Source organism: Fulvimarina thalattae, assembly GCF_040239565.1.
GTDB lineage: Bacteria > Pseudomonadota > Alphaproteobacteria > Rhizobiales > Rhizobiaceae > Fulvimarina.
On record NZ_JBEHWS010000006.1, the window covers coordinates 227,930 to 278,667 of the forward strand.

Annotated in this window: 45 protein-coding genes and 3 pseudogenes (1 of these 48 cut by a window edge); 35 read left to right on the forward strand and 13 right to left on the reverse strand. The window is 63.0% G+C overall.

All coding sequences use genetic code 11. The features are described 5' to 3' along the window. From ABRA89_RS10435 to ABRA89_RS10445, 3 genes are all read left to right on the forward strand, one after another. On the forward strand, positions 1 to 142 hold the 3' end of the coding sequence (locus ABRA89_RS10435) for a DUF2585 domain-containing protein (protein WP_463671277.1). It extends 434 nt beyond the left edge of the window; 142 of the gene's 576 nt are visible here — the last part of the coding sequence; the start codon falls outside the window, past its left edge; its stop codon occupies positions 140 to 142. A gap of 312 nt (positions 143 to 454) precedes the next feature. Further along, positions 455 to 1,984, forward strand: coding sequence for an acyl--CoA ligase (locus ABRA89_RS10440; RefSeq protein WP_349941399.1), 1,530 nt, complete (start codon positions 455 to 457; stop codon positions 1,982 to 1,984). 22 nt (positions 1,985 to 2,006) lie between these two features. Then, on the forward strand, positions 2,007 to 2,987 hold the full coding sequence (locus tag ABRA89_RS10445) for a 2-dehydropantoate 2-reductase (RefSeq protein WP_349941400.1): 981 nt from the start codon (positions 2,007 to 2,009) through the stop codon (positions 2,985 to 2,987). A 97-nt stretch (positions 2,988 to 3,084) separates the two neighbouring features. Here the strand turns inward: ABRA89_RS10445 and ABRA89_RS10450 are convergent. Both ABRA89_RS10450 and ABRA89_RS10455 read right to left on the reverse strand, forming a co-directional pair. Further along, positions 3,085 to 3,396: pseudogene (locus tag ABRA89_RS10450) on the reverse strand (DDE-type integrase/transposase/recombinase); the annotation flags it as partial. Positions 3,397 to 3,571: 175 nt separating this feature from the next. Then, positions 3,572 to 3,877 carry an Rdx family protein gene (locus tag ABRA89_RS10455; protein ID WP_349941401.1) on the reverse strand — a complete coding sequence of 102 codons (306 nt, stop codon included), beginning with the start codon at positions 3,875 to 3,877 and terminating at the stop codon, positions 3,572 to 3,574. Between the two features lie 118 nt (positions 3,878 to 3,995). On the opposite strand from ABRA89_RS10455, the gene ABRA89_RS10460 reads away from it, so the two are divergent. The 22 genes and pseudogenes from ABRA89_RS10460 (at position 3,996) to ABRA89_RS10565 (ending at position 27,791) form a co-directional block, all read left to right on the forward strand. Beyond that, positions 3,996 to 4,934 (forward strand): ion channel, encoded by a 939-nt coding sequence (locus tag ABRA89_RS10460; protein WP_349941402.1) that lies wholly within the window; start codon positions 3,996 to 3,998, stop codon positions 4,932 to 4,934. 76 nt (positions 4,935 to 5,010) lie between these two features. Continuing rightward, positions 5,011 to 5,373: an ArsR/SmtB family transcription factor gene (locus ABRA89_RS10465; protein ID WP_349941403.1), complete on the forward strand. Its 363-nt coding sequence runs from the start codon at positions 5,011 to 5,013 to the stop codon at positions 5,371 to 5,373. Further along, positions 5,370 to 5,891, forward strand: a pseudogene (locus ABRA89_RS10470) (arsenate reductase ArsC). The gene ABRA89_RS10465 and the pseudogene ABRA89_RS10470 overlap by 4 nt, the downstream one beginning before the upstream one ends. 24 nt (positions 5,892 to 5,915) lie before the next feature. Next, complete coding sequence (locus ABRA89_RS10475) at positions 5,916 to 6,632, forward strand: MIP/aquaporin family protein (RefSeq protein WP_349941404.1); 717 nt, start codon at positions 5,916 to 5,918, stop codon at positions 6,630 to 6,632. A 31-nt stretch (positions 6,633 to 6,663) separates the two neighbouring features. Further along, positions 6,664 to 7,080: an arsenate reductase (glutaredoxin) gene (gene arsC, locus ABRA89_RS10480; protein WP_349941405.1), complete on the forward strand. Its 417-nt coding sequence runs from the start codon at positions 6,664 to 6,666 to the stop codon at positions 7,078 to 7,080. After that, the gene (gene arsH, locus ABRA89_RS10485) at positions 7,077 to 7,808 is read left to right on the forward strand and encodes an arsenical resistance protein ArsH (protein WP_349941406.1); all 732 of its coding nucleotides are present in this window, start codon (positions 7,077 to 7,079) and stop codon (positions 7,806 to 7,808) included. Before arsC ends, arsH begins: the two co-directional genes overlap by 4 nt. 277 nt (positions 7,809 to 8,085) lie before the next feature. Continuing rightward, positions 8,086 to 11,082, forward strand: a complete 2,997-nt coding sequence (gene ileS, locus ABRA89_RS10490) for an isoleucine--tRNA ligase (protein WP_349941407.1) — start codon at positions 8,086 to 8,088, stop codon at positions 11,080 to 11,082. A gap of 195 nt (positions 11,083 to 11,277) precedes the next feature. Next, positions 11,278 to 11,955 (forward strand): hypothetical protein, encoded by a 678-nt coding sequence (locus ABRA89_RS10495; protein WP_349941408.1) that lies wholly within the window; start codon positions 11,278 to 11,280, stop codon positions 11,953 to 11,955. A gap of 84 nt (positions 11,956 to 12,039) precedes the next feature. Further along, a complete protein-coding gene (locus ABRA89_RS10500; RefSeq protein WP_349941409.1) occupies positions 12,040 to 13,074 on the forward strand; it encodes a D-alanyl-D-alanine carboxypeptidase family protein in 1,035 nt (344 codons plus the stop codon). Positions 13,075 to 13,219: 145 nt separating this feature from the next. Further along, positions 13,220 to 14,269: a cytochrome c oxidase subunit II gene (locus ABRA89_RS10505; RefSeq protein ID WP_349941410.1), complete on the forward strand. Its 1,050-nt coding sequence runs from the start codon at positions 13,220 to 13,222 to the stop codon at positions 14,267 to 14,269. Continuing rightward, positions 14,266 to 16,893 carry a cytochrome c oxidase subunit I gene (gene ctaD, locus ABRA89_RS10510; protein WP_349941411.1) on the forward strand — a complete coding sequence of 876 codons (2,628 nt, stop codon included), beginning with the start codon at positions 14,266 to 14,268 and terminating at the stop codon, positions 16,891 to 16,893. Before ABRA89_RS10505 ends, ctaD begins: the two co-directional genes overlap by 4 nt. A 16-nt stretch (positions 16,894 to 16,909) precedes the next feature. Next, the gene (locus tag ABRA89_RS10515) at positions 16,910 to 17,290 is read left to right on the forward strand and encodes a hypothetical protein (protein ID WP_349941412.1); all 381 of its coding nucleotides are present in this window, start codon (positions 16,910 to 16,912) and stop codon (positions 17,288 to 17,290) included. After that, a complete protein-coding gene (locus tag ABRA89_RS10520) occupies positions 17,290 to 17,973 on the forward strand; it encodes a cytochrome c oxidase assembly protein (protein WP_349941413.1) in 684 nt (227 codons plus the stop codon). Before ABRA89_RS10515 ends, ABRA89_RS10520 begins: the two co-directional genes overlap by 1 nt. After that, a complete protein-coding gene (locus ABRA89_RS10525; protein ID WP_349941414.1) occupies positions 17,970 to 19,295 on the forward strand; it encodes a c-type cytochrome in 1,326 nt (441 codons plus the stop codon). Before ABRA89_RS10520 ends, ABRA89_RS10525 begins: the two co-directional genes overlap by 4 nt. Before the next feature lie 74 nt (positions 19,296 to 19,369). Beyond that, the gene (locus ABRA89_RS10530; RefSeq protein WP_349941415.1) at positions 19,370 to 19,798 is read left to right on the forward strand and encodes a metallopeptidase family protein; all 429 of its coding nucleotides are present in this window, start codon (positions 19,370 to 19,372) and stop codon (positions 19,796 to 19,798) included. A 607-nt stretch (positions 19,799 to 20,405) separates the two neighbouring features. Next, the gene (locus ABRA89_RS10535; RefSeq protein WP_349941416.1) at positions 20,406 to 21,260 is read left to right on the forward strand and encodes a universal stress protein; all 855 of its coding nucleotides are present in this window, start codon (positions 20,406 to 20,408) and stop codon (positions 21,258 to 21,260) included. Between the two features lie 109 nt (positions 21,261 to 21,369). Beyond that, on the forward strand, positions 21,370 to 22,341 hold the full coding sequence (locus ABRA89_RS10540) for a Bug family tripartite tricarboxylate transporter substrate binding protein (RefSeq protein WP_349941417.1): 972 nt from the start codon (positions 21,370 to 21,372) through the stop codon (positions 22,339 to 22,341). Between the two features lie 134 nt (positions 22,342 to 22,475). Beyond that, a complete protein-coding gene (locus ABRA89_RS10545; protein ID WP_349941418.1) occupies positions 22,476 to 22,979 on the forward strand; it encodes a tripartite tricarboxylate transporter TctB family protein in 504 nt (167 codons plus the stop codon). A gap of 26 nt (positions 22,980 to 23,005) precedes the next feature. Next, entirely contained in the window at positions 23,006 to 24,517 is a 1,512-nt protein-coding gene (locus ABRA89_RS10550; protein ID WP_349941419.1) for a tripartite tricarboxylate transporter permease, read from the forward strand. Positions 24,518 to 24,687: 170 nt separating this feature from the next. After that, positions 24,688 to 24,894, forward strand: a complete 207-nt coding sequence (locus ABRA89_RS10555; protein WP_349941420.1) for a hypothetical protein — start codon at positions 24,688 to 24,690, stop codon at positions 24,892 to 24,894. A gap of 258 nt (positions 24,895 to 25,152) precedes the next feature. Further along, on the forward strand, positions 25,153 to 27,210 hold the full coding sequence (gene glgX, locus ABRA89_RS10560; RefSeq protein ID WP_349941421.1) for a glycogen debranching protein GlgX: 2,058 nt from the start codon (positions 25,153 to 25,155) through the stop codon (positions 27,208 to 27,210). Positions 27,211 to 27,398: 188 nt separating this feature from the next. Further along, positions 27,399 to 27,791, forward strand: coding sequence for an MgtC/SapB family protein (locus tag ABRA89_RS10565; RefSeq protein ID WP_349941422.1), 393 nt, complete (start codon positions 27,399 to 27,401; stop codon positions 27,789 to 27,791). On the opposite strand, the gene ABRA89_RS10570 is transcribed toward ABRA89_RS10565, so the two are convergent. From ABRA89_RS10570 to ABRA89_RS10580, 3 genes are all read right to left on the reverse strand, one after another. Beyond that, positions 27,760 to 28,758 (reverse strand): COG3904 family protein, encoded by a 999-nt coding sequence (locus ABRA89_RS10570; RefSeq protein ID WP_349941423.1) that lies wholly within the window; start codon positions 28,756 to 28,758, stop codon positions 27,760 to 27,762. The genes ABRA89_RS10565 and ABRA89_RS10570 overlap by 32 nt on opposite strands. A gap of 27 nt (positions 28,759 to 28,785) precedes the next feature. Further along, positions 28,786 to 30,144 (reverse strand): hypothetical protein, encoded by a 1,359-nt coding sequence (locus ABRA89_RS10575; RefSeq protein WP_349941425.1) that lies wholly within the window; start codon positions 30,142 to 30,144, stop codon positions 28,786 to 28,788. A gap of 668 nt (positions 30,145 to 30,812) precedes the next feature. Next, positions 30,813 to 31,889: a ribonuclease T2 family protein gene (locus ABRA89_RS10580; protein ID WP_349941426.1), complete on the reverse strand. Its 1,077-nt coding sequence runs from the start codon at positions 31,887 to 31,889 to the stop codon at positions 30,813 to 30,815. Positions 31,890 to 32,137: 248 nt separating this feature from the next. Between ABRA89_RS10580 and ABRA89_RS10585 the strand changes: the two genes are divergently transcribed. Beyond that, positions 32,138 to 32,341, forward strand: coding sequence for a hypothetical protein (locus ABRA89_RS10585; protein ID WP_349941427.1), 204 nt, complete (start codon positions 32,138 to 32,140; stop codon positions 32,339 to 32,341). Between the two features lie 84 nt (positions 32,342 to 32,425). Here ABRA89_RS10585 and ABRA89_RS10590 read toward each other — a convergent pair whose 3' ends face one another. Beyond that, positions 32,426 to 33,223 (reverse strand): SDR family NAD(P)-dependent oxidoreductase, encoded by a 798-nt coding sequence (locus ABRA89_RS10590; RefSeq protein ID WP_349941428.1) that lies wholly within the window; start codon positions 33,221 to 33,223, stop codon positions 32,426 to 32,428. A gap of 111 nt (positions 33,224 to 33,334) precedes the next feature. Here ABRA89_RS10590 and ABRA89_RS10595 point away from each other — a divergent pair, with 111 nt between their 5' ends. The 4 genes from ABRA89_RS10595 (at position 33,335) to ABRA89_RS10610 (ending at position 38,265) form a co-directional block, all read left to right on the forward strand. Then, positions 33,335 to 34,084: a 16S rRNA (uracil(1498)-N(3))-methyltransferase gene (locus ABRA89_RS10595; protein ID WP_463671278.1), complete on the forward strand. Its 750-nt coding sequence runs from the start codon at positions 33,335 to 33,337 to the stop codon at positions 34,082 to 34,084. A gap of 127 nt (positions 34,085 to 34,211) precedes the next feature. Further along, positions 34,212 to 35,585: a glutamate--cysteine ligase gene (locus ABRA89_RS10600; RefSeq protein WP_349941430.1), complete on the forward strand. Its 1,374-nt coding sequence runs from the start codon at positions 34,212 to 34,214 to the stop codon at positions 35,583 to 35,585. Positions 35,586 to 35,803: 218 nt separating this feature from the next. Beyond that, entirely contained in the window at positions 35,804 to 36,787 is a 984-nt protein-coding gene (locus ABRA89_RS10605) for a hypothetical protein (protein WP_349941431.1), read from the forward strand. Positions 36,788 to 36,906: 119 nt separating this feature from the next. Beyond that, positions 36,907 to 38,265, forward strand: coding sequence for a hemolysin family protein (locus ABRA89_RS10610; protein WP_349941432.1), 1,359 nt, complete (start codon positions 36,907 to 36,909; stop codon positions 38,263 to 38,265). A gap of 91 nt (positions 38,266 to 38,356) precedes the next feature. Here ABRA89_RS10610 and ABRA89_RS10615 read toward each other — a convergent pair whose 3' ends face one another. Continuing rightward, positions 38,357 to 38,632: a DUF1127 domain-containing protein gene (locus tag ABRA89_RS10615; protein WP_349941433.1), complete on the reverse strand. Its 276-nt coding sequence runs from the start codon at positions 38,630 to 38,632 to the stop codon at positions 38,357 to 38,359. A gap of 180 nt (positions 38,633 to 38,812) precedes the next feature. Between ABRA89_RS10615 and ABRA89_RS10620 the strand changes: the two genes are divergently transcribed. Both ABRA89_RS10620 and xseA read left to right on the forward strand, forming a co-directional pair. Further along, on the forward strand, positions 38,813 to 39,784 hold the full coding sequence (locus ABRA89_RS10620) for a LysR family transcriptional regulator (protein ID WP_349941434.1): 972 nt from the start codon (positions 38,813 to 38,815) through the stop codon (positions 39,782 to 39,784). A 100-nt stretch (positions 39,785 to 39,884) separates the two neighbouring features. Then, positions 39,885 to 41,483 carry an exodeoxyribonuclease VII large subunit gene (gene xseA, locus ABRA89_RS10625; protein WP_349941435.1) on the forward strand — a complete coding sequence of 533 codons (1,599 nt, stop codon included), beginning with the start codon at positions 39,885 to 39,887 and terminating at the stop codon, positions 41,481 to 41,483. Here the strand turns inward: xseA and miaA are convergent. Continuing rightward, on the reverse strand, positions 41,480 to 42,544 hold the full coding sequence (miaA, locus tag ABRA89_RS10630; protein WP_349941436.1) for a tRNA (adenosine(37)-N6)-dimethylallyltransferase MiaA: 1,065 nt from the start codon (positions 42,542 to 42,544) through the stop codon (positions 41,480 to 41,482). The two genes, xseA and miaA, sit on opposite strands and share 4 nt — an antisense overlap. On the opposite strand from miaA, the gene serB reads away from it, so the two are divergent. Both serB and ABRA89_RS10640 read left to right on the forward strand, forming a co-directional pair. After that, a complete protein-coding gene (gene serB / locus ABRA89_RS10635; RefSeq protein ID WP_349941437.1) occupies positions 42,434 to 43,321 on the forward strand; it encodes a phosphoserine phosphatase SerB in 888 nt (295 codons plus the stop codon). The two genes, miaA and serB, sit on opposite strands and share 111 nt — an antisense overlap. A 293-nt stretch (positions 43,322 to 43,614) precedes the next feature. Then, complete coding sequence (locus ABRA89_RS10640; RefSeq protein WP_349941438.1) at positions 43,615 to 45,555, forward strand: alpha/beta hydrolase domain-containing protein; 1,941 nt, start codon at positions 43,615 to 43,617, stop codon at positions 45,553 to 45,555. A gap of 125 nt (positions 45,556 to 45,680) precedes the next feature. Here the strand turns inward: ABRA89_RS10640 and ABRA89_RS10645 are convergent, their stop codons facing one another. From ABRA89_RS10645 to ABRA89_RS10660, 4 genes are all read right to left on the reverse strand, one after another. Beyond that, positions 45,681 to 46,166: a molybdenum cofactor biosynthesis protein MoaE gene (locus ABRA89_RS10645; protein WP_349941458.1), complete on the reverse strand. Its 486-nt coding sequence runs from the start codon at positions 46,164 to 46,166 to the stop codon at positions 45,681 to 45,683. Positions 46,167 to 46,286: 120 nt separating this feature from the next. Further along, the gene (gene moaD / locus ABRA89_RS10650; RefSeq protein WP_349941439.1) at positions 46,287 to 46,538 is read right to left on the reverse strand and encodes a molybdopterin converting factor subunit 1; all 252 of its coding nucleotides are present in this window, start codon (positions 46,536 to 46,538) and stop codon (positions 46,287 to 46,289) included. Positions 46,539 to 46,640: 102 nt separating this feature from the next. Then, a complete protein-coding gene (locus ABRA89_RS10655; protein WP_349941440.1) occupies positions 46,641 to 47,042 on the reverse strand; it encodes a (R)-mandelonitrile lyase in 402 nt (133 codons plus the stop codon). Positions 47,043 to 47,113: 71 nt separating this feature from the next. Then, positions 47,114 to 48,940 (reverse strand): aminopeptidase P family protein, encoded by a 1,827-nt coding sequence (locus tag ABRA89_RS10660; RefSeq protein WP_349941441.1) that lies wholly within the window; start codon positions 48,938 to 48,940, stop codon positions 47,114 to 47,116. A gap of 264 nt (positions 48,941 to 49,204) precedes the next feature. Between ABRA89_RS10660 and ABRA89_RS10665 the strand changes: the two genes are divergently transcribed. Next, on the forward strand, positions 49,205 to 49,408 hold the full coding sequence (locus tag ABRA89_RS10665) for a hypothetical protein (RefSeq protein WP_349941442.1): 204 nt from the start codon (positions 49,205 to 49,207) through the stop codon (positions 49,406 to 49,408). A gap of 279 nt (positions 49,409 to 49,687) precedes the next feature. On the opposite strand, the pseudogene ABRA89_RS10670 reads toward ABRA89_RS10665, so the two are convergent. Then, positions 49,688 to 50,614: pseudogene (locus ABRA89_RS10670) on the reverse strand (transposase); the annotation flags it as partial. Between the last annotated feature and the right edge of the window lie 124 nt (positions 50,615 to 50,738).

A 50,738-nucleotide genomic window follows, 5' to 3' on the forward strand; every position in this document is an offset into this window, starting at 1 on the left:
GCGGCTGCCGGTCGCGGTGACGGTTTGCCTTGCCATCGGTTTCGAGATCCTCACCGCCGTCGTCATCCGCGACAATCTCACGCTCAACGTCCTTATGTTGCTCTATCCGCTCGAAGTGGTCCGCGAGTGGCAGGCGGGATAACATCATTCTTCCGTGCTCTGACGTGGAGCGATGTGGTCGTGGATGACCCGTCTTTGACGAATGACGATCAAGAGGTTGTCGTTCGCTTTCTTGAAGGGCAATCAAGGACTTCGGCCCTGACTGGTTCTCATGAAATCAATCGATAGCAACGGCCGATCTGGGCCAAGCTTTTGCGCATGCTGTACCATAGTCTAAACGCGGCATACCGGGATAATTCCATGGTACGGTGTCTCGTCTCTTTTCATATGAGAGCATCTTGTCTACGTCTCTCCCACCGTCGGCGGTGACGTAGTTCCCTAGAGTGAGAGAAACATGGCGCAGACCATTGCAGACTTGATCCAACCCCATCCCGACACGGCTCCTGCGATCGGCGCTCCGGGGCGCGAATGGATGTCGTATGGAGCGCTTCGGGAGCAGACCGAAACGGTCCGCCAGGCTCTGCGGAATTCGGGTGTCGGCGCTCAGGATCGCGTTGCGATCGTTTTGCCGAACGGTCCGGACATGGCAGTCTCGTTCATTACCGTCGCTCAGTCCGCGACGACGGCGCCGCTTAACCCAGCCTACAAGGAAGAAGAATTCTCCTTCTATCTCGAGGACCTGAAGGCCAAGGCGATCATCGTCGAAGCGGGATATGAAGGCCCCGCCAAAAGCGCTGCGAATAAGTTCGGACTGACCGTCATCGAGCTCCAATCGGACGCCGCGGGCCCGGCAGGGAGCTTCTCTCTCACGACGGCCGACACGAATATCGAAGCGGCGCCCGATGGCCGCCCAGGCCCGGACGATGTCGCCCTGATCCTCCATACGTCGGGAACGACATCGCGCCCGAAGATCGTGCCGCTCCTTCAGTCCAATGTCGCGGCATCGGCAGAGAATATCCAGAAGACCCTTCAACTGACGCCGGACGATCGCTGTCTTGGCCTGATGCCGTTGTTCCATATCCACGGCCTCATCGCTGCGGTCACGACGTCTCTCGCCGCGGGCGCTTCGATCTCCTGCACACCGGGCTTCGATGCCTTGAAGTTCTTCGGCTGGCTCGAGGCGGTCGATCCGACCTGGTACACGGCGGTGCCGACCATGCACCAGACGATCCTCGCCCGTGCGAGCCGGAACACCGAGGTGATCGGCAAGGCGCGGCTGCGCTTCCTGCGCTCCTCCTCGTCTTCCCTGCCTGGCGCCGTGATGAAGCAGCTCTTCGAGACATTCGGCGCACCCGTGGTCGAAGCTTACGGCATGACCGAGGCAACGCACCAGATGTGCTGCAACCCGATCGAGCCCGGCAAGCAGAAACCCGGCGCCGTCGGTCTGGCGGCAGGTCCCGAAGTCGCGATCGCGCACGAGGTGGACGATCATCTCATCGACGGGACAGGCGAGGTCGTGATCTCCGGACCCAACGTAACGCCCGGCTATGAGGGCAATCCCGACGCGAACGCCAAGAGCTTCTTCGAAGCGGACGGCAAGCGCTGGTTCCGGACCGGCGATCAGGGCGTCTTCGACGAAGATCGATATCTCACCCTCACGGGCCGGTTGAAGGAGATCATCAATCGCGGCGGCGAGAAGATCAGCCCGCTCGAAGTCGACGGCATCATCTCCGATCACCCGGCAGTAGCACAGGTGGTGACCTTCGCGCTGCCACACGACAAGCTGGGCGAGGAGGTTGCGGCTGCGGTCGTCCTGAAGGAAGGCAAGGAAGCCGGCGAGCGCGAGATCCGCGATTTCGCCGCCGAACGGCTCGCTCCTTTCAAGGTGCCGCGCAAGGTCGTGATTCTCGACGAAATTCCGAAGGGCGCGACCGGCAAACTGCAACGCATCGGCCTTGCCGACAAGCTGGGTCTCGGCGCGTAAGGCAGGACTGCGAGGACACATCATGAAGATCTGCGTGTTCGGTGCCGGCGCGATCGGCGGCTATATGGGCGTCAAGCTCGCCAAGGCGGGCGCCGATGTCAGTCTCGTCGCGCGTGGGCCGCATCTGAAGGCGATGCGGGAGAACGGCCTCAAGCTGATCGAGGCGGGCGAGGAGACCGTCGTCGACGTGACGGCCTCCGAGAACCCGGCCGATCTCGGTCCACAGGACTACGTCATCGTTACGCTCAAGGCCCATTCGGTACCGCCAGTCGTCGACACAATGCAGCCCCTGATCGGAGAGAACACGACGATCGTCTCGGGCGTGAATGGCGTTCCGTGGTGGTACTTCCACAAGAGCGGCGGTGAACACGAGGGCACGCGCCTTCAGACCGTCGATCCGGGCGACAGGCAGTGGAATGGCTTCGGTCCGGACCGGGTACTCGGCTGCGTCGTCTATCCGGCCGCCGAGGTGATTGAGCCCGGCGTCGTCAAACATATCGAGGGCAACCGCTTTTCGCTGGGCGAACCGGATGGGTCGAAGTCAGAGCGGGCGACGGCCTTGTCGAAAGCCCTGACGGCCGCCGGCCTGAAGGCGCCGGTTCGGCCGAAGATCCGCGACGAGATCTGGGTCAAACTCTGGGGCAATCTCTCCTTCAACCCGATCTCGGCCCTCACCCATGCGACGCTCGACGTCCTCTGCACCGACGCGGGCACGCGCGCGGTGGCGCGGAACATGATGCTCGAGGCCCAGGAGATCGCCGAAAAACTCGGCGTGAAATTCCCCATCGACGTCGACCGCCGCATCGACGGCGGCGCGGAGGTCGGCGCCCACCGCACCTCGATGCTCCAGGATCTCGACACCGGCCGGCCGATGGAGATCGACGCCCTCGTCACATCGGTCCAGGAACTAGGCCGCATCACGGACACGCCGACTCCGACAATCGACACGGTGCTGGCGCTGGTTCAGTTGAGGGCAAAGGTGGCTGGGCTCTACAAAGGGTAGCACCAGAACGGCCTCGCGCAGTTGATGTGCGCTGTCTCTGTCGCGAATGTCCGGTATTTGCCTTTGAAGGTGAGAAGGGAAACGCAATCGATCCAGTGAATTGATTGCCCCAACGCAAGATGAACGCGTTGTCGCTCGGCTTTCCCGGTCGTGAGAAGTTAGAATGACGTCCTTCTGGTAGGCCCAGAGGTCGAGGTCGCCGGAGATAAACTCCGAACCCGGATCGCGTCAGGATAGCAAACTTCGGAAGAGATCCGTTCCAGCATCTGGACGACGCCTTCGCCCCGATAGCTGAAGCGCGGATCGATCACCCGCGAGAAGCGCGAGAAGGTGTCGACGACCGTCAGGATGCGGAGTTTGCGGCCTGTCGCCATCTGGTCGTGTAAAAATCCATGGCCCAGGTCTGATTCGCTCGGGGCACCGCTGTCCGCCACCGACCGGGCCTTCGCCGCCCCCCCGGGTCAAAGTTTGCGATGTTCCCCTTCGTCGAGCCGCTCTGCCCGCTCACAAATCGTCCAAAGCGCCAAGAACCACGCCAGAGCTTGTCATGTAGCGTTATAGACAGGTTATGGCGCAGTTGGAATTCAAGCTCGGCCCGGCCGGTCGCTGTGGCCGAGGTCGCGGTCCGGGTCGAGCCGGTCGCGGACCCGCTGTTTCAGGACCTTGGCTTCCGGAAAGCCACCATCGGCCTTGCGCTCCCAGAGCGTCTCGCCCTCATAGGTGATCTCGAAGTGCCCGCCGGTCGAGGGGCGCAGGGTGACGCCACCAAGATCGGTGCCGAAGGTGGAAAGAAGCTCCTGGGCCATCCACGCAGCGCGCAGCAGCCACTGGCATTGGGTGCAATAGAAAATCTCGATCCTTGGCTGGCACGGGTGGTCATCGGACACCATCGACGTATCTCCTCGCTGACGTGGTGGGCGTGTTTTCTTCCACCTCACTCACTATCAGCGATGCGGTGCCGTTGCTTACCATGCAAGGGCGTTGTCCAGAGCGGAAGAAAGCGACCGGATGGCGAATTCCGAGACCGGCAATAACGACAAGAACGAAGAGCCTCCGGTCGAAAATGATTCGTTCGAGGCCGGCGATGAGGAAAAAACTGCGGACGCCGCATGCCCTGAAAGGGATAGCGAGGAGGAAGCGGAGGAGGATTCCGGCGAACCGGTGCGCGAGACCCGCCGCACCGCGTTCGGGCGGATGCGGCTCAAGCTTCGCAAGCTCTATCACGGACGAAGCCGGCCGGCGGTTCGGTTTCAGGCGGTCATTCTAACCGTCGATCTGGCGATTATCGCTCTGTTCGTCGTATCGCCGATCATTCGAGGTACGGAATATTTTCTGCCGATCGACTATGCGGTCGCGGTGATTCTCGCGGCAGACATGGGCGCACGCGCGGTCGCGACCCGAAATCTGAAGCGTTGGGTTCGCCAACCGTTTGTGCTGCTCGATGTCCTGATCCTCATCACGCTGATATTCCCCGCAACGTTCATCAATTTCGGTTTTCTGCGGATCGTCCGGCTGTGGTCGCTCTCGCGCAGCGGCATGCTCTGGCGGCCGCTGAGACGCTCCCGCTTTGCCGAGTACGAACTGGCGCTCAAGGCGGTCGTCAATCTCGTCACCTTCCTGTTCCTGGCAACCGGCTTCATCTACACCTTCTTCTTCCGCCAGACCTCGGGACTCGCGGGTTATCTCGACGCGCTCTATTTCACGGTCGCCTCGGTGACGACGACCGGCTATGGCGACATCACGCTCGACGGGCCCGGCGGCAAGTTCGTCTCGATCATCATCATGATCATCGGGATTTCACTGTTCTTCAATCTGGCGCAGGCGGTCTTCAAGCCGCCGAAGGTCCAATACCAGTGTCCGAATTGCGGCCTGCAGCGGCACGACCCCGATGCCGTCTACTGCAAGGCCTGCGGCGAGCAGCTGAACATTCCAAACCCTGACGATTGAGCAATCTGAGGAATTCTGCGGCCAAGCCGTTTGGAACGTCGTTGCAACTCTACAAGCATTCTTGTAGTAATGCGCCATGGAAACCGCGCGCACCGTCGAACAGCTTGCAGCCCTTGCCCATGCAGATCGCCTCTCGGCCTTTCGCCTGCTCGTGCGACAGGGGCCGGAGGGCATGGCATCGGGGGCGATCGCGGAGGCGCTCGACATCGCGCCGACGCGCATGAGCTTTCATCTGGCGACGCTCGATCGGGCGGGCTTGCTTCAGTCATGGCGGGACGGCCGGAAGATCCGCTATGCGGCGAATTTCGAGGTGATGCGCGGGCTTCTGAATTTCCTGACGGAGGATTGCTGCGGCGGCCGGCCGGAGATTTGCGGCTATGGTGCCGAACCCCTAGAAGCTGCCTCATCCTGCGACAACCGAAAGGCCTCCGCGCGATGAGGAACGTCCTCTTTCTCTGCACGCACAATTCCGCACGCTCGGTTCTCGCCGAGGCCGTCATGAACGCCGAATGCGAGGATCGCTTCGACGCGTTCTCGGCCGGCAGCAGCCCGAGCGGCAAGATCCATCGGCTGGCGCTCGAAACGCTCGAAGAGGCCGGCTATTCGACCGCCGGGCTGAAATCGAAATCCTGAGATACCTTCGCCGAGCGGGATGCGCCTGACATGCATTTCGTCATCACCGTATGCGACAACGCGGCCGGCGAGAGCTGCCCCGTCTGGCCGGGCGCGCCGGCGCGGGGCCATTGGGGGATCGCCGATCCCTCGCGCGTCGAGGGCAGCGAGGAGGAGCAGCGGGCGGCCTTTCGCGCCGCGCTCACCCACATCGAGGCGCGCATTCTCGCCTTCCGCTCCCTGCCCGTTGAGAACATGACGAAGAGCGCGCTCAGATACGCGATGGAAACGATCGGCACGATGGACGGCGCAAGCCCCATCGCCGCCAATCCCGCTTGGGATTGAGGATAAGAGGATGACCGGGCCGGCATGAGCGATACGTTGACATTCGATCTGCCGCGCCGGCTGACCGCCGAGGCGCTTGGGACCGGCATTCTTGTCGCCGCCGTCGTCGGCTCCGGTATCATGGCCGAGCGCCTGACGGAGGATGTCGCACTCGCGCTACTCGCCAATACGATCGCGACCGGCGCGATCCTCGTCGTCCTCATTACCGTCTTCGGACCGATCTCCGGTGCGCACTTCAACCCTGCCGTGACATTAGCGATGCGGCTCCGCGGCGCGATCGGCGTGCGTGCAGCGCTTGCCTATGTCGCCGTGCAGATCGCAGGTGGTATCGCAGGCACCATCGCCGCCCACCTGATGTTCGAGCTTCCGCCGCTGATGCTGTCGGGCCATACGCGCACCGGGCTTTCCCAATGGTGGGCGGAGATCGTGGCGAGCTTCGGTCTCGTCGGCTTCATTCTCGGCGGGCTGCGCTTCGCTCCGCATACCATCCCCTGGCTGGTCGGGCTTTTCATCACCGCCGCCTACTGGTTCACCGCCTCGACGAGCTTCGCCAATCCGGCCGTCGCGATCGCGCGCGGTTTCACCGACACATTCTCCGGCATCCGCCCGCTCGATGTTCCGGGCTTCATCCTGGCGCAATGCATCGGCGCGGTCCTCGCCGTCATCCTCTTCGAATGGCTCCTCAATCCCGGCCAGAAGCTGACCATCCGGTTTTCGATGGCAGCGGATAAGCGTGACTGACGGGCCGGCAATCCCCCGAAAGCGAAGTCCCATGACCATCACGATCTACCACAACCCGAAATGCGGCACCTCCCGCAACGTGCTCGCGATGATCCGCGAGGCCGGCGAAGAACCCGACGTGATCGAATATCTGAAGACCCCACCGAGCCGGGAGCGTCTCGTCGAGCTGCTCTGCGACATGAACATGACCCCGCGAGCGCTCCTTCGCCGGAAGGGCACGCCCTATGATGAGCTCGGCCTCGCCGACGATAGCCTGAGCGACGACCAGCTGATCGACGCGATGATGGAGCATCCCATCCTTATAAATCGGCCGATCGTGGTTTCGGAGCGTGGTACAAAACTCTGCCGGCCGTCCGAAGAGGTGCTGGAACTGCTGCCGGATGGCGTGGTGAAGAGCTTCACGAAGGAGGACGGCGAGGTCGTCGTCACAGGCGGAGCCAAGGCGTGACGTTTGAGAATATCGCGTTTTCCGACCTGCCGCATATCGATCCTGACCAGCTGAGGCCGATCGACCCGGCGCTCTTCGCCCCGGCGAACGATCCCGGCCACCCTCCGCGCATCCTCCTGCTGCACGGCTCGACGCGCGAGCGATCCTATTCGCGGCTTTTGAAAGAGGAGGCCGGACGCCTGCTCGCTTGGTACGGCTGTGAAGTGCGAAACTTCGATCCCGCCGGCCTGCCGCTTCCCGACGACGCGCCGACCGATCATCCGAAGGTCGCGGAATTGCGCGAACTTGCCCAATGGGCCGAGGGCATGGGCTGGTTCAGCCCCGAGCGCCATGGCGCGATGAGCGGCATCATGAAGGCGCAGATCGACTGGATCCCCCTCTCGCTCGGTGCCGTTCGCCCGACCCAGGGCAAGACGCTCGCCGTCTTCCAGGTCTGCGGCGGCTCGCAAAGCTTCAACGCGGTGAACCAGATGCGCATTCTCGGGCGCTGGATGCGGATGGTGACGATCCCCAACCAATCCTCGGTCGCAAAAGCCTTCAACGAATTCGACGAGGCAGGCCGCATGCTGCCCTCGGCCTATTACCAGCGGGTGGTCGATGTCTGCGAGGAACTGGTGAAGTTCACCTATATGACCCGCGCCCGCTCGGCGGCGCTCACCGACCGCTACTCGGAGCGGGTCGAGAGCGCGGAAGAGCTGTCGAAGCGCGTAAACCAGAAGGGCATCTGAGCCGCCCTGCTTCTGGCATGCGGCGCGCGGCATCCATGTTCTTCCCAAGCGCGCCCGGCCTTGCTACATGCACTGCCATGTTGAAGACGCGCGCGATCATTCACACGATACGAATTAGCCGCCCGGCCCTCTGAACGCCGCCCGAAAAGAGCGACGAGGGACCGGGACGAAGACGCGCGCGATCTGCGTCCGTACTCCGGCGCAGCCAAATTTCCCATGCGCCACAAGCCGCCTCCGATGAGGAAACGTGGCCGCTAGTCTGGATCGAAGACAAGATATGAGCGAGACGAAGACCCCGGGCGGAGAGACGCCGGACACCGTCGACTACTCCACCACGCTGTTTCTGCCGCAGACCGATTTTCCGATGCGCGCCGGGCTTCCCAAGGTGGAGCCCGAATGGATCGCCAAATGGGACGAGATGGATCTCTACGGCGAGATGAGAAAGGCGGGCGAAGGCCGGCCGAAATACGTGCTGCATGACGGCCCGCCCTATGCCAACGGCAATCTCCATATCGGCCACGCCCTCAACAAGGTGCTGAAGGACGTCATCACGCGCTCGTTCCAGATGCGCGGCTACGACGCCAACTACGTGCCGGGCTGGGACTGCCACGGCCTGCCGATCGAGTGGAAGATCGAGGAGCAGTACCGCGCCAAGGGCCTCAACAAGGACGAGGTGCCGATCAACGAATTCCGGCAGGAATGCCGCGATTTCGCGACCCACTGGATCGGCGTCCAGACGGAAGAGTTTCGCCGGCTCGGCGTCGAGGGCGATTTCGACACGCCGTATCTGACGATGAATTTCGACTCGGAGTCCGTCATCGCGGGCGAACTTCTGAAGTTCGCCATGAGCGGCCAGCTCTATCGCGGTTCCAAGCCCGTGATGTGGTCCGTGGTCGAAAAGACCGCGCTCGCCGAGGCCGAGGTCGAATATCACGACCATGAGTCCGACACGATCTGGGCGGCGTTTCCGGTGCGTTCTGTGGTCCGTAACGGTGCTCAGATGTCGCCGCTCATCTATGCGTCCGTCGTCATCTGGACGACGACGCCCTGGACGATCCCCGGCAACCGGGCGATCGCCTATTCGGATCGCATCGCCTATGGCCTATATGAGGTGACGGCTGCCGAGAATGATTTCGGGCCGCAGCCGGGCGCGAAATATGTGCTTGCCGATGCGCTCGCCGCCAGCGTCTTCGAAAAGGCCAAGCTTCAGGCTGAACGCCGCACCGACGTTTCGGCAGCCGACCTTGAGGGCCTTATCTGCGATCATCCGCTCAAGGGCCTTGCCGGCGGCTATGAATTCCCCGTCCCGCTCATCGCCGGCGACCATGTGACCGACGATGCCGGCACGGGATTCGTCCACACCGCGCCCGGCCACGGCCGCGAGGATTTCGACGCCTGGATGGACATGCGCCGCGATCTCGAAAAGCGCGGCATCGACACGGCGATCCCCTTCACCGTTGATGACGACGGCTTCTACACCAAGGACGCGCCGGGCTTCGACGCGGCTTCGGAAGGCGGCGCGGCCCGCGTCATCGACGACAAGGGCAAGAAGGGCGATGCCAACAAGCGCGTCATCGAAGCGCTGATTGCGGCTGACAATCTCGTCGCGCGCGGCCGGCTGAAGCATTCCTATCCCCATTCCTGGCGTTCCAAGAAGCCGGTCATCTTCCGCAACACGCCGCAATGGTTCGTGGAGATGGACAAGGATCTCGGGGGCTATGGTCTGGATACGGCCAGTCAGGTTGCCGGCGAGGATACCCTCCGCAACCGCGCCCTCAATGCAATCGACCAGACCCGCTTCGTGCCGGCCTCCGGCCAGAACCGCCTGCGCGGCATGATCGCCGACCGTCCCGACTGGGTTCTTTCCCGGCAAAGAGCCTGGGGCGTGCCGATCTGTGTCTTCGTCGATGAGGACGGCAACATCCTAAAGGACGAGGCGGTCAATGCCCGCATCCTCGAGGCCTTCGAGGCGGAAGGGGCCGATGCCTGGTTTGCCGAAGGCGCGCGCGAGCGCTTTCTCGGATCGAAGGCGAACGAGGGCTGGACCATGGTCCGCGACATCCTCGATGTCTGGTTCGATTCCGGTTCGACCCACGCCTTCTGCCTCGAAAAGCGGTCCGACCTGAAATGGCCGGCCGACCTTTATCTCGAAGGCTCCGACCAGCATCGCGGCTGGTTCCATTCCTCGCTGCTCGAAAGCTGCGGCACGCGCGGCCGCGCCCCTTATGACACCGTCCTCACCCATGGCTTCGTCATGGACGAGGAGGGGCGCAAGATGTCGAAGTCCCTCGGCAACGTCGTCACGCCCCAAGAGGTGATCAAGCAGTCCGGCGCCGACATCCTGCGGCTCTGGGTGGTATCGTCCGACTATTCGGAGGACCTGCGCCTCGGCAAGACGATCCTTCAGACGAATGTCGACAGCTATCGCAAGCTCAGGAACACGGTTCGCTGGATGCTCGGCACGCTCGCCCACGATCGCGGCGAGACCGTGCCCTATGACGAGATGCCGGAACTTGAACGGCTGATGCTCCACCGCCTCGCCGAACTCGACGAGCTGGTGCGCAAGGGATATGACGGTTTCGACTTCAAGCGCATCTCGCGCGCGCTTCTCGATTTCGTCGTCACCGAACTGTCGGCCTTCTACTTCGATATCCGCAAGGATTCGCTCTATTGCGATCCGCCGTCCGCGACCCGCCGCAAGGCTTCGTTGCAGGTGGTGCGGACGATCTTCGACCGGCTGGTGACCTGGCTCGCGCCCATGCTGCCCTTCACCATGGAAGAGGCATGGCTGTCGCGCTATCCGGAGGCGAAATCGGTTCATCTGGAGCAGTTCTTCACTGTCGATCCGGCCTGGCGCGACGAGGCACTGGCCGCCCGCTGGCGGGAAATCCGGAAAGTTCGGCGCGTCGTGATGGGCGCGCTCGAACAGAAGCGTAGGGATAAGGTGATCGGCTCCTCGCTGGAGGCCTGGCCCACGGTGCATATTGCCGACGATCAGCTCCGCGCGCTCGCCGAAACGGTGGATTTCGCGGAAATCGCCATCACTTCTGGTCTCAGGATCGAGGCCGGCGAAGGGCCGGCGGATGCCTTCCGTCTGCCGGAGAGCGCCGGTGTCGCCGTCGTCTTCGACAAGGCGAAGGGCGAAAAATGCGCCCGCTCATGGAAGATCACTGGCGATGTGGGCTCCGATCCGGAATACCCGGACGTTTCGGCACGCGACGCCGAGGCTTTGCGCGAGCTGAAGGCCGAGGGTCGGCTGACGTCGGCAGCCTGAGAATTTACGATGGTACGAGGCGGCGAGCGTCGCCGCCTTGCCACAACCGTTGACGAAGTTTTAAGACTTCGCGCGGCGGATTGACGGAACGGCGTATTGTCGCCCGATTCCGCTGACAAGAGCCGGTAAGCGGTGCGCGAACGTGAGGGGTCCGATTGCGCACCAATGGGGATGAAGGCCGAGGGGGCCATCTTGATGATTTCGACCGACACACGCCGTATCGTGATGAAACGTGCCGCACAGGCTGCGCTTTTGGCAGGCGTCGCTGCGTTGTCCGGCTGTCTCGGACCGACTTACGGCACCGGCAAAAGCCAGGGCGAAATGTTCTTCGACGATCTGAACAACATCGTCGCGCTCGGTGGGTCAAGCGATGCCGAACCGATCGCCTATACCGAGCGTGAAGCCCTTCGCACGCCCGAGAATACCTCCGTCCTGCCGGCGCCTCAGCAGCGTTCGGGGCCGGAGACCGATCGCCAGCGTGCCGCCCGTCTGCAGGCGGCAGCATATCAGGGCGAAGGTCCGGTTCCGGCTTCCGAGATGAACCGGCAGAAGGAAGGCGTCACCCAGGACTATCTCGACCGGACACGCGGCGACGGCTACAATTTCGAGAGAATGCGGAACTCGGGAGAATCGGGCGTGCTGCCGCCCCAGGAACTCGCCCGTCGCTCCGAACTGTTCAGGCAGAAGATGGCCGAGCGCAACGGCGCGGACCGCCAGACGCGCAAAATGCTTTCCGAGCCACCGCTCGACTACCGCCAGCCGTCTGCCGCTGCGCCTGTCGGCGAACTGGGTGAAGACGAAGCAACCAAACAGCGCCGTCTGCGGGGCTCGAAGTCGCTTCTCTCCAAGGTGGGCGACTACCTGCCCTTCTAGGCCGCCGTCCTAATGCCGCGTCTCCTGTCGAGAAATCCTGCGGATCGCAGGTCCACCCGTTCCGTCACGCGGGGCGTCAACCGGTTGCGTGCACTTGCCGGCCTGTGTCTTCCGCTGATTTTCTCCGCACCGCTTGCCCATGCGACCCCGGCGCTGGTGGTGGACGCCGAGACGCGCGCCGTGCTGTTCGCCGAAGAGGCGGGCCATCCCTGGTATCCGGCTTCGACGACGAAGCTGATGTCGGCCTATGTCACTTTCGAAGCCCTGAAGGCCGGCGAGGTAACCCTCGACACGCCGGTGACCATCTCCAAGCTTGCCATGACGCAGGCTTCGCTCCACGCGGGCCTCAGTGCCGGTCGCGCCATGCGGCTGGAGGATGCGCTCTTCGCCATGGTCGTCGGCTCGGCCAACGAGGTCGCGATCTCGCTTGCGGAAACCGTTGCCGGCAGCACGGAAGCCTTTGCCGAGCGGATGAATGCCGCAGCAAGCCGTCTCGGCATGACGGCGACCCATTTCGACAATCCGAATGGGCTTTTCGCCGCAAGCCAGCATACGACGGCGCGCGATCTGGCGCTTCTCGGTCTCGCCGCCACGCGCGAATATCCGCAATATGGCAAGCTCTTCGAGACCTCGATCGTCGTCATCGACGGTAAGAAGCTCGAAACAGAGAACGTTCTCCTGACGGACTTTCCGGGCACGCTTGGGCTTAAGACCGGCTTCCTCTGCGCATCCGGCCGCAACATCGTCGCGATGGCCGAACGGGATGGACGGCGGATTTTGGTCGTACTCCTCGGTGCGACTACCGGCCGCGAGCGGGCAGAGCGTGCGGCCAAGCTGATGAGCGAAGCGTTCGCGGGCGTACTTCGGCCCACGGGCACCGATCTCCAAAGTCTGCCTAACCAGCCAGAAATTCAGCCCGAAGACATGCGCATGCGCGTCTGCAGTGCCGAAACGGCAGCCTATGAGGCCAAGCGCAACGATCTCTATCCAATGGGGCTTCCCGGCGAGACGAGCTATCTTCAGGCGTCGACCCAGCCAGAAAGCTATGCGTTCGAGACCCTGCCCAGTGCGGCGCTCTTCGACGTTCCGCTTCCGATTTGGCGTCCTGCGCAGCCATAAGCTGCAAGAATTTTGCCGGCGTCGATTTTCGTTGGTACCATGAAGCGCCAAAGCGGGCCTAAAGCCCTTCCCCTTCAAAGATTTCGCTACATTTTACGCGAATTCCTTGTGGCGGCGTGCCCGCTTCTCTCGACGATAGTGGGCAATGGGACGGGTCACCTTTCTCCGATTCTTCGTATCCGTAAGGTGTCTTGCCATCGCCCTGTCGAAGGGCCTGATTGCTCCCCTCATATCTCTGATTTTTCTGACCGCCTGCAGCGGCCCGCAATCGACGCTCACAGGCGCGGGGCTCGAAGCCTCGCAGGTCGAGCATCTGTTCTGGATCATGCTCGTCGGCGCGGTGGTCATCTGGTGCATAACCATCGGCCTCTCGATCTATGCGACGCGGGTGAGGCCCGGCACCCACAGTGAAAAGACCGGCACGCGGCTCATCGTTTGGGGTGGCGCCGTCTTCCCGACCGTCGTCCTCACGGCGCTTCTGGTCTATGGTCTTGCACTGATGCCGGAATTCCGGGCCGAGGCGAACGGCCCGACCATCGCGGTCTCTGGCGAGCGCTTCTGGTTCCGCGTCGCCTACGATGTCGAGGGCGAGCCGGGCGTCGTCAAAAGCCTGCCGCCCGGCGGCGTCGAGAGCGCGAACGAGATCTGGCTTCCCGTCGGCCGGCGGACGGAGCTGCTGCTCGGAAGCCCGGATGTCGTCCACTCCTTCTGGGTGCCGGCGATCGCCGGCAAGATGGATATGATTCCCGGCCGGGTGAACCGGCTGGTGGTCGAGCCCACGAAGGAAGGGGTCTACAACGGCGTCTGCACCGAGTTCTGCGGCGATGCCCATGGCCAGATGGGCTTTCGTGTCGTCGTCGTCTCCGAGGAAGAATACGCAGCTTACGTCGCCGCCCAGAACGAGCCTGCTCAGGCCACCTCCGGGCCTGGCCACGACGCCTTCATGCAGAACGGCTGCGACGCCTGCCACGCGGTGCGCGGAACGGAGGCGAACGGCGCGGTCGGTCCGGACCTCACCCATGTGGGCTCGCGCCGCACGATCGCGGCCGGCCTTCTGGAAAACACCCCTGAAAACCTCGCCGAATTCATTCGCGCGACCGAGCATGTGAAGCAGGGCGTCGAGATGCCGTCCTACGGTATCCTGCCGGACGAAGAGATCACCGCCATCGCGGCCTGGCTGGAGCAGCTGAAATGAGCGATTTGCCAGCGAGCAGCGCGGCCGGGATCGACGCCATCGACTATTCCGATCCGGCGACCCCGAAATATCCCGATCCGCCCAAGCCGCAGACCATCGGCGCGAGCCATGTGGATCAGGAGGACCCGGAAGTTCGCGACGCCCAGGCGAAGCGGCTGATCTGGGTCTGGGAAGCGCCGAAGGGCTGGAAGTATTGGTCTGCGGTCAACAACACCGAGGTCGGCGTCTGGTACACCTCGACCGCCTTCATCTTCATGCTCTTCGCCGGCGTTCTCGGCCTGATGGTGCGCGTCCAGCTCGCCGTGCCGGAGAACGACTTTCTCACCGCCAACTTCTACAATCAGGTCTATACCCTCCACGGCACGGTGATGATGTTCCTCTTCGCCGTCCCGATCTTCGAGGCGATGGCGATCATCCTCCTGCCGGAGATGCTCGGTGCACGGGACCTGCCGTTCCCGCGCCTTTCCGCCTTCGGCTACTGGTGCTTCCTGATCGGCGGCGTCTTCGTCTGCGGCTCGATCTTCTTCTCGTCCGCCCCGGCAAGCGGCTGGTTCATGTATCCGCCGCTGACGACGCAGGAACGCTTCACCCCGGGCTATGGCGCGGATATCTGGCTGCTCGGCCTCTCCTTTATCGAGGTCGCCTCGATCGCCGCCGCCGTCGAGCTCATCGTCGGCTCGCTGAAGTGCCGCCCGCCCGGCATGCGGCTCAACCTGATGCCGCTCTATGCGTGGTACGTGCTCGTCGTTGCCGGCATGATCCTCTTCGCCTTCCCGCCGCTGATCGCGGGCGACATCCTGTTCGAGATGGAGCGTCTCTTCAACTGGCCGTTCTTCGATCCCGAGCGCGGTGGCGACCCGATGCTGTGGCAGCATCTGTTCTGGATCTTCGGTCATCCGGAGGTCTACATCGTTTTCCTGCCGGCAATCGCGCTGATCGCGATGATCGTGCCGACCTTCGCCCGGCGGCCCATCGTCGGCTATTCCTGGATCGTGCTCGCCGCAGTCGGAACCGGCTTCCTCTCTTTCGGCCTGTGGGTCCACCACATGTTCACGACAGGCCTGCCCTCGATCTCGCTCGGCTTCTTCTCGGCGGCATCGGAGGCCGTCGCAATCCCGACCGGGGTGCAGATCTTTGTCTTCCTTGCGACGCTGCTCGTCGGGCGCGTGGTGTTTTCGGTCCCTATGCTTTTCGTGTCGGGCTCGCTCGCGATCTTCGTCATCGGCGGCCTCACCGGAGTCATGGTCGCGCTCGCTCCCTTCGACTGGCAGGCGCACGATACGTATTTCGTCGTCGCCCATCTCCATTACGTTCTCATGGGCGGGATGCTCTTCCCGATCGTCGCCGGCATTTACTATTGGTGGCCGATCCTCGGGGGGCGGGCCCTATCGGACCGGCTTGGCAAGATCGCCTTCTGGCTGATGTTCGTCGGCTTCAATGTCGGCTTCTTCCCAATGCACTTCTCGGGCCTGATGGGCATGCCGCGCCGGGTCTGGACCTATCCGACAGGCCTCGGTCTCGACCTCCCGAACCTCGTCTCAACCGTCGGAGCCTTCGTCTTCGCGGCCGGCTTCCTCGTCTTCGTCGCCGATGTCCTGCGCCCGCGCGGGCATCTGCCCTATGCCAAGCGCAACTACTGGAATGCCGGCACGCTGGAATGGCTATCCGAGCCCGAGGACAAGGGTTGGGGGGTGCGCTCGATCCCGATCATCAAGTCGCGCTATCCGATCTGGGACCAGCCAAACTTCCTCGACGATGTCGACAATGGCCGGTTCTACATGCCGGATGCCGAGGAGTTGAAGCGCGAGACCATGGTGACGAGCGTGCTCGACGCCGAGCCCATTCAAGTGCTGCGCGTCCCGGGCCCCACCTTCATGACCATGTGGGCCGCGGCCTTCCTCGGCGCGGTCTTCATCTTCGCGACCTTCCACTGGTGGTATCTGACGATTGCCGCCATGGTGCTGGCGACGGGCTCGATCCTCGTCTGGGTCTGGCGCGGCACGGCAATCATCCCCGAAAAGCACGAGAAGGACGTGGGCCTCGGCCTCTCGCTGCCGCTCTATGTTTCGGGCCCGAAGGCGGTCGGCTGGTGGGCGATGTTCATCACCATGATCGGCGATGGCACCGCCTTCATGTCCCTCATCTTCGGTTACTTCTTCTACGTGACCATCCACGCCGAATTCCCGCCTGCGGGCACGACCGGACCCGGCATCTTCTGGCCCGTCGCGGCCTTCGTCGTCTTCGCCTTCACTTGGGGGCTCGCCTACGCCGCGCGTCAACTGAACGCGGCCGGTCAGGTGTTGATGGCACGGCTGGCGATGGGGGCGGGCGGCGCCGTCGCGCTTCTCGCCGGAGCGGTGATGCTCCTTGGCCCCTATCTCACGGGGCTCGATCCGGTCAGCCACGTCTATCCGGCGACGGTCTGGGTTATAGCGATCTGGACGGCGGTCCACGCGGCGGCTGGCTCGGTGATGCTGTTCTACTGCCTCGCGCGTTCGCTCTTCGGGCATCTGACGCCGATCTATGACGCCGATATCCGCAACGTCGCGCTCTACTGGCATTTCGTGCTGGCGACTTCCTTCGTGACCGTCGCGACGCTGGCCTTCGCGCCGCTGGCAAGCTGAGGGGGAAGGTTCGACGATGTTCGCAAGAAGCCGTGAAACCCGCGACAATCTCATCACCCTCATCGCCCCGCCAACGATCTGGGCGCTGCATTTCCTCGCATCCTATCTGATCGCCTCGGTCGACTGCGCGCCGAACGAGGCGATCTTCGAGGAGATCGCCTTCGCGCGCTGGCTTATCCTCGGACTTACGGTCCTCGCCCTCCTGCTGATCGCGTTGATCTTCCGGCGCTCGTACAGCGAATGGCGCGGCCATGGATCGGGCACGGTAAACGACGAGGACACGCCGATCGCGCGCGAGCGCTTCCTCGAATTCTCGACGATTCTCCTCGCAGGTTTGTCCTTCATCGCGGTCATCTTCGTGGCCCTGCCCGCCTTCTTCAACGTGGACTGCCGCTGATGGCCGAGATCGCGATGAGAGCGGATCGAGGAAACGAGCGAGACTCCGGCGCTTTCCGTTTCTGGCCGCTCGGCCTTGCGGCAGCTCTCCTTGCCCTCGTCTGGTTCGGGCCGCTGCCAGCACAAGCGGGTGGATCGTTCGCGAGCCACATGGTCATGCATATGACCGTCGTCTCGCTGGCAGCGCCTCTGATCGCGATCGGCGTTGCGCGGGCAGCGCCACAACTGGCGAACCGCATCACGCCGGGTTTCGCGATTCTCGCTTCCTTCGTGGAGTTCGTCATCGTCTGGGGCTGGCATGCGCCCGGCCCGCATGATCTGGCACGGACGAATGGGCTCGTTTTTGCCGTCGAACAGGGTTCGTTCCTTCTTGCAGGCGCCCTCGTCTGGCAGAGCGCGCTCGGGCCGACAGGAGAGGGACGGCTGAAGGCGCGTGCCGCCGGCGTCATCGGCCTGCTCGTCACATCCATGCATATGACGTTGCTGGGAGCCCTGCTGCTCCTCAGCCCGCGCACGCTTTATGCCTGCGCCGAACTCTGCGCGCCGGCTGCGACGATGACGCCCCTTGGCGACCAGCAGGCCGGCGGTGTCATCATGCTCATCGTCGGAGGCGCCGCCTATCTCGTCGGCGGGCTCACCTGCCTTGCCTCCATCCTGAACGCGCCATCGAGGACGGCCCCATGAAGAAGCGGATCGCCATCGATTTCGTCCTCACCTGGAAGAAGCTCGCGGCGGCGGGCATCGGCGCGGTCGTACTCGCGCTTGCCGTCTCCTTCTCGGGCATGATCTCGATTGCGGCTTCGTCAGGCCATTTCGCGCCGGTCGGCTGGTTTCTGCACTGGACCATGCAGAACGCGGTCGACCGCCAGTCGATCGGCATAGCTGTGCCGGAGGATGTCGACCTTGCCGATGCGTCTCTGGTCCAGCGGGCCGCCGGCCATTTCGCCACCGGCTGCGCGCCCTGCCATGGCGCGCCCGGCGTGCCGCAGTCGCCGGTGGTCGAGTCGATGATGCCGCCGCCGCCGCGCCTTGAGGGCAAGGTGGCGGAATGGAAAGATCGCGAGCTTTACTGGATCGGTCTTCACGGCATTAAATATTCCGGCATGCCGTCCTGGCCGGGTGAAGACCGAGACGACGAGGTCTGGTCGATCGTCGCCTTCCTGCGCGCGCTGCCGGAGATGGACGCCGCAACCTATGCCGATCTGGCGCTCGGCGGCGAGCGTGAGAATCTCACCCTTCAGGCCGGCGGCGAGCAGACGTCCGGCCTCGACGGAGTGGCCGGCGAAGCGCTCGCCGACTGCGCGCGCTGCCACGGCCGCGACGGTCTCGGACGCGGCGATGGGGAGAGCGCCGGCGCGTTTCCGGTAATCGCCGGGCAGCCGGAGACCTATCTCGCCGCAACCCTGGAGGCCTACAGCGAGGGCTACCGGCATTCCGGCTACATGCAACCGCCCGCCTCGCGCTATCCGGAGAGCGTCCTCAAGGAACTCGCGGCCTGGTATGCCGAGCAGCCGGTCGATGGTGGTTCTCAGGAGGGCTCTAACGCAGAAGCGGTTGCCGGCACCGATGCGCAGGAGGAAGCGCCGGCCTTTATCCCGGCATCGACCGCCGCCGACGGTATTCCACCGCAAATTTTCCCGGCCGGTAACCGGTCTCAGGCGGCTTTCGGGAGCGAGGCGGCGCCGGATGGCCGGACGGATCACCCCAGCGACGCGATGCTGAAGCTCGGTCGGCTGCTCGCGGAGGACGGCATCGCCGCGCGCAAGCTTCCGGCCTGCGACAGCTGCCACGACGCTGAAGGCCGCCAGAAGAACGCCCACTATCCCTATCTCGCTGGCCAGCCGGCCTGGTACACCAAGGCGCAACTGGAACTCTGGAAAGACCACGACATCACGCGGGGCGGAACGCGCTATTCCCACCTCATGACGCCGATCGCGGTCAACCTCACCGACGAGCAGATCGAGGCGGTCGCCGCCTGGTATGCGAGTCGGCCGGTGGGAGAATAGCGATAACCGCCTCCGGTCTCGAAACGCGATTTTCCGTCTTATATTCGGGCTCGACCTGAACGAGGCAGAGACCTATGCCCGAAGACGACGCGCTGCTCGAAAAGGACTGGACCGGCCGGAGATCGCCCTCGCTCGCCGAGTTCGAAACGATGGCGGAGGCGGCCTATCGCGATCTGCCAGATGAGTTCCGGACGCTCTGCGGCGATATCCGCTTTCTTGTCGCCGAATTTCCTGACGACGACGTTCTGGACGAGATGGGACTGGAGAGCCCGTTCGATATTCTCGGCCTGTTCGAGGGCCGAGGCATCGGACAGTTCGCCGAACCCGCGACGGGCGAAATGCCTAACCGTATCCTGATCTATCGCCGTCCGATCCTCGATTACTGGGCCCATCACGACGAACGGCTCGGCGATATCGTGCGCCATGTCGTCATCCACGAAATCGGCCACCATTTCGGCCTCTCCGACGACGACATGGAAGCGATCGAGGCAAGGGCCGACTGAGCGAATATCGCCTGTTCGAAGCGCCGCGGCGAAGATGCCAAATGCCTCCCGCACAATGACGCAAGAGCAGCACATCCCAGAACCGCCGCGCTTTGCCGGCAGCGCGAAATCGTCCGGGATCAAACATCATGTCTGTCTTGGATTTGCTAAGGCGTCGCGTCCCTCAGCGCCTGCCCCTGTGAAATGCATCACCTCGAATTCGGGATGCGTCTCGGCAGCCTCAACACCTCGATCGCGTCCCGCACGTCGATTTTCCAGCAAAACTGCACAAGGCCTACACGATGGAGGCCGAGCGCAAGATCCACGACGGGATGCGTGCAAAAGAGACCGCAGCACAAGAAGACGAGCCCCAGGCACCGGCCGAGGACGGTCTCGATGCCTTTTATTCTGAGAGCACCGCCTCATCACGAGCGTCTCGTAAGCTATTGCTCTAATTGCGAAAAAATCTCGCGGATCGGCACTTTTCGAAGCGACGGCATCGAAAAAGCAAAGGGCTTTGTCGTTACTGGTTAAACAGGTCGATCCACCTGCGGAAATGAGCGAACTCGACTAATGGCCAATTTCCCCCTGGCGGTTGCCGAAGTATGGCAACCTAGGGAGAGACGGTATGCTGAGTAAGATTCTCGTTCCGGTTCGAGGCGATGGCATGGTGGCGACCGTGATGGGTCATGCCGCGGAACTGGCGAAGCGCCACAAGGCGCACGTGCTTGTCGTCCATTGCCGGATGCAACCATCCGATCTCATCCCTCAAGAAGTGCTGCTGCCGCGTTTTGCCCGGCAGGCGATGGTTCGGCAGGCCAGCGAACATGCCGACAGCCAGGAAAAACATCTGCGCGGTGTCATGCATCGCCTCGCCCGTGACTTCGGGCTCGAAGAAGGACCGCCCCGGATCGGCGAGGCGGCAACCTGCGAGTTCGTCGAGGGCAGCAACAAGATGGCGGACGTCATCAAATACAACGGGCGGCTGGCGGATCTGATCGTCGTCGCCAAGCCGCAGCGCGAGCGCAATCTCGGACAGAGCGAGCTGAAGGCCGCGCTCTACGGCGCTGGCCGGCCGGTGCTGATCTGTCCGGGGCAATTGACCCCCGACGAGACCTTCGCCCGGCACGTGGCGATCGGATGGAATGGCTCGCTGCCGGCCTCGCGCGCGGTCTCGATGACGCTCGAAATCGTCTCGCAGGCCGAGAAGGTGACGATCCTGTGCGGCAACAAGGGCGAGCCGAATGGCGCCACCACCGAAGAGCTCGTCGCATATTATGCGTTGCGCGGAATTGAAGCGCAGCCTGTGCGCTTCGAGGCAAAACGCGCGGCCAAAGCATTGCTGGAGAAGACCGCGGAAACCGGCGCAAGTCTTCTCATAGCAGGCGCGTACAGCCACAGTCATGAATCGGAAATGCTGTTCGGTGGCAATACACAGGTCATTGTAGACGCAACAAGAATGCCGATTCTCATGGCACATTAGACAAAATTCTTACGTAGGGGCAATATCTTCAGGCGACGTCGAACGATCAGGGAGCGACAGATGCCATTGGAAAACCCCTAAAAGACCGGGGTTCAAGGGAGGAACAAGGATGTTCAGCAAGAGAAAGTTCATGGGGCTCGCGGCTGCGGCGACGATGCTTGCAGCCGTACCATTGCAAGCCTTCGCTGCGGACTGGTCGCCGAGGCGCCCGATCGACTTCGTGATCATGGCCGGTCCCGGCGGCGGCGCCGATCAGATCGCGCGCTTCATTCAGTCGGTCGTCGAGAAAAACGACATGACGTCCCGTCCGCTCGTTCCGAACAACAAGGGCGGCGGCTCCGGCGCTGAGGCCCTGCTTCAGCTGAACAGTGCGCGTGACAAGGACCACACGCTCCTCGTCACCCTGAACTCCTTCTTCACGACGCCGCTACGCCAGGATGGTCTTGGGATCGATATCCAGACCTTTACGCCGATCGCGATGATGGGCGTCGATCCCTTCGTGCTGTGGGTCCACAAGGATTCAGGCATCACGACGTTCGAACAGTTCGTCGAGAAGGTGAAGGCCGATGACGGCCAGTTCGTGATGGGCGGTACCGGCAAGGGCCAGGAGGACTCGATCGTCATCGCCTACCTGGCCGGCGCGTACGATCTCAACGTGAAATACATTCCCTATGATGGCGGCGGTGCGGTGGCCAAGGATCTCGCCGGCCAGCAGATCATGGCGACCGTCAACAACCCGGCCGAAGCCAAGGGCTTTTACGAGAACGGCGACTTTGTGCCTCTCCTCGCCTTCTCCGACGAGCGGATGGATGCCTATCCTGACGTTCCGACGATGAAGGAGAAGGGCCACGACTTCTCCTACTACAACCAGCGGGCGATCGTCGGTCCCCCGGGCATGTCGGAGGAAGCCGCCGAATATTATCGCGACCTCTTCCAGAACGTCTACGACAGCGAGGAATGGCAGAGCTATCTCGAATCCGAGAGCCTCTCGCCACTGCCGATGAACGCGGAAGAAACGCGTGAGTACTGGACCAGACAGGTCGAAAATCATCGCGAACTGCTCGCCGAGATCGACGGCTAGAGCGCCGGACGAAAAAATGGGCGCCGGTTTTCCAGCAATTCGGCGCGGATCAGATGAACGGAATGCGTCAGGCGCTTTCAAGGCCGCCTGACGCCTGGGCCCGCAGAGTTCGAGCAGGGCACAAGGGGACAGGAATGCGTACAGGCGAGATTTCCGTTGCGGGCATTCTTGCTCTTTTCTCGATCTATCTGATGGTAAAAAGCGCGGAACTTCCGATCGGATACATCCGCGGGGAAGGACCGGGCGGCGGAGCCTGGCCCTTCTGGCTGTCTGCGGTGATGCTCGTCTGCTGCGGCGCGATCGCGCTGAACTGGTGGCGCAAGACAAGCCCGCCGTCACAATCCGACGAGCCGATGCTCGACGCATTCGGCTGGCGCACGCTGGCCCTTGTCGGCGGCGGTCTCGTCGTATTCGTCGGCCTGATCGACATCGTGTCGATGTATGGCGCGATCGGGATCTTCCTTTTCTACTACATGTATTTTCTCGGCCGTCATTCGCTTCTGCTGACACTGCCGATGGCGTTGATCACGCCTGTCGCGCTGTTCTTCTTCTTTGAAGGCGCGATGCAGATATCCATGCCCCAGGGCATGTCCTTCACCCAGCCGGTCTTCGACCTGCTTTACGACGTCATCTACTGACGCCCTAGCGTTCGAGGAACCGTGCCATGGAAATTCTGTCCTTTCTCGCCGATGGCGTCCTTCTCTCACTGCAGCCGGTCAATCTGGCTCTGATCATTATCGGCGTATCGGTCGGACTGTTCATCGGCGCAATGCCCGGCCTCGGCTCGGTCAACGGCGTCGCGATCCTCCTGCCGATCACCTTCCTGGTGCCGCCCGGCTCGGCAATCATCTTCCTTGCGGCAATCTATTACGGCGCGATGTATGGGGGCGCGATTTCCTCGGTCACCCTCGGCATTCCGGGTGCGTCGACGGCCGTCGCGACGACGTTCGACGGTCGCCCACTTGCTCTTAGCGGCCGGGCCAGTCTGGCGCTGGTGACCGCCGCACTGGCCTCTTTCGTGGGCGGGAGCGTAGCCAATGTGCTCTTCACGCTGTTCGCGCCACCTCTCGCGACGCTGGCGCTGTCCTTCGGTCCGCCGGAAATCTTCGCCCTCATGCTGCTTGCCTTCGCGACCTTCGTCGGCCTCGGCGGCGACGACATCGCAAAGACGGTCCTCTCGATCTGTCTCGGCCTCGTGCTTGCTTCGGTCGGCTTCGATCAGATCTCGGGCCAGCCGCGTCTGGTGCTCTTCGATATTTCCGGCTTTCTGCACGGCATCGGCTTCATAGTGCTGGCGATCGGTGTCTACGGCATAGGCGAGATGCTCTGGACGATCGAGCAGACGCGCGGCGAGGTCACAACGACAACGCCGAAGCTCAGTGTCGCGGGTATGATCTCCGACACGCGCGAGGCCGTTAGCCGAGGCTGGAAGGGAACGGCGATCGGTTCATTCCTGGGGTTTTTCGTCGGCGTGCTGCCGGCTGCCGGCGCGACGCCCGGTTCTCTGATGGCCTACGGCGTCGCCAAGATGGTGTCCAAGACACCGGGTGAATTTGGGAAAGGCAATCCGGACGGCGTCGCGGCGCCGGAAGCGGCCAACAATTCCGCCTCGACCGGCGCGATGCTGCCAATGCTGACCCTCGGCATTCCCGGCTCGCCCACGACCGCGATCCTGCTCGGTGGCATGGTGATCTGGGGGCTGGTGCCGGGCCCGCAGCTGTTCGTGAACGAGACCGAATTTGTCTGGGGGCTGATCGGGTCCTTCTACATCTCGAACGTAGCGGCACTGCTCATCAATCTGGCTTTCATCCCGCTCTTCATCTGGATGCTGCGGATGCCCTTTACCATCCTCGCGCCGATGATCTTCATCCTTTCGATCATCGGCGGCTTCGCGGCGACGCGCGACATGCACGACATCTGGCTGATCGTAATCTTCGGCCTTTCGGCCTTCTTCCTGCGCAAGTTCGACTATCCGCTGGCCCCCGCCGTGCTCGCAATCGTTCTAGGCCCGATCGCCGAGCCGACCCTGCGCCAGTCGCTGCTTCTATCGTCCGGCGATCCCTCGATCTTCTTCACGCGGCCGATCGCCGGCCCGATCACGATCATCGCCCTGATCCTGATCTTCCTGCCAGCCCTGAAGTTCTTTCGTCGGAGGAAGCCGGAGGCCGGGGTATAGGTACTTGATCCCGAATTTTGACGGTGCACTCTTCCGTTGCATCCCGAACTGACGTGTTCGATCCTGCATACTCTCGAACAGCGTCACGGAATCTTCCTGCTCTCGGCTATAAAGTCCGTTGCTGAGCCATCACCGGAGCCGTCATGAATGCCATCGAAGAGGACTGAACAATGGATGCGCTCGACACCATGACGCTGCTGCGACAGAACGGCTTTGTCGGCGGAGAATGGATCGGGTCGGACGCCGGCGAGACGATCGATGTCGCCAATCCGGCGACCGGTGAAACGCTCGGGACGGTTCTTGCGAGAAACGCCGACGGACCCGCAAGCCTTATTGGCGAGCCTCGTCACGTTCCGGTCTGTGGTTTGAACGCCTGATGGCGGGCTGAGCAATTACGTTCGAGAATTGCCTGCGACGCATGACGTCGTGTCCATCGACGTTCAGTTCAAAATCAGACATCGGCACGGACTCAGGGATGTTCCCAAACCTCCAATGCTATGGCCAACCGTCCGATCGAAACGCGGGCTGTTTCACATCGTCTCCAATCGCTCCTGAACTGTCCGCCCGATTGTCGTCCCGTCCACCCATAAGCGCCGCGATAGCCACTGAGTGTGTGCTGCGGTAGGAGTCGGGACATGAGTTTTAATATCACCGCAGAACACGGCTGCCCCCAGCGCCTTGGCGCAACGCCGACCAGAGAGGGCACGCATTTTGCCGTCGTTTCGGAAAACGCCGATGCGATCGAGCTTTGCCTGTTCGATGAGGCCGGCACGCGGGAAGTCTCGCGCCTCACGCTACCGGGCGCAGAGGGCGTCATCCGCTATGGCTACGTGCCCGGTCTGAGGCCCGGCGCGCGCTATGGACTTCGGGCCCTTGGGCTTTATGCGCCGGCGGAAGGCCACCGCTTCGATCCATCCAAGCTTCTGGTCGACCCTTATGCAGTCCAGCTCGACCGGCCGTTCCTCTTTCATCCGGCTTTAAAGGCACCGCCGGACCACCGCTACGACACGGCATCGCTTATGCCGAAGGCGATCGTCACCGATCTGTCGCGGGACGCGAGCCCCCTCCCCTTCCAAGCGCCGGGTTTCACCTACGAAGTTCTGGTTCGCGCCTTTTCGCAGCTTCATCCCGAGGTCCCGGATGAATTTCGCGGCACGGTTTCGGCGCTCGCGGAGAAGCCGCTTCTCGACCACTTGGAGCGGATCGGCGTCGAGACGGTCGAACTCATGCCGATTGCCGCCGCGATCGACGAGGAGCATCTCGTCCGGCTCGGTCTCACCAATGCGTGGGGCTACAACCCGATCACCCATATGGCTCTCGACCCCCGCTTGGTGCCGGGCGGCTTTCCGGAGCTTCGCCGCGTGGTCGATGCACTGCATCAGCGTGGCATCCGCGTCCTCCTCGACGTCGTCCTCAACCATTCCGGCGAGGGCGACGAGAACGGGCCGACGCTTTCCTATCGCGGGCTCGACAACGCGCTCTACTACGCCCACGAGGAGGACGATCCCGGAAAGCTCGTCAACCACACTGGCTGCGGCAACATGTTCGCCGTTTGGCGCGATCCGGTGACGAAGCTCAGCATCGACACGCTCAAGACCTTCGTGGAAGCGGCAGGCATCGACGGCTTCCGCTACGATCTCGCGCCCGTCCTCGGGCGGACACCACAGGGGTTCGACGTGAATGCGCCGTTTCTTCAGGCGGTCGCTGTCGATCCGGTACTGAAGGACCGCATCCATGTGGCGGAAAGCTGGGATATCGGGCCCGGCGGCTATCAGGTGGGCTCGTTCCCGCCGCACTGGCTCGAATGGCAGGACAAGTTCCGCGACGATGTCCGCCGCTTCTGGCGCGGCGATGCCGGCAGCGTCGCCGACCTTGCCACACGCCTTGCCGGTTCGGCGGATATCTTCAACCAGTTCGGCCGAAATCCGTCAGCAAGCGTCAACTTTATCGCGGCCCATGACGGCTACGCGCTCGCCGATCTGACGGCCTATGAGAAAAAGCATAACCACGCGAATGGCGAGCAGAACCGCGACGGCCATGGCGAAAACTTCTCCTGGAACAACGGCGTCGAAGGCGCGACCGACAAAGAAGAGATCCTTGCGGCGCGCAAGCGCGATCTGCGCGCGATGCTTACGACCCTCTTCGTCTCGCGGGGTACGCCCATGATCGTCGCCGGCGACGAGTTCGGCCGCACCCAAAAGGGCAACAACAACGCCTATTGCCAGGACAACGAGACAACCTGGCTCGACTGGCAGAATGCAGACGAAGAGCTGACCGCACTGACGGCGCGTCTCGCGAAGCTGAAGCGCGAGCATCCCGCGCTTTGCGTCGACTCCTTCCTCACCGGCGAGAATGCCGGCGGGCAGATGGAGGACGTCATCTGGCTGCGAGAGGACGGCCAGCGCATGTATGACGGCGACTGGAGCGACCCGTCCCGCCTCTTCCTCGGAATGAGCGTCTACGAACCGCGTGCGGCCGACGGGCATGAGAGCGAGCGCGCGATCGTCTATCTCAATGCCTCGACACGCGACATAGAGACGACGCTCCCCTCGCCTCGTCCGGGCCATGTCCTCAAGCTCGCCCTGCAATCAGATTGGCCCAATCTCGAGCCCCGCGTCCTGAAAGCCGGCGAGAGCCTCGTCGTGAAGGCACGATCGGTCTTCGTGCTGTTCGAGGACATCAGCCGCACCTGATCAAATGCGCGCTTCCTTGAAACGAGGCCGTTAGACGGCTTCGTTCGCATGGCAAGCGCCCGCGGAACCCGATACGGGGTCTCGTCGCGTGCCCCAGCACGCATTGCATGGACAGGATCGGGACAGAGGACATGGAATTCATCGAAGGCCTACTCCCCGACTGGCTCTTCATCGAGCGGGCGGCATAGATGCTACTTGCGGCTCTCTTCGCCGGAGCCGTCGGCTTCGAACGCGAACGCCGCGATCGGGAGGCGGGCCTTCACACGCACATGATGGTGGGACTCGGCGCCTGCCTCTTCACCATTCTCATGATCTCGCTCGTCGACCGGTTCGATGACCTCGGCGAGGGCGTGAGGTCTGATCCGATCCGCATCGTGGAGGCGGTCACCTCCGCGATCGCCTTCCTCGCCGCCGGTGCGATCATTCAGGCAAGAGGTGAAGTGAAGGGGCTGACCACTGGCGCCTCGCTCTGGATCGTCGGCGCGCACGGCCTTGCGTGCGGGCTCGGCGAATATGGGCTTGCGCTCCTGGCGGTCATCCTGACGCTCATCATCCTTCGCCTGTTGAAGAAGGCGGAGTGACGGCGGTTTCGGGAGACGGCTCTTCGTCCGAGGCTGTCCTCTCCTCGTCTTCGACCGAAGCGATCCGATCGCCCTCCAGCCGAAAATCGTTCGGGCGGCGCGGACCGATGAATTCAGGCCCATCCGGGAACGGGCGGACATAACGCGAGGCGATCAGTTCCTCTTCCGTCAGCACGTAGAGATCGGCTGGCGGCGTCTCCATCGCCTTGATCCAGATGGCAGGATCGACGCCCATATCCGCAAGAAGCTGCTGGGCGCGCGCGATCGTCTGCTGGATGTCCGAGATCGAGCGATCGAGATCTCTCGCATTCGGCATGCCGGGAATTTCGGCTGCATAAACCTGATGAAGGCCGACCCAGGACGAGTCGCCTGCAAGCCGCGTCTGGCCGCCGGCAAAAACCAGCGGACAGGCCGACGCGCAGTAGCCGTCGGCGGGCACTTCGGTCGCGATGCCCTCGGCGCGAATATCGCGCGCCATTTCAAGCGCATCCTCGACCGAACCGCCGGGAGAATGGAGGAACAGGCGTCGCACCGTACCGCCGACCCGCGCTCGTTCGGCAAGAAATTTCCGAAGATCGCCGGCCGTGCCGATCTCGATCCGCCCGACGGCGGATACGATGCCGCTACCTGCATCGAAGAATGTCATCGGACGCGTCATGGCTTCGGAATCGACGGGGCCGTCATATCCGGGCAGTTCGGGCTTCCCGCGATCGGGACCGACCGGAATGGTCTTCGGCAGATAGGGGCGAACTTGGTCTCCCGGCTCCGGCCGCTTTACCGGCATGGGCTCGGTGCGCTCGACACGCGCGGTGTCGAACTCGGCCTCGGAGAATTCCTGCCAGTCGAGATAGACTATACCGCCGCTGACGACGAGCAGCGTCACGAAGATCGCCCGGAGGACGGCGCCTTCGGGAATCTTCTGGATAAGCCGTTCAATGCGTCCCGGGCTGGATTCCTCGCCGATCATCGCGTCGTGTCTTCTCTCCTTCAGCCGCTAGCGAGACGCGGTCTTCGGAAAGGGCGTCGGCCCGGCCGGATCGTTGCGCTGGACGATGTCGCGATCCTCGCTACCGGCCTTGGCATCCGGCATATCGGCGCGCGGCTCAGTGGGTCGTTCCGGTTCTCGTGGACGCTCGGCGGCCTGCTCCTCGGGCAACAAGTTGTCCTCGGCGGACCGGATGCGCTTCTGGATACGGATGGCGCGCATCAGATCGGCGGCCGACATGTCGCCGGTCTCCATCTCCTCGCCGTCTTCGCGCCGGATCACATCCTGAACGATGCAGAGGATGAAGATCAGAACCGCCGGCAGAAGGTCGATCGAGATCGCGCCCGCCCAGGAGGGCAGGAAGTCGAAGGCATAGCGGATGACGGCTTCAGGGGCAGACAGCGGGGTAAAGCGGAAGGGCTCGACATTGGGCCGCGCCAGAATTTCCTCGGCTGCGGCGACGAGCTGGGTGCTCTGGGCGCGCACGGCGTCCTCGACCCGGCTGACCACCTGACTCTGGCGCTGGCGAAGGCCCTCGTCTCCGCCATCTGCGACCGGCGCGATGAAGGAGCGGCCAAGATCCTCGGCGGCGCGCTTCACCGCCGGCGCGACGGAATTCTGCTGCAGACCGGTGATGATGCCGGAAAGCTGGACAGCCTCCTCTGCGAAGGCGTTCGCCCGGTCGGCGACCGGACCCTGACTCGAAACGAGCTGACGCATGGCGGAGAGCCGCGCGCCACCCTCGCTGAAGATCGTCGCCACCTGAGTGCGGCTCGCCTCGATCTCGCTCTGGAGCCCGGAGAGCTGGTTCGACATCTGCCTGAGAAGCTGGACAACGGTGCCGGAGCCGGAAGTTCCCGTCAGCGAGCCGGAGCGGGCCTCCTGGCCGGCGAGCGTATCGAAACGTTGGGCGGCGAGCTGGATGTCGGGCAGCAGGGACTGGGCGGCGAGCGCGTTCTCGTGCGCCTCGTTCAGCTTCTGCTGGTATTCCTCCGTGGTGACGGACAGATGCTGTTCGAGCGCCGCCGAGCCCGCCAGTGCAGAGGCATTCAGCCAGGACGACATGGCGATGATCATCAGCGAGCCGATCGCCATGGCGAGATAGAGCATGCGCCGGCTGCCGGGCTGGCGCACATGCGGCATGAACCGCATGAGATAGGACCAGAAGGCGTAGATCGCGACGGAGACCGCCGAGGAATAGACGATCGCGCCGAGGAAGACCGCCGTCGCGCTGCCATCGAGCAGTTCTCGCACGCCGAGATAGGTGTAGACGCCCGAGGCGAGGGCCAGAACGGCCAGCGTGATCTTGGTGGTGGTGTCGAGGCGCGTCTGCTGCCCGCGAAGTGTATAGGACTGCGATACGCTCATACGCTTACAACATCCTCGTACCGACCACCGCGGCGGCGATCGCTGGAGCTTTGCCGGTGCCTGTGTTATGCGCAGCGGCAACCTTCGGAACCGATGGCCTGTCGATCTTCGATAACCACGGGAACCATCGACGGGCTTAAGCGAAGATTAAGACTTTCGCATGGACCGATACAATGCGCAGCAGCCATAGCGGAGAAAGTTTCATCCGATAAGGTTATCGTCGCCGGGCATCACGCATGCAGCTGTTGGATGCGCGCTTCTCGGCCTGAAGCGTGGCCATTGGCCGGCTCCGGTCGATCGAAATAATCAATTTAATAGATATTTTCTATGGGCATATTGAGTTATGCAAAAATTGCATAGCTGCTTTCCGTGAATATGACTGGCGCTGCAGTGCAGCAAAGCCTATTTTTCCAACCAGTCGGGACGAAACGATTACCTCCTCCCAATCCGATCGAACCGACTGTTTCCTCCCAAGGGTTCTTTTCGAACCCTACTTTATTAGGCCGGGTTTTCGAACCCGGCTTTTTTTCTGCCGTTTGCGGCCGGCATTGCCGTGAAACAGTCTGTCACCAGCGAGCGAGGCCACTACGGCTTTCCGATCCGGTTGTCACGTAAAATATACGTGTTGAAACGTTCTTCACAAAATTTACGCGAAAGAACTGCACGCCCTACTGATCGCCGCTTCGGTCGACGATCCCCGACGGACACCCGCGCGGTACTGTCGAAGCGTTCATGATCAGCTCGCCGAGATCTCTCTCAGGCGTGATCTCGCCCCTTAGATTGATCTGAAGCTCATTGATGATGTCTCGACCGTCGTCGTCATTGCAATCGACCAGCACGCGCTTTCCGGAGCCGCGCCCAAAGGCATCGTCGAAAGCGGTGCGGATTTCATCATTGCTCAGTTCACTTCCGCGATTGCTGCGAAACAGCTTTCCAACAGGGGACGCATTGAGCTTATCCACGAGAGCGAGCGCATCGACGAAATACTCCTCGGCGGTCGCTCCGTAGCAGGTTCCGTGCTTGATCCATTCATGCTTGTGAAGATCGGCGATCATGCCGGGCATCGCCTCGGCCAGAACCCGTTCCGTCGCCATGGTGATGTCGGGCTCGGGCAGGTTTCGCCACTCGCCCTGCCGATCGGCGTAGATATCGCGGCGCGAGACGTCGCAATATTCGTTGTCGCGCGGCTGCGGCCATAGACCATGCAGCTTGAAGCCGTCCTCGAAGCCGCCAGACCGGCAATCCCGGCTGCGCGGACGGAGCTCGCAAAAGGCCGCATGCCAGTTCGCCGCGAGCACATAGGTGCCGTCGGGCGAACGCTGGTCGGATGACCCCGCAGGCTGGGAAGCCGAGCCGCCGAGGGCATAGGCGAGCGCGTTCGCGCCGCGCGGATCGGTGCCGGACCTCGCTTCGGGCTCACGCTCCGAAGATGCGTTTCCCGAGGTTTCGCTACCGGCCCCGCCACATCCCATCGCGACCCAACGTTCCCTGGGCTGCGCCTCCGGCATGCGGATGCGGTAGTGGGTTGGATCGTTCCCGTTGACGCCGATCATCTCGTAGACGGTTCCGGGAACAGTCGAGACATGACCGGGGTTGGTGCCCTTTCGGATCGACTGGAAGGCGGGGCAACTCTCGGACGCGACGAACCGGTCGCTCGCCACTCCTTGCGCGGCGGCACCCGAGACAAGCGCGAGCAGACCGGCGGCGAGGGTCGCGGAGACGGCGAGGCGGCGGATCGTCGGCACGGGAGGGCTCCGAAGAAGGCGGAAGAGATCGTCTGAAACGCCGGCCAGCCTAGCCGCGCCTCCCCGTGGCTTCAATGCGGGACGTCGCTAAAGGTGCGACGTTTCGAGCCTGTCGGTTCCGTCCTCGCGGGGGAACCGATCATCGCGCTCGGAATTTCCTCTATGATCTCATCAACTTGCAACGCGCCGTCTCGGTCATGATGCCGATCACGGGAGCAAGTGGTGCCAAGCTCGAAAGGAGAATTCCGATGCGAGCCAGAGATGACTCAGCATACGACGATGCGATGAACCCGCCCCCTCCAGAGACGGGCAGCGACAACACCCAAAAAGGCAGCGCCAAGCAGGAGCGCAACAAGGGTTATGAGGAAAGCGATATCGACGAGGCGCTGGACGAGACGTTCCCCGCCTCCGATCCGATCGCTCCGAGCCGGATTGATGGCCCCGGAAATTGATCGCATTGACCATCGAAACGAAGAAAGCGGCACCCGATCGGATGCCGCTTTCTTTCTGTCCTCAAAAGGAAGCGCCGGCCGACGTCAGTTCTGAACCGACTGAACCGCGCCGCCGTCGACCCGCAGGTTCGAGCCATTGATGAACGAGCCGCGCTCGGAGACAAGAAGCGCTATGGCCGCCGCGACTTCGTCCGCACGCCCGCGCCGCTTCTGAACGATGCCGGGACGCTCCTCGTCGAGGAAGGTCTCGACGGCCTTATCGAAGGAAACGCCCATTTCCTTCGCCCGCTTTTCCATCATGCCATCGGTCATTGCCGTCTCGATGAAAGCGGGTGCCACGGAATTGCAGAGGATGCCGTGCGCGGCCTCCTGATAGGAGAGGTTCTTCATGAAGGCCGCGAGCGCGGCCTTCGCGGTGTTATAGGTCGCCTCGTCCCAATAGGGCTGCACCGCGTTCTCCGACGTGATCGTCACGTAACGGCCCCAACCCTTCTCGCGCATCTTCGGGAAGGTCGCGCGGGCAATCTGGACAGCCGAAAGAAAGTCGATATCCCAGGCCTCGCGATAGTCCGCATCGGTCATCTCAAGTGGATGCCCCTTGGCGCCTGTGATGCCGGCCGTATGAACAACGATGTCGATCGTGCCGAATTTCTCGTAGGCCAGCTCGACCATGGCGTTGATGCTGTCCTGGTCCGTGCAGTCGGCCTTGAGGCAGATCGTTTCCGTCGGAAGGCTCTCGGCTTCTTTTTCCAGATCCTCGATCTTGAGGTCGGAAAGAACAAGTTTGACGCCTTCGTCGGCGAGGATCTTCGCCGTCTCATAGCCGATACCGCCGGTGGCGCCGGTGATGAGAGCGACGCGATCGCGAATCTTCAAGTCCATGGCAGCGTGTAATCCCTTATTGTAGTGGAGGTCGTTTTCGTCGATTGCGGTGACAACGGCGCCTTACGGCTTAAGTTGCGCTGCAAAAGATCCCGAACACTGCGTCAAATGATGCCGACCTACGATTTCAAAAGCCCCCGCCTCTTCGTCGAGGAGCCTCTCGCCGTCGACACACCCGTGCCTGCGAGCCCGGCCCAGACGAACTATCTCCTCAACGTTCTGAGGAAGGACGAGGGCGAGAGCGTCCTCCTCTTCAACGGCCGCGACGGCGAATGGCGCGCAGAGCTGCGCAAGGCGAGCAAGAAGAAGCTGGAGCTCGTTCCCGCCGAACAGGTGCGGTCTCAGACAGCGCCCTATGACCTCGTCTACTGCTTCGCGCCGCTGAAGGTGGGCCGGCTCGACTACATGGTACAGAAGGCGGTCGAAATGGGCGTCGGCACGCTCCAGCCGGTGCTGACCCATCACACGCAGAATCATCGCATCCGAATCGACAAGATGCAGGCGAATGCCATCGAGGCGGCCGAGCAATGCGGAATCCTGACCATTCCGGATTGCCGAAAGCCGATGAAGTTCGACGACTTTCTCCAGACTTGGGCGCCGTCCGTACCCCTCGTCTTCTGCGACGAAAAGATGGAGGCGGCGACACCCATCGAAGCGTTGCAAAGCTTGGGAAACGGCCCGAAAGGCCTGCTGATCGGCCCCGAAGGTGGATTCTCACCGGAGGAACGCGAAACGCTCCTCAAGGCCGATTGCACGACGACGATTTCCCTTGGCCCCCGTATCCTGCGCGCCGATACCGCGGCCGTTGCGGCGCTCACCATGGTGCAAGCGGTTTGCGGTGACTGGAAACCGGCCGCTTGATTTCCTACTGGTATGAACGGCGTGTCGCTTAGAACAGCGTCTTGCCGCGCAGCCTGACGGGCGCAAAAACGGTACCGGGCAGAATCGGGGAAACACCGATGCCCGCCTCAGACTGGAGAGGACTCCCATGGCCCGCGACACGAGCAATGCGACGCCGATCGGATCGATCGACGATCTGACCGCTTACCTCAAGGGCGGCGAAAAGCCGGCCAGCGACTTCCGGATCGGCACCGAACACGAGAAGTTCGCCTTCTATCTCGATGATCTGTCACCCGTTCCCTACGAGGGCGATCGGGGCATCGCGAAGATCCTCGAAGGCCTTCAGGCGCTGTCCGGCTGGGAGCCGATCCTCGACGACGGGCGGATCATCGGCCTCTTCAACGACGACGAAGGCGGCGCTATCTCTCTCGAGCCGGGCGGACAGTTCGAACTGTCCGGCGCGCCGCTTCAAACCATCCACGAGACCTGCCGGGAATCCAACAGGCATCTCGCCGAGGTGCGCTCCATCGCCAAGGAGCTCGGCATCGGCTTTCTCGGCATCGGCTCCTCGCCCACCTGGACGCTGGACGAGACGCCGATCATGCCGAAGTCGCGCTACGACATCATGCGCGCCTATATGCCGGAGGTCGGAACGCGCGGCCTCGACATGATGCTGCGCACGACGACGATCCAGGTCAATCTCGACTTCGCCGACGAAGCAGACATGCGCCGGAAGATGCAGATCGGCATGAAGCTCCAGCCGATCGCAACGGCGCTTTTTGCCAATTCCCCGTTCACCGAGGGCAAGCCGAACGGCCTCGTTTCCTGGCGTTCAGAGGTCTGGCACGACGTGGACAACAACCGCTCCGGCCTCCTGCCCTTCGTCTTCAAGGACGACTTTACCTATCGCGACTATGTCGAATGGGCGCTCGACGTCCCGATGTACTTCGTTTCGCGCGAAGGCCACTACAACCGCGCGACCGACGTCACCTTCCGCCAATTCCTCGACGGGGCGCTGAAGGGCCGGTTCGCGGACGCCGAGCCCAATATGGGCGACTGGACCAACCATCTCTCCACCCTCTTCCCGGATGTACGCCTCAAGCGCTTCATCGAAATGCGCGGGGCCGACGGCGGGCCTTGGCGGCGCATCTGCGCCCTTCCCGCCTTCTGGGTCGGCCTCCTCTATGCGCCGGGTGCGCTTAACAAGGTCGAGGAATTGACCCGCGATTTCACCTTCGAAGAAGTCTCGGAACTTCGCCAGCGCGTTCCGAAGGAAGGTTTCCGCACGCCGTTCCGGGACGGGACGGTTCTCGATCTCGCCCGTGAATGTGTCCGAATATCGCGGGAAGGCCTGATCGCCCGGGCGAACAGAAACGACGAAGGCAATGACGAAAGCTTTTTCCTCGCCCCGCTCGAAGAGGTCGTGGCGCGCGGAACCACATCGGCGGAAGAACTCGTCCGGCTTTACGAAGAGCAATGGGGCCGCTCGATGCAGCAGGTGTTCAAGAACCTCGTCTATTGAATTATCAGTGAAACGAACGAACAAGAACCGCGGCGCGAATTTTTCTTGAGCCCTGCCATTTCGGGCAGTGCCAAGAGGAAACGATTGTCTGACAAAGCTGTTATCCGCGCCGTTTCAACCGGTTCGATCGCCGAATTGGCCTTGCAGCCGCTTTGACAGAACCAATTTCATATGACGGGATAGGTAAAACGGCGCGAATGGGCGCGGGAGGCGACACGATGACCGATTTCTTCGACTGGCTGACGGCATCCGATTCCGGGCTGGCGGCGGATCGGCTCGCGAGCGCCTACAATCTCAGCCCCAGCGAATTGCAGGAAACCACCCAGGCGCTCGCCCCTGCCTTCTCGCTAGCCTTGATGCGCGCGATGTCGAACCCGACGACCGCCGCCAATGTCTCGCAGCAATTCGCGCCCTTTTTCGGCTCGATGGACGCGACCTCCCGTAGGACGGCAAACCGGCCGGAAGTGAAGAACCTTACCGAGAGCCTGTTTGGGTCGAACGCTCTCGTCGACGCCATTTCCCGTCAGGTCTCCTCGGTCACCGGCACGGCACCCGATACCGTGCAACCTTTGATGCGCAATCTCACGCTGATGGCGATGCAGACCATGATGCAGATGGTCGGAACGACGTATCTGCGTGGGCCCCGGAACGGCGAGTTCGATCCGACGGACGTGCCGGCAAACGTCGCCGACGTCATGCGTCGCAGTGCAAACGCGCTCGAAGCCTTTTCCCGCTCGCCAAACGAACCGCCCCCCCGGCGTACAGGATCGGACGGCATGAGCAATATGTTCGCGGACGCCTTCAAGGGCCCCCTGCCCTGGCTGCCGCCCATGCCCTTCATGGCCGCGAAGAACGCGATCGAGCCGAAAGAAGAAGAGCGTTCCAAGACGGTTGAGGACTCGGGCGGTGATATTCCGACGCTCCCCTTCCTCGCCATCTTCGAGGGCTTTTCCAAAGGTCTCGCGCACGAGCCGGTCAAATCGGAAAAGACGTGCGACGCGGATTCGGAGAGCGAAGTCGAACTGGGAAAGCCCGAGAGGGACGCAGATGCCGAAACCGAAACGCCGCCGCTCGCGCCGGACCCTGCTGGCTTCTCCCGGCTGATGGATGCCAGCGCCGAAATGCAGGCGGACTACATGAAGCGCATGACCGAACTGTTCGAGGCCAACCCCCTCAAGGACGACGAGGCGAAAAAAGACTGAACCTGCCGTGCTTTTGCGCTCGCGGAAAACCTCCGCAACGCTCGGCAGCCCTCGGCGTTAACCCGGATCGCCGCGGGAGACCGCAGAACCGTTTCGCTTTCCCGTCAGGTCTATAGCCCTTGCTGATTTTCAATGCCCTGATCGTCTTCGGACTGATCCTCCTCAATGGCTTCTTCGCCATGTCCGAGCTCGCCGTCGTATCGGCGAAGCGCTCGCGGCTCGAACAGCGCGCCAAACAGCGCAAGAGCGGCGCCAATGCCGCGCTGAAGCTTGTCGAAAACCCGACGACCTTTCTCTCCTCGGTTCAGATCGGCATCACCCTCGTCGGCATCTTCGCCGGCGCCTATGGCGGCTCGGTCTTCGCCGAGCCGCTGGCCGAAGTGCTTCGCGGCGTTCCGGTTCTCGCGCCTTTCGCCTACGACCTCGCCTTCGTCTCGGTCGTCGTCGTCATCACCTATCTTTCGCTGATCTTCGGCGAGCTCGCCCCCAAACGCCTCGCCCTTTCCAAGCCCGAAGCGGTCGCCTCCTTCGTCGCGCCGGCGATGCGCCTGGTCGCGCGCATCGGCGCGCCGATCGTCTGGCTTCTGGAGTTTTCCACCAAACTCGTGACCAAGCCTTTCGTCAACGACGACGACAAGGAGGAAGAGGTCACCGAGGAGGACGTCCGCTCGATGATCAAGGAGGGCACGCAGCTCGGCGTCTTCAAGGAAAAGGAGCGGGAGATGCTGGAAGGCGTCATCCGCATCGCCGACAGGAACGTCCGCTCGATCATGGTTCCGCGTCCCGATGTCGACTGGCTGAGCGTCCACGACAGCGAGGAGGAGAATTTCGAGGAGATCATCAAGACCGGACATTCTCGCTTCCCCGTGCTCGATACGGAGGAAGACACGATTGTCGGCATCGTCCAGACCAAGGATCTTTTCGAGCTCCAGCGCCGGGAAGGCCGGATGGACATCAAGACAGCGATGCGCAAGCCGCTCTACGTCAACGAGGCGATGCCGATCCTGAAACTGCTCGAAGCCTTCCGCAGTGCCAATCTCCACATCGCGGTCGTTCTCGACGAATATGGCTCCTTCGAGGGAATCGCGACGCCGCAGGACATTCTGACCGCCATTGCCGGCTCGCTGCCGGAGGGTGCCGAAGAGGACGTGTCCGCCTTTCGAAGGCAGGACGGGTCCTGGCTGGTCGACGGCTCCATGCCGGTCGACACCTTCGCTTACAAGCTGAAGACCATCGAATTTCCCGAAGACCGCGACTACGAGACCGTCGCCGGCTTCGTGCTGGAACAGATCGGTCACATCCCGGAAGTCGGCGAGATCTTCGAATGGGAAAACTATCAGGTCGAGGTCGTCGATCTCGACGGCCAACGCATTGACAAGCTGCTTTTCACGCAAATTCGCCCGAACCCGGGCGAAGAAGATGAGGATGAAGAAAATCAGCGCGAAGACGACGAGCCGGACGACCGGCACGAGGCGTGACCCGCCTATCCGTCAGCGATAAAAAAACGAAAGGCCGGAAGCACCGAACTCCCGGCCTTTTTCGATTTAAGCGAAGGTTCGTGGAAAACGATCAGGACCGTCGTGTGCCGCACGTGTTCTGGGCGGCCTTCATCGAAAGGAGATAGGTCGGATCACAGCGCCAGTCGCGGTTGAGCGCTTCATACACGTCGTCCCGTTTCAGACCGACATCGTTCAGAAGATAATCCGGGAGATCGGAGAGACGGCGGGCAGCGCGGCGATTGACCATCGTGACGGCAAAGGCGCGCAGGGCCGAGCCCGCAAGTCGGATGCCTTCGCCGAACGAATGGGTGAGGTGACCGGTGGTGGTTCTCTGGAAGATCGCCATGGCTTTGTGTCCTTTCTTGAAAGCCGTCGGGCGTGAGGAAAAAGAGAAGCGCCGAGCCGGGGGGGCTGCGAACGCTTCCAAGTTTCTTCCTGACGAAGCGACACATAACGATCGGCTATTGATCGATCCAACGAATGTTCGTAATCTCTGCCATCGCTTTTGCTGATGGAGCCCCGCCACATGACGTCCCCGATCGATCTGGAACAGCTGCGCACCTTCGTTGCGATCGTGGATGCGGGAAGTTTTACCAAGGCGGCAGAGGATGTGTTCAAGACCCAGTCCGCCGTCTCCATGCAGATGCGCCGGCTGGAAGATCGCCTCGAAACCAAGCTCTTCGAGCGCAACGGCCGGGCGATCGAGGTCACCGAAAGCGGCCGGCGGCTGCTCACCTATGCACGGCGTATGCTGACCCTCAGCCAGGAGACGCTTTCCGCCTTCGATGAGAACGCCATGCAGGGCGCGGTGCGCATTGGCCTGCCCGACGATTACGCCGAGCGCTTTCTGCCGGAGATTCTGGCGCGCTTTTCCCGCTCCAATCCGCTGGTCGAACTCTCGATCGCCTGCGAGCCCTCCTCCAATCTCGCCGATGCGATCGCCAAGGGCCGTCTCGACGTCGCCCTCGTCTCCGACTGCGGCACCGACGGAGCGAAGCTCGACGTGGTGCGACACGAGCCTTTGCATTTCGTGGCGTCGAGCGCTCACGAGGCTCATCTGAAGGACATCGTGCCCCTTGCGGTCGGACGTGCCGACTGCAAGTGGCGCCGCGACGGGATCGATGCGCTGGAGCGGGCGGGACGCAAGTACAACGTCCTCTTCAGTTCATGGTCGGCGCAGGTGCTGATCTCGGCCGTTCTCGCGGGGCTCGCGATCGGCGTTCTGCCCGAATGCGCGCTGAGGCCCGGTATGCGCGTCCTCGGCGAGCGAGACGGCTTCCCCAAGCTGGATCATACGGCGATCGGTATTCTTCGCTCCTCCAACGCGTCGGGGGCGATCGTCACGGCGCTGATCGAACATATTCGCGACAGCCTCGCGAACCTCGCGCCGGCCAATACGCCGGCCGCCCAGCCGGTCGCGCAGATCCACCATCTGCCGGAAACCCGGATCATCCGCTCGCAGCGCCGCAAGCCCGGCTCCGTCGCCGCCGGTTGGTGAGCGGCGCGGGCCTCAGGCCGCCTTTGTCGCTGCACCGGAAAGGCTATCGCTTGCCGCCCCAATGCTTGACTGAACGCTGTGAAGATGGCTCGGTCCTTCCATGAGCCTTCTCGATCAGGAACCCCAATCCAACGTCGCCGAATTCACCGTTTCGGAGATTTCGATCTCGCTGAAGCGCACGGTGGAGGACGCCTTCGGCCATGTGCGGGTGCGCGGTGAGGTGTCGGGCTATCGCGGACCCCATTCCTCGGGACATGCCTATTTCGCGCTTAAGGACGACAAGTCGCGGATCGACGCGGTGATCTGGCGCGGCAGCTTTTCCAAGCTCGCCTTCAAGCCCCAGGAGGGGCTTGAGATTATCGCGACAGGGCGGCTGACGACTTATCCCGGCTCGTCGAAATACCAGATCGTCATCGAGGACGTGAAACCGGCCGGCGCCGGCGCGCTGATGGCGCTTCTCGACGAACGTCGCCGCATGCTGGAAGCGGAGGGACTCTTCGCGCCCGATCGCAAGAAGCGCCTGCCCTTCCTGCCCCGCGTCATCGGTGTCGTCACCTCGCCGACGGGTGCCGTCATCCGCGATATCCGCCACCGGATCACCGATCGCTTTCCGGTCCATGTCCTCGTCTGGCCCGTGAAGGTTCAGGGCGAAGGCTCCGGAGACGCCGTGGCACGGGCAATCGCCGGCTTCAACGCACTTGAACCCGATGGGGCGATCCCGCGACCGGACGTGCTCATCGTCGCGCGCGGCGGGGGGAGCCTCGAAGATCTCTGGGGCTTCAACGACGAAGCGGTGGTCCGCGCGGCGGCCGATTCGGAGATTCCTCTCATCTCGGCCGTCGGGCACGAGACCGACTGGACGCTGATCGACCACGTCGCCGACCGGCGAGCACCGACCCCGACGGGGGCGGCCGAGATCGCCGTTCCCGTGCGCGCCGACCTTCTCGCGGATGTCGCGGCCTTCCATGCGCGGCAGGGCAATGCCATCTCCCGCCGGCTCGACCATGACCGCCGGCAGGTCGCCCAGACCGCGCGGGCGCTTCCCTCGCCGGATATGCTGCTGGCGCTCCCCCGTCGGCGGCTGGACGACGCGGCCTCCGGGCTCGGCTCGCAGTTCCTGCTCGTCGTCTCCGAGCGGCGGCAGACATTCGGCGCCGTCTCTGCGCGCCTCTCGCTCTCGACCCTCGAAGCGGCGGTCCGCGAAAAGCGCGGCGTCCTTCGCCATGCCGCGCTCGAAGCCGAACAGGCGATGGCCGGGCGGCTCTCGCGCCAGCGCCAGCTCTTCCAGCGGATCACCGCGAACCTCCAGCCGATTGGCCTCAAGGCACGCAGTGAGGCAGCCCGTCTGAAGCTCGATACGGTGAGCGAACGCTTCGATCGCGCCCGCACGCGGCTGACGGAGGATCGCCGTGAGCGTCTCCGCCAGACCTGGCGTGTCGCATCCGGCCTCGGCCCGAAGCGCGTGCTGGAGCGCGGCTATGCCATTATCCGCGGCGAGGATGACGCGCCGATCACCGATCCGGCGCTTCTGTCACCCGGCACGGCCTTTGCCGTCGAATTTGCCGGAGACCGCAGAGTCGGAGCCTTGGCCAGTGGAGACGCGACGCCAGGCGGCAAGCGACCCGCAGCGCCCCGCAAGCGCCGGAAATCGCCGGTTGCAGAGGCCGAAAAAGCGCAGGGCAGCCTGTTCGAAGGCTAGGTTTTTACCGCCTCAAGCATAGGCTTGGTTCGCGAGAGCGCTTCCGCAACGTCAGGGCAACGAAGCCAGCTGTCGTCGAACTGATGGCGGAACCAGGTCTCCTGGCGCTTGGCATATTGCCGGGTCCGCGTGATGGCGCGTTCGCGGGCCGCGTCGATCATAGCTTCGCCAGCCAGCACTCCCGATAGCTCTGTGAAGCCAATCGCCTTTTCGACGAAACGCCCCTCTTCAGGCCGTCTGGCAAGATAATCGCGCACCTCGTCCATCGCGCCGGCTTCCAGCATCTGGTCGAAACGCTTGGCGATCCGATCACGCAGAACCGCTCGATCCGGCGTCAGCACGATCTTCAGCGTGTTGTCTCCTTCGAGAATGCCCTCACCCCTGCCAGCCTGCAGCTCGCTCAGCGGCTTTCCCGTAGCCTCATAGATTTCCAGCGCGCGGACAATCCGCTGGCCGTCTTTCGGCTTCACCCGTTCCGCCGTCGCCGGATCGATGGACGAAAGCTTTTGGTGAAGCATCTCCGGTCCATCCTCCACCAGCCGCGCCCTCCATTTATCGCGAATGGCCGCAGGCACCTGTGGCATTGAATCAAGCAACCCCAGCAGTGCCTTGAAATAGAGCCCCGTGCCGCCGCAAAAGATCGGCATCCGGCTCTTTGCCCGGCATGCATCGAGAACAGTCGCAGCCTCGCGCACATAACGCCCCGCCGACATCGGCTCGTCGGCTGCAAGATGCCCATAGAGGGCATGGGGCACGGCCTCTTCATCCTGTTCGGTAGGTCGCGCCGTCAGGATCGGCAAATCGCGATAGACCTGTAGCGAATCGGCGTTGACGATCCACCCGTCGAGGCGCTGCGCCAGATCGAGAGCAAGGCGTGACTTGCCGCTCGCGGTCGGCCCGGCTATCAGGACGGCCTCTGGAACCTTGTCGGTCAGGATTTTCGCCTCTTCATGTTCGTCGCAACCCTGATCGCCCCGCCAAGTTCCGCCGGCCTGGAGACTGGGCTGATCGTGAAAATTGCCGACGTTCTCGGCTATGTCACTTCCGAAGACAAGCTGCACCCGACCCACGCCTCGGACCTCGTCCTAGACCGCGAGCCCCTGCCCGGCGCATGGGAGGCCGCCCGCCGTCTCGCCGCCAGCCAGCGTATCGATGCCGTGCTGCAGCCGACCGAAAACCGCCGGAAGTCGATCCTGATCGCCGACATGGACTCCACCATGATCGATCAGGAGTGCATCGACGAACTCGCCGCCGAGATCGGGGCGAAGGAAGCGGTCTCGCAGATCACCGCGCGGGCGATGAACGGCGAGATCGAGTTCGAATCCGCCCTTAGAGAGCGTGTGGCCCTCCTCAAGGGCCTGCCGACAAGCGTTATCGCAAAGGTTATCGAAGAGCGCATTACTTTCGCCGCCGGCGGCGAAACGCTGGTCGCGACCATGGTGGCAAACGATGGCTATGCGGCTCTGGTCTCCGGCGGCTTCACCGCGTTCACCGAGGTGATCGCTGGCAAGCTCGGCTTCGACGAGACCCGCGCCAACACCCTGCTGGAAGAAAACGGCACACTGACCGGCAAGGTCGCGGAACCCATCCTTGGATCGGATGCCAAGGTGGCTGCCCTCACCGAGATCGCCCAGATGCGCGGCTTCGACGTTCGCGATGCGGTTGCGGTCGGAGACGGCGCGAACGATCTCGGCATGATCCGCCTAGCCGGTGCCGGCGTCGCGCTCCACGCCAAGCCCTCGGTTGCAGCGAGCGCCGAACATCGCATCGATTTCGGCGACCTCACCGCGCTTCTTTATATGCAGGGCTATCGCGCAAACGAAATCGTCGATCGGTAAGCCTCCTTCGCTTCCTCCGACTCCGCCCCGAAGAAGCCCAGCCGACGGCTGAGATCATCCACGCGGCTCGAAACTTGGCGGCGGCAGCAAAAAAATTTGGCTCCGTTCAAACCGCTTTCCTGTTGTGGCTAGCTGCCGAAAATTGCAGACGAAATCGGTCGATCCGCTGCCCTCGTTTCCCCCGCCGGGTTAGCGTGATGTGGCCGTGGGTCGTATACAATCCATTGACATGTTAGCTGTCCACGCGCTCCAGTGCCTCGCAGGAAGCATCAGACTTCCGGGAGGAGGACCCTATGAATCGCACAGGATGGCTGCTCAGTGCGGCCATGATTTCGCTTGTTGCCGCGAGCGGCACGGACAGTCAGGCGCGTGTCGTCGGCTTCGAGGTCGAAAGTCGCGAAGCCGCCTATGAGGGCAAGAGCTTCGGCAAGACCGGAGCCTACGAGCGGATCGACGCAACGGCCCACCTCGCCATCGATCCGAAATCCGAGCGCGGCCAGACGATCGTCGATCTCGACAAAGCCCCGGTGAACGCGAACGGCGAGGTCGAATTCTCGACCAGGGTAACGATCCTCACTCCCACGGACGCCTCCAAGGGCTCCGGAACGATGTTCTACGAAGTCCCCAACAGAGGCCGCAATCTCAGCTTCGCGCTCCTGAACTTCGTGACGTCGGTGGAAGGGACATTCTCCGTCGATGATCCGGGCGACGGCTTTCTCATGTCGGAGGGCCATACCCTCGTCTGGAGCGGCTGGCAGACCGGGCTCGATGAAGGGTCGCTCCAGATGGAGCTGCCGGTGCTGCCCGAGGTGACCGGCCAGTCGCGCGAGGAGTTCATCTTCGACAAGGACGGCGAGACCCAGACCGTGTCGCTGACCTATCCGGCGGCAAGCACCGAGCCCGGCGAAGCGACGCTCACCGTTCGCGCCAAGCCGGGCGACGAGCGTTCAACGCCGGATGGCGTCTCCTTCCGCTATTTGGACGAGACCTCGATCGAGATCACGCGGCCGGAGAGCATGGACGACGGCGCGATCTACGAGTTCATCTATCCGGCAAAGGACGCGCTGCCCATGGGCCTTGCCTTCGTGGCGACGGCCGACGTCGTCTCGTTCCTGCGCGGCAATGGCGGCGGGGAGGTGGAGAACCCGATCTCGGGCATCAATCATACGATCGGCATGGGCATTTCCCAATCCGGCCGGTTCCTCCGCGACTTCATCTATCAGGGCTTCAATGCCGACGAGGGCGGTGCGCAGGTCTTCGACGGGGCGATGCCGCACATCGCCGGCTCGCGGAAGACCTTCACGAATTACAGCTTCGCCCAGCCGGGCCGCTATTCGCGCCAGCATGAGGATCACGATTATCCGGGAGACCAGTTCCCGTTCACATATGCCGAGACCAGCGATCCGCTGAGCGGCGAGAGCGGCAGCATCCTGACCGCCTGCGAGGAGACGGACACCTGCCCGTTGGTGATCCACACGGACACCTCCACCGAGTTCTGGCAGGCGCGGTCTTCGCTGGTCTCCACCTCTCCCTCCGGCGAAGCGCTGACCATGCCTGACGGTGTGCGGCTCTATTTCATCGCAGGCGCGCCGCACTTCAACGCGTGGGAGTCGAGCTCGAAGGAGAACGAGACCTGCGTTTACCCGTCCAACCCGGCGAGCGCCGCCCCCACCATGCGAGCCCTCGTCGCGAACATGGAGGCCTGGGTTACGGGCGGTGAGACGCCGCCGGACAGCGTCTTTCCCGGTCTTTCGGGCGACGATATCGTCGCGCCCGATGCGCTAGAGCTACCGGTGCTGGACGGCGAGAGGCCCAGCCCCATGCCCAACCCGCTGGCGGTGATGGACCATTCCAGCCTGCCGCCGAAGGCCGGCGAGACCTATGACGTCATGGTTCCGAAGACCGACGAGGACGGCCTGCCCATGGGCGGCGTCGAGGAGCCGGTGATCGCGGCCCCGATCGGCACCTATTGGGGCTGGAACCTGCGGGCGGAAGGCTTCGCCCCCGGCGATCTCTGCAGCCTGACGGGAAGTTTCGTGGCGTTTCCGAAGGAGGATGGTTCGAACTCCGACGCCCGCACGCCGCTCTCGGAACGCTATGCCGATGCGGACGCCTATCGGAGCGAGGCGCAGGCGGCAGCCGAAGCGCTCGTCGAAAAGCGCCTTATGCGCGCCGAGGATGTGGAAACCATCGTCGACAGTGCCACGGCCCGCTTCGAGACGGCTGTGCAATAAGGTCAGACGGAAAGCGCGCACTCTCCTGCCCCCGACGAGGGATGAGAGTGTGCACGCCCTACGCCAAATGTGACGTCAGCAATCGGCCGATGCCGCACCGTCCAGCAGGACGGCCGAGCAACGTGTCAAATCTTATGCCAACGATCCTCGGCCGCCTCGTCGGTCGCCTTTGACTCCACCCAGCCGCCGACGCTTCCGTCCTTCAGGTGCTCGCGCTTCCAGAAGGGGGCCTTGGTCTTCATGAAGTCCATGATGAAGGATGCCGCCTCGAAGGCCGCGCCGCGGTGTCTGGAGGAGCAGGCAACAAAGACGATCTCCTCGCCGGGCGCGATCTTGCCGTAGCGATGAGCCGCGCGCACCGCGATCAGCGGCCAGCGCTGGGCAGCCTCCTCGGCGATCTTGCGGATTTCCTGCTCGGCCATGCCCGGATAATGTTCGAGTTCCAGAGCCGAGAGACGGCCATCCTCGTCGCGGCAGAAACCTGAAAAGGTGACGAGCGCACCGGCATCGCTTTCACCGGAAAGCGCCATGGTCTCGGCCGCGATATCGATGCGCTCGGCAGAAACGGTCACCTTTGGAGCGATGGCTTTACGCGCTTCCGGCTCACGCATTTCCGCACCGGGCGCCAGTCCTTCCGGCCTCAGGGTCCTGGAGCCTTCGCTCCGGTCGTACATCGACGCAGCCATATCGCGATGAACGTCACGCGGGGTTTCCTCGTCGGCGCTCATCGGTCAGCCACCCGTCATCGGTGGGAACAGGGCGACTTCCTTCGCACCGGCGAGCGGCTCGGAATGGTCGACATGCTCCTGATCGATCGCGACCCGGATGATCTCCGGCGCCTGAAGCGCAAATTCGTAGTTCTCGCCGCGACCCTTCAGCCAGCCGAGGAGATCGGCGACCGTCACAACGCCGGCCGGCAGTGCGACTTCTTCATCCGCAACGCCGATGCGCTCGCGCACCCAGGCGAAATAGCTGAGCTTCATATCGATTGCCTCGAAACGTCGTGTTCTTTCGTTCCCCGAGAGATAGTCACCCGGGAAATGCCGGTAAAGCCATCCGTTGGTCCGGAGACGTTGAGCGGCGACTCAGTCCTCGCCCTCGTATTCGGCGTCGGTCACCTTTTCCAACCAGTCGATATGGCTGCCGTCGAGCCGCTCTTGCACGGCGATATGGGTCATCGCGCTGTCGCTCGTCGCGCCGTGCCAGTGCTTTTCGCCCGGCGCGAACATCACCACATCGCCAACTTGAACCTCTTCGATCTCGCCGCAATCGCGCTGAACGCGGCCCTTGCCTTCGGTGATGTAAAGCGTCTGGCCAAGCGGATGGGTGTGCCAAGCCGTGCGCGCGCCCGGTTGGAAGGTGACGCGGACGCCATTGACCCGGGCCGGATCCGGCGCCGCGAAGAGCCGCTCGATCTGAACGTCTCCGGTGAAATATTCCGTTGGCGCCGGATGAATGGACCGGTCTTCACCGCGCTGAATATCCATCTCTCGCTTCACTCCCTGAGCCGTGCCAATGCGGGGCGGCACCACTTCGTCTCAATGGATCAACTACTTGATCATATGAGCGGGCGCGTCGCTTCGGCAAGCCAACTCGCTTCCGCGGGATCGAGGAAGGGCGTGATCTCCTCGGCTACACGCGCGTGATAGGCGTCGAGCCAATCGCGTTCTTCCGGCACGAGGAGGGATGGATCGATCAGGCGGCGGTCGATCGGGCAGAGCGTCAGCGTCTCGAAGCCGAGCATCGGCGTTTCGCCGCCTGGGATCTCGGAAGGCGGCGTGACGAGAACGAGATTCTCGATGCGAATGCCGTATGCCCCTTCCTTGTAATAGCCCGGCTCGTTCGAAACGATCATGCCGGGCTCGAGCGCCACCATGCCCCGCCGCGAGATCGATTGGGGGCCCTCGTGCACCGCAAGGAAGGCGCCGACGCCATGGCCCGTGCCATGGGCATAGTCGACGCCGGCCTTCCACAATGCGGTGCGGGCGAGGACGTCGATATCGACGCCGCGCGAACCCTTGGGAAAGCGCGCGAGAGAAATGCCGATCATGCCCTTCAGGACCAGCGTGAACATGCGGCGCATCTCGTCCGTGGGCTCACCGACCGGCATCGTCCTGGTGATATCGGTCGTTCCATCGCGATATTGCCCGCCGGAGTCGAGCAGGAAGAGCTCGCCTGCCTGAAGCGCACGGTCGGACTCCGTGTTGACTCGGTAGTGGACGACGGCCCCATGGGGTCCGGAGCCTGAAATCGTGTCGAAGGAGATATCCTGAAGCGGCTGCCCCTCGGCTTCGCCGAAGCGGCGACGGCTTTCCTCCAGCGCCTTCGCGACTTCGATTTCGGTGATCGAGCCGGGCGCCTGCTGATCGAGCCATGCAAGAAAGGCAACCATTGCGGCCCCGTCGCGCCGGTGCGCTGCACGGCTGCCTGCGATCTCGGCTTCGTTCTTCTTCGCCCGCAGGGATTTCACCGGATCGTCCATCGCGACGACCGTGCCGCCGGCATCGGCCACGATCTCACCGATCGCCGCGACCGCCAGGGTCTTGTCGAGGCCGATCTGAGTCGCTTCCGACATGATGCGCAGCTCGTCCGCGAAGGCGTCGTAGGGTTTCACGGTCGCAACGGCTTCGAGGGCCGGGCGCGTCTCGTCGTCGAGCTTTTGCGGATCGATGAAGAGTGTCGCCTCTCCATCCTTCGTGACCGAAGCGAAGGAGAGAACGAGCGGCGTGTGCTCCACGTCCTTGCCGCGAATGTTGAAGAGCCACGAAACCGAGGCCGGGTCGGTTAACACGGTGAGATCGCATTTCGCCTTGCGAACGGCCTCGGCCACCTCCGCGATCTTGTCTGCCGCCGATTTACCGGCGAATTCGATCGGATGGAGCGCAACCGGCGAGCCAGAAGCGGCAGGCCTGTCCTCCCAAAGGAGGTCTACCGGGTTCTCGTCGAGCGTGACGAGCCGGCCCCGTTCAGCTTCAAGCACCTCCTTCAGGCGTTCGGCGCCCGAGATGGTCGTCAGCCAGGGATCGATACCGACGGCAAGGCCCTTCGCATACTCCTTGAGATATTCGTTGAGGGAGGTCTCCACCGAAGAGACTGGCTCGAACGCATTCGTATCGATCTGTTCACGCAGCTGGATTGTGTAGCGCCCATCGGAGAGAACCGCCGCGCGGTTCGGCAGCAAGACGGCGGTGCCGGCCGATCCCGTAAAGCCCGTCAGCCATTTGAGGCGCGCATCGCGCTCGGGGATGTATTCGTTCTGGTGCCGATCGGCTCGGGGCACGACGAAGCCGTCGACGCCCAGTGTTTTCAGGCGCGAACGCAGCCTTGCCAGCCGATCCGCGCTTTTCGAGGAGTCGCTGACCTCGTCGAAACTCTGAAACATCACCGGCTTCCCTCAATCCCCGTTTCTCGCAGTACAGAACCCGCTCCTTATCGCGTCCACGCGACCTGCGCGAGGGCAACGGACCCACCACGAAGCCCCCCGGACAGATCGAAAGCGGCTTATCAAAGCCTTAACACCCGTTCATTTTGCATTGCAGCAAATGCGAGGGAGCTATGCATACCGGTGCCTGCCAGACTCCGTCCGCATCCTCCATATTGTGTTGCAGGGAGACAGACAGCCAACGCTATCCAAAAGGGGAATACTGGCATGGCAACGAACAGCTACACCGATCTGTCCATGCGCAAGGCATCGCCGTCCAAGGGCGTTTTCCGCACTGCGCTCGACCGCATGATCGAGGCCCGCGAGCGTCAGGCTCGCGCCTATGTCCGCCACAACCTGGCCATCTACGGCCGGGACATCGACGAGATGAGCCGCAGCGCGCCGCACGATCCTTCGGGCCCGCGCCGCTAAGCGCAGACAGACACGACATATCAGCCAGGAATGCAAAGCCCGCGCGGGAATACCGGCGCGGGCTTTTCTGCATGGCTTTCGAGTTTAGACGGCGGCTTGCGACCCAGGCCGTGTCAAAACGTCGATCCGGGTTGTCGTTCGATGTTATGAGGCCGACCGGATTGCTGAGCGTCGAGAGATGGCGCTTTGATGGCTCCGTTGTCCGATATTTCCGGGACAAATTGATCGGGGGCAATCCTGCTCCTGTTGTTTTGACCGTGGCACCGGCACAGGGCCTTATCAGCCCGTGATGGCGGCGAGGAGCTTCCTGCTTCCCATGATGTTGAGGACGCGGGTCAGATTGTAGGCAAGCACCTGAAGCGCCATCTCGGTTGATACGCGCGGCAGCGTCCGGGTCAGGAAGTGGGTCGCCCCCATCCGCGCCTTCAGGGTGCCGAAGGGATGCTCCACCGTCTCGCGCCGCACCCGCATGGCCTGCGGGTCGGCGTCCAGCCGGCGCTGGACGGTCTCCAGGACGTCCTCGTGCTCCCAGCGCGTCACGCGTCGCTCTTTGCCCGTGGTGCAGTCCGCCTTCAGCGGACAGGCCCGGCAGGCGTTTGTCCAGTAGCGGCTGAGCGTCAGACCGTTTTCCACCGTCGTATAGCGATAGGCGAGCGTCTGTCCCGCCGGACAGCGATAGGCGTTCTCCTTGCGGATGTAGAGAAAATCCTCTTTGCCGAAGCGGCCTGCCGCCTTGGCTCCCGATGTCATGGGACGAGGCAGGGTGACGGCGATGCCAGCGTTCTCGCAAGCCAGGATCTCCTCACCGGAATAGTAACCCCGGTCAGCCACCGCATCGAGCCGATCGACCTGGAGCGCTTGCCTGGCCTTATCGGCCATGCCGCTGAGTTGAGCCCGGTCCGATCCGACATTGGTGACCTCGTGAGCGACGATCAGATGATGCTCGGTCTCCACCGCCACCTGGACGTTGTAGCCGACCATGCCCGAGCCGCGCCCGCTGGTCGCCATCGAGCGGGCGTCGGGATCGGTCAGCGAAACCTGCCGGTCCGGTGCCGCCGCCATCTGCGCTTCCAGGCCAGCAAGGCGCTCCATCTCCTGTCCAAGACGGGCAATCTTCTCCTTCAGCCGAACGACCTTGGCAGCAAGCTCCGGCGTCGGCTCCTGGCGGTCGACCGTGTCGAGCTGGGCGAGGTAACGCGATACGCTCCCTGATTTCCAGCGCGAAGTGCAACACCCCAGAGCCGATGTATGATCGGCTCGGTTGTCCAGACCAATTGGAGTGTTGCGTTGCCATCCTACGTCCATCTTTCATCTCTCGAAAGAGAACAGA

What these genes read in the sequence shown, in the direction of transcription:
- ABRA89_RS10440 (WP_349941399.1), top strand. Translation starts at nt 455, where the DNA reads ATGGCGCAGACCATTGCAGACTTGATCCAACCCCATCCCGACACGGCT.
- ABRA89_RS10445 (WP_349941400.1), top strand. Translation starts at nt 2,007, where the DNA reads ATGAAGATCTGCGTGTTCGGTGCCGGCGCGATCGGCGGCTATATGGGC.
- ABRA89_RS10455 (WP_349941401.1), bottom strand. Translation starts at nt 3,877, where the DNA reads ATGGTGTCCGATGACCACCCGTGCCAGCCAAGGATCGAGATTTTCTAT.
- ABRA89_RS10460 (WP_349941402.1), top strand. Translation starts at nt 3,996, where the DNA reads ATGGCGAATTCCGAGACCGGCAATAACGACAAGAACGAAGAGCCTCCG.
- ABRA89_RS10465 (WP_349941403.1), top strand. Translation starts at nt 5,011, where the DNA reads ATGGAAACCGCGCGCACCGTCGAACAGCTTGCAGCCCTTGCCCATGCA.
- ABRA89_RS10475 (WP_349941404.1), top strand. Translation starts at nt 5,916, where the DNA reads ATGAGCGATACGTTGACATTCGATCTGCCGCGCCGGCTGACCGCCGAG.
- arsC (WP_349941405.1), top strand. Translation starts at nt 6,664, where the DNA reads ATGACCATCACGATCTACCACAACCCGAAATGCGGCACCTCCCGCAAC.
- ileS (WP_349941407.1), top strand. Translation starts at nt 8,086, where the DNA reads ATGAGCGAGACGAAGACCCCGGGCGGAGAGACGCCGGACACCGTCGAC.
- ABRA89_RS10495 (WP_349941408.1), top strand. Translation starts at nt 11,278, where the DNA reads ATGATTTCGACCGACACACGCCGTATCGTGATGAAACGTGCCGCACAG.
- ABRA89_RS10505 (WP_349941410.1), top strand. Translation starts at nt 13,220, where the DNA reads ATGGGACGGGTCACCTTTCTCCGATTCTTCGTATCCGTAAGGTGTCTT.
- ctaD (WP_349941411.1), top strand. Translation starts at nt 14,266, where the DNA reads ATGAGCGATTTGCCAGCGAGCAGCGCGGCCGGGATCGACGCCATCGAC.
- ABRA89_RS10515 (WP_349941412.1), top strand. Translation starts at nt 16,910, where the DNA reads ATGTTCGCAAGAAGCCGTGAAACCCGCGACAATCTCATCACCCTCATC.
- ABRA89_RS10520 (WP_349941413.1), top strand. Translation starts at nt 17,290, where the DNA reads ATGGCCGAGATCGCGATGAGAGCGGATCGAGGAAACGAGCGAGACTCC.
- ABRA89_RS10525 (WP_349941414.1), top strand. Translation starts at nt 17,970, where the DNA reads ATGAAGAAGCGGATCGCCATCGATTTCGTCCTCACCTGGAAGAAGCTC.
- ABRA89_RS10530 (WP_349941415.1), top strand. Translation starts at nt 19,370, where the DNA reads ATGCCCGAAGACGACGCGCTGCTCGAAAAGGACTGGACCGGCCGGAGA.
- ABRA89_RS10535 (WP_349941416.1), top strand. Translation starts at nt 20,406, where the DNA reads ATGCTGAGTAAGATTCTCGTTCCGGTTCGAGGCGATGGCATGGTGGCG.
- ABRA89_RS10540 (WP_349941417.1), top strand. Translation starts at nt 21,370, where the DNA reads ATGTTCAGCAAGAGAAAGTTCATGGGGCTCGCGGCTGCGGCGACGATG.
- ABRA89_RS10545 (WP_349941418.1), top strand. Translation starts at nt 22,476, where the DNA reads ATGCGTACAGGCGAGATTTCCGTTGCGGGCATTCTTGCTCTTTTCTCG.
- ABRA89_RS10550 (WP_349941419.1), top strand. Translation starts at nt 23,006, where the DNA reads ATGGAAATTCTGTCCTTTCTCGCCGATGGCGTCCTTCTCTCACTGCAG.
- ABRA89_RS10555 (WP_349941420.1), top strand. Translation starts at nt 24,688, where the DNA reads ATGGATGCGCTCGACACCATGACGCTGCTGCGACAGAACGGCTTTGTC.
- glgX (WP_349941421.1), top strand. Translation starts at nt 25,153, where the DNA reads ATGAGTTTTAATATCACCGCAGAACACGGCTGCCCCCAGCGCCTTGGC.
- ABRA89_RS10565 (WP_349941422.1), top strand. Translation starts at nt 27,399, where the DNA reads ATGCTACTTGCGGCTCTCTTCGCCGGAGCCGTCGGCTTCGAACGCGAA.
- ABRA89_RS10570 (WP_349941423.1), bottom strand. Translation starts at nt 28,758, where the DNA reads ATGATCGGCGAGGAATCCAGCCCGGGACGCATTGAACGGCTTATCCAG.
- ABRA89_RS10575 (WP_349941425.1), bottom strand. Translation starts at nt 30,144, where the DNA reads ATGAGCGTATCGCAGTCCTATACACTTCGCGGGCAGCAGACGCGCCTC.
- ABRA89_RS10585 (WP_349941427.1), top strand. Translation starts at nt 32,138, where the DNA reads ATGCGAGCCAGAGATGACTCAGCATACGACGATGCGATGAACCCGCCC.
- ABRA89_RS10590 (WP_349941428.1), bottom strand. Translation starts at nt 33,223, where the DNA reads ATGGACTTGAAGATTCGCGATCGCGTCGCTCTCATCACCGGCGCCACC.
- ABRA89_RS10595 (WP_463671278.1), top strand. Translation starts at nt 33,335, where the DNA reads ATGCCGACCTACGATTTCAAAAGCCCCCGCCTCTTCGTCGAGGAGCCT.
- ABRA89_RS10600 (WP_349941430.1), top strand. Translation starts at nt 34,212, where the DNA reads ATGGCCCGCGACACGAGCAATGCGACGCCGATCGGATCGATCGACGAT.
- ABRA89_RS10605 (WP_349941431.1), top strand. Translation starts at nt 35,804, where the DNA reads ATGACCGATTTCTTCGACTGGCTGACGGCATCCGATTCCGGGCTGGCG.
- ABRA89_RS10615 (WP_349941433.1), bottom strand. Translation starts at nt 38,632, where the DNA reads ATGGCGATCTTCCAGAGAACCACCACCGGTCACCTCACCCATTCGTTC.
- ABRA89_RS10620 (WP_349941434.1), top strand. Translation starts at nt 38,813, where the DNA reads ATGACGTCCCCGATCGATCTGGAACAGCTGCGCACCTTCGTTGCGATC.
- xseA (WP_349941435.1), top strand. Translation starts at nt 39,885, where the DNA reads ATGAGCCTTCTCGATCAGGAACCCCAATCCAACGTCGCCGAATTCACC.
- serB (WP_349941437.1), top strand. Translation starts at nt 42,434, where the DNA reads ATGTTCGTCGCAACCCTGATCGCCCCGCCAAGTTCCGCCGGCCTGGAG.
- ABRA89_RS10640 (WP_349941438.1), top strand. Translation starts at nt 43,615, where the DNA reads ATGAATCGCACAGGATGGCTGCTCAGTGCGGCCATGATTTCGCTTGTT.
- ABRA89_RS10645 (WP_349941458.1), bottom strand. Translation starts at nt 46,166, where the DNA reads ATGCGTGAGCCGGAAGCGCGTAAAGCCATCGCTCCAAAGGTGACCGTT.
- moaD (WP_349941439.1), bottom strand. Translation starts at nt 46,538, where the DNA reads ATGAAGCTCAGCTATTTCGCCTGGGTGCGCGAGCGCATCGGCGTTGCG.
- ABRA89_RS10655 (WP_349941440.1), bottom strand. Translation starts at nt 47,042, where the DNA reads ATGGATATTCAGCGCGGTGAAGACCGGTCCATTCATCCGGCGCCAACG.
- ABRA89_RS10665 (WP_349941442.1), top strand. Translation starts at nt 49,205, where the DNA reads ATGGCAACGAACAGCTACACCGATCTGTCCATGCGCAAGGCATCGCCG.